Genomic DNA, 57,164 nt, shown 5'->3' on the forward strand with positions numbered 1-57,164 from the left:
CGCGAACGGCGCCGGGATACAACTGGCCTATCAGCTGATCTTCGGCGCACCGTTGGAAGCCGTCACCAGTGTGTGCACTCGCCAGCTCCGGGATCGCCTGCGTGAGCTGGCCGTACCGGCAACCTTCGTGCTACGTCCGACCGGAAGATACTGGCAAGACGATCTGCACAATTCGTGGGAGACGATCGGCGCCGCCCTTGCCGAGGATCGGTGAACGGCTCGGGGTGGTTCTTCGGCGACGGCGAACCCCGAAGGCAACCGCTATGACCGTGATGAGCGCCTGACCGGGCGTCTGCCGGCACACGGGATCAGTGATCGGTGATCCAGGTGTCGGTGAACTCCGCCTCGGCGGCGAGCATCTCCAGCAGCCGCGCCACGACGGCGGCTTCGATCTTCTTGCCGAACAACGGGATGCCGACCTCGGCCGAGCCGTCCACGACCGCCACCGTCGCGCTGTCGCTCTCGGTGAGCCGGACGGTGCCACTCACCTCGGCGGGCACACCCTCGACGCGCGCGTGGAAGCTGCCGCCCTCGCGGGTGTAGGTCTCGGTGCGTGCGATCACCAGGCCCTCGGGTCGCACGGCGGTGATCGCACTGGGCAATTCCGACGACGGAACGGTCTGCACCAGCCGCACCTGTAAGCGATCTTCGGCGGCTTCGAACTCGACGAGCCGCGCGTCGACCCCACCGGCCTCCTCGATGCGGTCTTTCCAGTACTGCTCGTCGGCGAGCGCCGCTCGAAGCGCGTCGGCCGAATGGGAATAGGTGGCCGTGTACGCCAAGGGGGTCGCCATACCGCCACACGCTACCTGCTGCCACGCTGATCGAAGGTGGCGAATCGCCGAGACCCGCACCGAGGCGTCCCTGAAATATGCTGAGGAACAACAGATTCGGTGGTGATGCGTACGTAACCGCGACCCATGGGGCGGAGAACCGAGCAGCGCGGCAGCTCGCGCGGTGCGGCGCGACCGAGGACGGCGGTCCGTCAGGGAAGACGCATCAGCTGCCGGGAGAGGCCGAACAGGCGGCGGGCGAGCCGCACGACGGGCAGGCCCAGTGGAAGTAGGAGGATCGTCACGCACAGCACCGCGCCCACCAGCCACACCACGGCCGCGAGAATTCCCAGCACCGTGCCGAGCACGGAGGTGACAATTCCCAGCACTACGCCGAGCAGGCCTTTCAACAGTCGCATGATGACCTTTCCGATTCCATTCTGCGCCTCTTCACGGCGACGCGCACGTGCCGTTCCGATAAATCTCCGCCCGCCCGTCCGAACCCTCACCTGCAAGTTTGTCGTTGTGGAACGGACGAGGTCGGTCGTCCGGCCGAATGCGATGGCACGGGCCTGCCCGCCCAGCGGACCGGTCGGTACGGTCCCAGGCATGAGCCGAGCGATTGTGGAGCTATCTCATCCGATCTCGGACGGCATGCTCACCTGCCCGGGACTGCCCGGACCGCGCATCACCGCGGAGATCTCGCGTGAGCAGTCGTCGCTGATCGATATGACCTGCGAAGTCGCCCGTGTGGACATGGTCGGGGCTACCGGCACCTACATCGACGCGCCTGCCCAGTACCACCCCGGCGGCGCCGACGTCGCCGAACTGCCCGTCGAGCGGCTGTGCAATGTGCCGATCGTCGTGATCCGCGCACCAGGGCTCCGCGCGGTGGGGCCGGATGTGCTCGGCGATCCGGCGCGGCTGTGGGGCAAGGCGATCCTCGTGCACACCGGTTGGTCGGCCAAGTGGGGTTCGCCCGCCTATCGGCGCCCCGGGCATCCGTTCCTGGTCGGCGAGGTCGCCGAGGCGCTGGTCGCCGCCAACGTCGCGCTGGTGGGCATCGATTCGCTCGACATCGACGACACGTCCCTGCCGACCCGGCCGTGCCACCACACACTGCTCGGTGCGGGAATCCCCGTCATCGAGCAGATGACGAATCTGGACGCGGTCCCCGACACCGGTGCCAGGCTGGTCGCACTACCTGCCCCGGTGCGCGGAATGGGCTCGTTTCCGCTGCGTGCCGTGGCGTGGATCGAGTACCACGGTGGCAGGTAGCCGCTGAATGATGTCTTCGTCGATGCAGTAGCCGTCGGCGGGGACCGCATTCGGGTTCTGGACGACTCGGCCGGAATGGGTGGTGCCGTAGACGCGCCCCCCGACCGGTCCACACCGACGGTGATCCGGCCGACAGGGCGAGCCCGGTGGCGAGAGCGCAGAGTGTGCCGTCGGTGTCGACGCGCCGGACCTGCCCGGCGAATGGGCCGGAGCGTAGCGGCGGCCTGGTGTACACGTGCCGTCGGGAGCGAGGGCGACGTCGTTGCCGGTGGACAACTCGGCTGCCGGTGGTCCAGCCCGTGGCTCGGACCCGCGTGATCAGCGTTTTCGATCTTGCGATCGGCAGCTCCGGCTCGTCCGGCGTTCGCCCGGAAACCGACGTTACGGTCGGGAAGTCCCGCTGGCGGAATCCGGTCCCGGACCGATGAGGTGTTGTCGAGTGATGGCCGAAAACAGTGATCCCACCGGTGCGAACCAGCAACCGCGCCGGAAGACGATCAGCAGTCCCTATATTCATCGGCTGCAGCGCAGGCATTTCCTGCTGTTCGATGTCCTGCCGATTCTCGGCACGGCGGGCGCTTTCGCGTTCCTCGCGGTACACCCCTTCGGGACAACCGAATTCGTGCTGCTGTTCGCGATGTGGCTGGTCACCGGCCTCGGAGTGACCGTCGGCTACCACCGGCTGTTCACCCATCGCACGTTCAAGGCGGCGCCGTGGGTGGCCGGGGTGCTGGCGGTCCTCGGCTCGATGGCCGGACAGGGCGGCGTGGTGTCCTGGGTGGCGCTGCACCGGCGGCACCACGAGTACAGCGATCGGGAAGGAGATCCGCACTCGCCGAACCTGTCCGGCGGTGGTCTCCGCGGCACGCTCCGTGGTCTGGCGCATTCGCATTTCCTGTGGATGCGCCGCCACGAGTACCCCAACGTCGTGCACTACGCCCCGGACCTCGTCAAGGATCGCGGCCTGGTGCGGATCGCCCGCCTCTACTACTACTGGGTGGGGCTGGGACTGCTCATCCCGACAGTGATCGGCGGACTGGTTTCGCTGAGCTGGACCGGGGCGGTGAGCGGTCTGCTGTGGGGCGGGCTGGTGCGGATCTTCGTCCTGGAGCACATCGTCTGGGCGATCAATTCGTTCCTGCACATGTTCGGTACCCGCCGCTACGCGTCACGGGAGAACAGCCACAACGGTGGAATATTCGCGTTGGTGACGCTGGGGGAGTCGTGGCACAACAACCATCACGCGTTTCCCGAGTCGCCGTCCTTCGGTTTGGCCTGGTACCGGCTCGATCCCGGTTTCTGGCTCATCAAAATGCTCGAGAAGTGCGGTCTGGCCCGGGATCTGAAAACTCCGTCCGCAGCGCGGATGGCCGCCAAACGTATTTCCGGAAAGTCCGACCCGGTCGGCAGCGCAGCGTGAGGAATGCTCAACGTGGATACGAGTAGAGAAGCCATCGTCCGGTGGTGCAGGGAATACCTCGGAAACTTGCTGGAGATTCCGGCGGACGCGGTGGACCCCGCCGCGGACTTCGACCGGTTGGGTGTGGACTCCGCCCTCGCCGTCGCGTTGCTGATCGAGGTGGAGGAGCGGTACGGCGTCGATCTCGCCCCGGAGGATCTCTTCGACAACCCGAATATCAACGCGGTGGCCGGCTATCTGCACGAGCAGAGCCGGCGGAGCGTGGCGTAGCCGTGTCCGCACCGACCGGCGCCGATCGGGCCGCCGCGGCGGCGGCCGCGGTCCGGCACCACTACGACGCGGGCAACGACTTCTACCGACTGTGGCTCGATTCGTCGTTGAGTTACTCCTGCGCCTTGCGCGAGAGCGGCGACGATACGCTGGAAGCGGCTCAGGAACGGAAACTGCGGTTCCATCTGGACGCGATCGGCGCCGACAGCGCCGCGGCGGTGCTGGACATCGGCTGCGGGTGGGGCGCGATCCTGCAACGCCTGTCGCGGCAGCACGCGGTCGCGCGATCGGTGGGCCTGACCCTCAGCCCCGCGCAGGCCGAGTTCGTGCGGACGCTCGATCTCCCGGGTGCCGAAGTGCGGCTGGAGAACTGGATGCACTTCGAACCGGACATCCGTTTCGACGGCATCATCTCGATCGGCGCCTTCGAACACTTCGCTCGGCCCGAGGATTCGTCCGCCGAGAAGATCCGGGTCTACCGCGAGTTCTTCACCCGCTGCCGCGGCTGGCTGAGCGACCACGGCGTGCTGTCGCTGCAGACGATCGCCTACGCGAACATGGGACGCGAGCAGGCGAGCACGTTCATGCAGCGGGAGATCTTCCCCGACGCGGACCTGCCGACGCTCACGGAGATCGCGGCCGCGGCCGAAGGCGTCTTCGAGATCCGCTCGCTCACCAACGGGCGTCTCGACTATGCGTGGACCTGCGAGGAATGGGCGCGCAGACTCCGGGCGAACCGTGCGGCAGCCGTCGGGATCGTCGGCGCCGACGTAGTCGCCCGCTACGAGCGTTACCTCAAACTGTCCGCGCTCGGCTTCCGGATGGGCAAGATCGGCCTGCTGCGACTCGTGCTGGCACCGTATGGCGACCGATTCTTCGCCCGCCGAGGGGTGCGAGCGGGATGACGATACAGACACACCAGCAGGCGCATCCGGCGCGAGTGCGGTTCAACCCCTTCAGCGCGGAGTTCCGCCGCGACCCCTATCCGCTCTACCGGCAGCTTCGCCGGGCGCAACCGGTGCACAAGACGCTGGGCATGTGGGTGCTCACCCGGCATGCCGATGTGCGTGGCGTCCTGCACGACCGCTCGTTCAGCGCCGGTCTGATCCCGCGGCTGGTCGGCGAGCAGGCCGAGCGATTCGGGCAGCGCGATGTCGCGCGCGTCGAGCGGCTGGGCCGCAAGTCGTTGGTGTTCACCGACAATCCGGACCACGCGCGACTACGCGGACTGGTCAACCGGGTGTTCACCTCCCGGGCCGTGGCCGACCTGCGCCCCCTGGTGACCCAGGCCGTCGACGGGCTCATGCGGCGAGCCTGGCCCGCGGGCGGCTTGGATGTGATCACCGAATTGGCCGCGCCCTTGCCGATCACGGTGCTGTGCGAGTGGATGGCCCTACCCGGCGACCTGCGCGAACGGGTGGGTTCCTGGACCCACGACATCCGGTTCCTGCTGGAGCCGGGGCTGATGAAAGCAGGCGACTTCGTGCGCGTCTGCGCGGTGGTCGAGGAGTTCGCGACCGCCCTGGACGCGGTGCTGGTCGAGCGCCGATCCCGGCCCGGCGCCGACCTGATCAGCCGGCTGCTCGCCGCGCGCACGACGGGCGGCGAACTGCTCAGCGACGAGGAGCTCATCTTCGTCTGCATCATGTGCTTCGTCGCGGGCAATGAAACGACGAAATCCTTGATCGGCAACGGTGTGCTGGCGTTGCTGCGCCATCCGGATCAGGCCGCGCTGGTGCGGGACAAGCGGGCGGCGGTCAGGGCCGCGGTCACCGAGGCGCTGCGTTACGACAGTCCGCTCCAGCTGACCAAGCGCCTGGCCACCCGCGATGCCGAGATCGACGGGAAGCGGATATCGGCCGGTGACCAAGTGCTGGTGTGCCTGGGCGCCGCCAACCGTGACCCCGCCGTGTTCGACCGCCCGGACGAGTTCGATCTCACCCGCAGCACCGCCGGCCATCTCGCTTTCGGCCACGGCATGCACGGTTGCCTGGGCGGGCTGCTCGCCGAGCTGCAAGCGGAGGTGGCCTTCGACTACCTCTTCCGGCATTCGGCGGACACGCGGATGCCGGACGGCGAGCTCGAATGGCAGGACCACAGCTTCATCGTCCGCGGGTTGAACCACCTGCCGGTCACACTGCGGAACGCCCGATGACACGCGCAGCGACGAAGACGTGGCTGCGGTACGAGCGCGACGAAGCGCCCGTGCGACTGATCTGTATTCCGCACGCCGGTGCCGGCGCGTCGTCGTTCAACCGCTGGCCGGACTTGTTCCCGGCGGACATCGCCGCGGTCCGGGTCCAATTGCCCGGCCGGGAGGATCTTTCCGGTGCGCAGGCGCTGCGCCGCGTCGGCGCCGCGGTGGCGGGACTGCTGCCGCAGGTCGAGCAGTGGGGCGGCGTGCGAGTCGCGATCTACGGCCACAGCATGGGCGCGTTGGTGGCGTTCGAACTGGCCCGCGCGCTCGCCGCGGCGGGCACACCCACGGCGCACCTGTTCGTTTCCGGCCGCCGCGCCCCGCAGTTGTCCGCGAGCCGCACGCCGATCCACCACTTGCCCGACGACGATTTCGCGGCCGCGCTCGCCGCGCTGAACGCCTGGGGTCCGGCTGGACGCAGCCGCACCTTCCTGCGCTACGCACTGCCACTGACCCGCGCGGATCTGGAACTTTCCGAAGAGTACCGCTACCGGCCGACGCCCCGGCTGGGCTGCTCGATCACGGCGTTCTACGGCACCGAGGATCCGGTGGTCGACCGTGCCGAGATCGCGGCCTGGCGCGAGCTGACCGATGGCCGCTTCGCGATCCATGAGTTTTCCGGCGACCACCTCTTCCACCATCGGCATCGAGTGGCCATCGCCGCGGCGATGACCGCCGCGTTGCAGTGAGGACCCGACGTGCCGCACACCATCCTGCTTCCCGACATCCTCCAGCGCCGCGCCGCCAGTGAGCCCGACCGCACCGCCTATCTGTTCCTGGACGAGAACGGTTCGGAGACAACGACGCTGACCTACCGTGAACTGCACGAACGAGCACTGGTGGTGGCACGGGAACTCGGCTCCCGATGTGCGCCGGGCGACCGCGCGCTGCTGGTATTTCCCCAGAGCCCGGAATTCCTCGTCGCGTACTTCGGGTGCCTCTACGCGGGCGTCGTCGCGGTGCCGGTGAATCCGCCTCGCCGCGACAAGGTGCAGGACGCGACGCGATCCATCGCCGCCGATTGCGAACCTGTCGTGGTGCTGACGCTCGGTGCGTTGATCGAGACATTGCGGCCTGCGCTGGAGCCGATCCGCACGGCCCGGCAGTGGATCGCCGTCGACGGCCTGCCCGTGACGGGCGCGGACGGCGCCCCCGCCGCCGCCCTCGATTCCGTCGCGTTCCTGCAGTACACGTCCGGTTCCACCGCGGCTCCCAAAGGCGTCATGGTCACGCACCGGAACCTGATGGCGAACGAGGAGATGATCCGGCAGGCGTTCGGACACGACCGGCACTCGACCGTGGTGGGCTGGGCGCCTTTCTTCCACGACCAAGGCCTGATCGGCAATGTGCTGCAACCGCTGTACGTGGGGGCGACGAGCATCCTGATGTCGCCGGGGACGTTCATCCGCAGGCCGCTGCTGTGGCTGGAAGCCATCTCCCGGTATCGCGCGCACACCAGCGGCGGCCCGAACTTCGCCTTCGACGCGTGCGTGGCGCGCGCGGCCACGGCGCAGGTGCCCGCGCTGGACCTGAGCAGCTGGAAAGTGGCGTTCAACGGAGCCGAGCCGATCCGTGCCGAGACGTTGACCCGGTTCGCGGAAACCTTCGCACCCTACGGGTTCGACGCGCGGGCACTGTATCCGTGCTACGGCCTCGCCGAAGCCACGCTGTTGGTCACGGGCAGCGAGAAAGGGCGTGGCCCGGTGACGCTGGACGTGGACATCGAAGCGCTCGAGCGCGGGCACTACGCCGATGTCGTAGCCGATCGGTTCCGTACCCTTGCCGGGTCGGGGCGGGTGCTGCGGAAGGAACATCTGCGCATCGTGGATCCCGATACCGGGCGGATCTGCCCGCCGGACCGGATCGGCGAGATCTGGGTCTCGGGAGAGCATGTCGCACAGGGCTATTGGAGAAATGCCGAGGCGACCGTCGCGAGCTTCCATTCGCGATGCGCCGACGATTCCGCACGAACCTACCTGCGCACCGGCGATCTCGGTGTTCTGGTGGACGGTGAGCTGTACGTGGTCGGGCGAGTAAAGGATGTCGTCATCGTCCGCGGCCGGAACTATTACCCGCAGGACATAGAGCACACTGTCCAGGGCGCGCATCCCGCGCTCCGGGCGGGTGGGGGTGCGGCGTTCTCGGTGCCCGGTCGCGACGGCGAGAAACTCGTCGTGGTGCACGAGGTCGCGCGCGAGTATGCGCCGGAGGCCGACACCGCGGACATCGTGGGCGCGATCAGGGCGGCGGTCCTGCAGGAGCACGAACTCGCCATCGGCGAGGTGGTGCTGACCCCGGCAGGCCGGGTCAGAAGACCAGCAGCGGAAAGACGATGCGGGCGGCGGCCAGGAAACGGTATCTGGCGGGCGGATTCGAGATCTGGTCGCCACGGACGGAAGAACCCACCGAACTTCGTACGAGGAGCTGAGCACATGCAGGCCTGGCAAGCGGCAAACGCGGACTTCGAAGCGGCGGTGACCGGTGCGGTGCTCAGCATGCCCGCCGCCGGGCACTTGGGTTTCGGGTTCGGCCGGGTGGCTCCCGGCGAAGCCGAGATCATTCAGCCCTATCGCAAGGAATTGACCCAGCACGATGGATTCTTCCAGGGCGGGGTGCTCGGCTCCCTCGCCGATTTCGCCGCGGGTTCGGCGGCGGGAACCCTGCTGCAGCCGGGATGGGTGAACATGACGATCGACTACACGGTGAAGATCCTCGCCCCGGCGAAAGGCCCGACGGTCGTCGCCCGGGGCCGGGTGATCAAGCCGGGAGCCCTCATCACAATCGCCGCGGCGGATGTCTACTCGGTCGACGGAGACGACGAAACCCTCTGCGCGACAGCGTTTGTCACGATGCGCAATGTGAAACTGTTCACCGCGGACCGAGGGGTGCGGCCATGACTGCCGACGCATTCGTGTTCGACCCGTTCGCCGCGGGTTTCGCCGAGAATCCGTACCCGCACTACGCCCGGCTGCGCGCCGACGCTCCCACCTACGAGCATCCGCTCGGATTCTGGATCTTGTCGACCTACGAGGATGTCGCCGGGCTCCAGCGCTCGACGCAGTCCGTCGACGAGCAGCACCTGACCCGGCTGCCGTCGTGGAAGAGCGACAGCGACCGGCTGGGCAAGGAGAACCGGATGATGCGCGGACTGTCCATCCTGGACCGGGACCCGCCCGATCACACCCGGCTGCGCCGTCTCGTCACCAAAGCGTTCACCCCGAGGGCGATCGAGGCGTTGTTGCCGAGGGTCGAGGCCCTCGTCGGTGCCGCGCTGGATCGTATCGCCGAGTCCGGCACCGCGGATGTCGTCACGGAACTGGCCTTCCCGGTGCCGTTCGGGGTCATCTCGGAAATGCTGGGTGTCCCGGTGGTGGAGCACACGCGGTTGCGTGAGCTCACCGCGATTCTCGTGCTCGCGCTGGAACCCCTCGCGGATCCGGCCTTGCAGGCCGCGATCCGGTCGGCGAACCAGGAACTGTTCGCCATGGTGGGCGAACTGGTCCGCTGGAAACGCGCCGCTCCCGGCGACGATCTGCTGACCAGGCTGATCGCCGCGGAACACGAGGGCGATGTCTTGAGCGAAGACGAGCTGGTCGCTCAGGTCATGCTGCTCTACATCGCGGGTCACGAGACGACCGTGAATCACCTCGCGGGTGGGATCCTCGCCCTGCTGCGTCATCCCGACCAGGCGCGACGGCTCCGGAAGGACCCGCGACTGGCCGACAATGCCGTCGCGGAGCTACTCCGATACGACACACCGGTGCAACTGATGCGCCGGATCACCGTCGAACCCGTGCCGATCGGCGGCTCGGAGATCCCGCCCGGCAGTTTGGTGCTGGCCTGTGTCGCCGCCGCCAATCGCGATCCGCACTTCTGGGGAGCGGACGGCGACGAGCTGCGCCTCGACCGGCCCAACGCGCAGCAGCACCTCTCGTTCGGCGCGGGCATCCACCACTGCCTGGGCGCGGCGCTGGTGCGGCTGGAAGCCCGAATCGCCTTCTCCCGCTTCGTGCAGCGGTTTCCCGACGCCGCCATCGAGACCGTGCGCTGGAACGGGCGGATCAATGTGCGAGGACCCGCCGAACTGTCGATCTCGGTGTAGTGCAGGGCGCTGAGGAGGCGAACGAATGCCGACGATGACAGTCGATGGGGCACCGATTTCCTACACCGACACCGGAGTCCCGCTCGGCCGGCCTGCGGCGGCGACCGTGGTGTTCGGGCACGGACTGCTGTTCGGCGGATGGATGTTCCGGTCCCAGATCGAAGTCCTGCGCGAGCATTACCGCTGTATCGCGATCGACTGGCGGGGGCAGGGCGCGACGGCGGCGACCGCCCGCGGATACGACATGGACACCCTCACCGGGGACGCCGTCGCGGTGATCCGGCGTCTCGGGGTCGGCCCGGTGCACTGGGTCGGCTTGTCCATGGGCGGCTTCGTCGGGCAGCGCATCGCGGCGCGTCACGGTGCGTTGCTGCGCTCGTTGACGTTGCTGGACAGCAGCGCCGAGCCGGAAGTCCCCGGCAAGATCGGCGAGTACAAGCGGCTCGCGCTGGCGTTGCGACTCTTCGGCGCAGGACCGATCCTCGGCAGGATCGAACCCCACCTCTTCGGCTCGCGCTTTCGCGCCGACCCCGCGAATCGGCCCCTCATCGACGAGTGGGCCACCCGCCTAAGGCGCTGTGATCGTGCGGCTGTGCGCAAGGCGGTCCTCGGCGTCGCCGACCGTTTGTCGGTGGAACACGAGATCACCGCTGTCACGATGCCGACGCTCGTCGTCGTCGGCGCCGACGACGCGGCGACGCCTCCTCGGCGATCCGAGCGCATCGCCGAGCTGATCCCCGCCGCTCGGCTGCACACCCTCGCGGATTGTGGGCATACCAGCAGTTTGGAACAGCCCGCGGCGGTCACCGCCCTGCTCCAGGAATTCCTCGCCAGCGTCGACGGACCCTGGACCGACTAGCTTCGTCGCGAACGACGCGGTGCTGCTAGCGACGCGAACTCGAGGTCGGAACGGCGGGACGGCGAGATCTTCGCCGAAGATGTCGGGAAGATCGCGCTGCACGCTGTCCGGGAATCGGGCGGGCCGCTTCTCCAGGAAGGCCGTCACGCCCTCGCGGGCGTCCGCACTCGCGCCCCGGTGGTAGACGCCGCGGGATTCGACGCGATGCGCGATCATCGGATGCTCGGACCCCAGGTTGCGCCACAGCATCTGCCGGGACAGGGCCACCGAAACGGGTGCGGAATGCTCGGTGACGCGGCGGGCCAGCGCATACGCCTCGTCGAGCAGGGTGTCGGCCGCATGCAGCGCGTAGAACAATCCCGCCTCGCGCGCTTCGCTCGCGTCCACGAGACGGCCCGAATACAACCAGTCCAGCGCGGTCTGCATCGGCACCAGACGCGGCAGGAACCAACTCGAGCAGGACTCCGGAACGATGCCGCGCCGATTGAAGACGAATCCGATGCGGGCGCCGTCGACCGCGAGCCGGAAGTCCGCGGCGAGCGTCATGGTGATGCCGACGCCGACGGCCGGTCCGTTGACGGCGGCGATGATGGGCTTGCGGGATTCGAACATACGTAGGTTCGCATCGACTCCAGCGACACCACTCGCCGCTCGACCGGCAAAGTCAGTCGGGAGCCGAAGATCTCGACCTGCCGGCCGGGCAGCTGGTCGGCTTGGTCGAACATGTTCCACACCAGCGCTTCGGCGGTATAGACGCGGCCTCGATAGGTATCTCGGGTGCTGTGGGTCGTGACGGCAAACGCCGTGCAGCAGCGGGCAGGGATGGTTGTTCGGTGAGGCGGGCGCGCCGGCCGGCTTCATCGCCGGCGAGCGAGGCTGCGGCGTCGCCGTGTCTGCGGCGGCGTGGGGCGCGCCAGGTTCCGCGGGCTGTGGTGTGGCTGGTGTGGAAGTCGGCGACTTCGAGTTCTTTTCCGCGCAACACCAGCGCCGTACTCGGCCCGGCGGCGGGATCGTCAGCCGCGGCCAGCACTGCGGTGCGAGTGATGTCACGGGTCTCGGCGAGGCGTCGGCCGATGCGGGCGGCGAAGGCGCGTTGGAAGGCCAGTCGCGCGGTGATCCCCGCTTTCGCGGTCCCGTTGGCGCGTCGCTGGCGGTGTTCGGGGGATTGCAGGTAGGCGCGGGATTCGTTGGATCATCTGCGGCAGCAGGCTGGAGTACAGGACTTCGACCGCGGCAATGTCGGATTTCATGCCGAAGGCGATGACCCAGGTCGAATTGCGGGCGATGTCGACGCGCACGTCGTTGGGGCCCGCGATCGCGAGAAACAACTGCACGTAGGTCGACAGTCCCCGGGTGCCGGGTTCACCGATGGTGATCTGACGCGTTGCCGGTGTCGCGCGGGTCCTGGGAGGCTCGACGGCACGTGCGAGGGCGAGATCGATCGAGTGCCGTGTCGCGAGTTCTTGCGCACGGGCCAGGAAGATCTCGGCTTCGTGCGCGTTGTCGGTGCCCTCGGCCTTACGCAGCAATCCAGCGATGCGCGAGAGCGCCCGATCGGCTCCACTCACTGATCGCCACCTCCGAACAATGCGCCAGCGGCGACGAGCGTCGCCAACGGGTCGCCCCTGTGCTGGGCGAGGTCGGCGGCAGCACGGACCTTCCGGATCCGGTTGAACAGGCGCGGTGTCCTCAGGTCGATACCAGTCAGCGCTGGGCGTTTGCCGGTAGCCGGGGACGGTGATGACGTGATACTCCTCGAGGGGCAGGCGCAGTTCGTACCAGGCTTCAGTGGGTGACCCATCCCGGACGGGGTCGGGTCGCGGCGGCGCCCACGCCCGGCAGTGGCATCCGGGATCGGTGCATCGGGTGATGCGCTGTCCGGGATGCCGGTGATAGTGGTGCATCCGGCCGGCCAGCATGGGGCATGTCCCGGTGGAATAGTCGGCACAGGAAGGGTGCAGCCCAGGTTCGACCGCGACGCCCTGGTGGAAGTCGGAGGGGCGGATGAAGACGATGACCTGCTCGCCGAGGGGTGTACCGCAGATCTGACACAGCTTGTGATACAGCACCTCGTGCAGGCGAAGCGGGGCGACGTTCCCCCACACCGCGCGTGAGCGGTCGCGGTGGGCCAAGGTGATGTAGGGCACGACCATTCCTTGGCTGGTCGGCGCGTCCGACAGGGCCGTGGGCAGCGGAACCGGTGCGTCTCTGGATGGCACGTGCGGGTCAAGGTGGGTCATGTGAGGAACTCCGGTGGGGAAGTGCATGGGGTGGACGGGTCAGCGGTTTTTGGGAGCCGCTGGAGTAAGGAGTCGGTGGGTAGATGCGTCGGGCGTCGGCGGGGCGGCGGCTGACCACGGCGCCGCCCGCTGCGCTGAGGGTGCGAGGAGGATCGAATGCTCGATGACCGGCGAGGCTCGGGCGCTCGTACACGCCGCTGCCGGTCGAACGCCACTCGTGAGGCGAGAACCCGGTGTCGAGCGCAGAAACGCCAGATGTAAGGCCTCGTGCACATCCGGCTTGCCAGGGGCGGGGTGAATACCGCACGGTGGCGCGTGTTGGCGAGGCGCTGGCAGACAGTCCAGGACCGCAGCTCATGCGTGGCGCGGCGACGGCGATCCGTGGTTGGGTCCCACTATTGCCGCCGAAGAGTTGAATTCGAAGTCAAGTTCAAGTAACGTGCCGCCCACGATCGTGACCAGCGTCACATCGGATTCGCTCTCGACTTGGAGATAGGTATGACTCCGAACACGGATTCCGGCACACCGGATCAGAAGAAATTACGGCGCCTCATGGCCGCTGCCCTGGTGGGAAGTTCGATCGAATGGTACGACTTCTTCATATACGGAACGGCTGCTGCCCTGGTGTTCGGCAAGCTGTTCTTTCCCCATTCCTCGCCATTGATGGGTACGTTGCTGTCCTTCAGCACGTTCTGGGCGGGTTTCATCGCCCGGCCGCTGGGCGGACTGGTGTTCGGGCACGTCGGCGACACGTTCGGCCGCAAGCCCGCATTGGTCTCCTGCTTGATCCTCGTCGCGGCATCCACCTGCGCGATCGGCCTGTTGCCAACGGCCGCGTCGCTCGGGATGGCCGCGCCGATCCTGCTCGTTGTACTGCGGTTCCTGCAGGGCCTCGCTGTGGGCGGTCAGTGGGGCGGCGTCACCCTGCTGCTCACCGAGACCACCAAGCCGAACCGCAAAGGACAAGCGGGGACCTTCGGCCAGATGGGCGTTCCTCTCGGTCTGCTGCTGGGCACGGGCGCGTTTCTCCTGGTCGGCGCACTCGTCGAGAAGTCCGACTTCCTGACCTGGGGTTGGCGCATCCCTTTCCTGGCCAGCGCCGTGCTGTTCCTTGTGGTGCTCTTCATCCAACTCCGCATCGAGGACTCGCCTGAGTTCCGCCGGCTCCAAGCCCGTGCCAGCGAAGCCTCCACCACAATCGCCCAGGCTCCAATTCTCGAAGTGGTTCGGAAGCACTCGAAAAAGGTGCTGCTCGGCGCCGGTCTACTGTTCGGGACCAACGCCATTTTCTACATCAGCGTCGCCGGTGTGCTCGACTATGGCGTCCGGGAACTCGGCCTGGCGCGCAATAGCGTATTGGCGGTCTCCCTGGCGGCCTCCGCTATCGGCGTGCCCGTCATCTATCTCGCCGGCTCGCTGTCCGACCGCTTGGGTCGCCGCCCAGTGATGCTCACCGGCGCGACGATCATGGCGCTGTGGGCATTCCCCTTCTTCTGGCTGGTGGACACCGGCTCACTCGTCGCGATCCTGATCGCGACTACGGTTGGCAGCGGCATCGCCTCCGGGCTGGTGTACGGCCCGCTCGCGGCATATCTCACCGAACTGTTCGAGCCCCGGATCCGCTACTCGGGTATCACGTTGGCCTACCAGTTGGCCGCGATCCTGGTCAGTGGTGGCACCCCGTTCCTCATGACCGCGCTGCTGGCGGCGACCGGATCAACGGCAGCGGTCTCCGCTTTCCTTTTGATCATGGCGCTGTGCACACTGGGCAGTGCTTGGGTACTGCCGGAAACCGTGGCACGCGAGCAGCCCGCGACGACCGACGGGCATGCCTCCGTATCCGTGCAATCCTGACCGATGTCGAATCAGCCGGCGATGTCTCGAGACATCGCCGGCTCCCTACTTTGTCGGTGTTCCGGCCAGTGCACAGGCGCCGCGGCCACCGAACGCCGCGTGCGCAGGTGAGAGACTATGCGGGTGACCGATGCCGAGGACCGCCCACGCGCGGACGAAACCCGTGCGCGACTACTCGAGGCTGCCGCGACTGCCTTCGCACAGCGAGGCTTTCACGGGTCGACAACGCGCGATATCACTTCTCTCGCAGGTTTGAGCACCGCGGCCATCTACGTGCACCACCGTTCCAAGGAAGAACTGCTTTATCAGATCTCGAAGGCCGGTCACCAGGCCACGCTGGATTTGATGCGTGCCGCCGTCGGCTCGGCCGAGGATCCGATCGGTCAATTGATCGCGGTCATGCACGACTTCGCTGAACACCACGCCAAGGCCCATGTCGTCGCCCGCGTGGTGAACTACGAGATCGCCGCCCTCGACGCGCCCCATCAGCAGGAGATCAAGGATCTCCGCCGCGACATCCACGGCGAACTCCGTACCCTGATCGCGCGTGGCACCGAGGCCGGCGTCTTCAATACAGCGGATGCGCATATGGCCGCTACGGCGCTTTTGTCGCTCGGTATCGACATAGCTCGCTGGTATCACGAGGACGGCTCCTGGTCTCCCGAGGACATTGCGAACTTCTACGCGGACCTCGCGCTGCGCATCGTCGGCGCGAGTCGGTCGCCACGTGGCGCTTGCGGCCCTTGACCTTCTTACCCGCGTCATATCCGCCCGTCGCCGCAGGTGACGGTGTCGGCGCCGACGAGCCGCAGCGCCGCCGGATCCTCGAGCGGCTGCGGAGCGGTGACGCGACCGTTGGCGAACTCGTCGAGCACCTCGAGCTGCCGCAACCTGCGGTCTCGAAGCACCTGCGCGTGCTGCGGGATTCGGGGTTCGTGCGAAGTGGAGGCGCGGAAACGGAACTACCGCCTCGCTCCCGGCCCCTCGAGCAGTTGGACAAGCTGGCTGACGCCGTATCTGCGGCTCTGGGATCGCCATCTCCAACCCGTGCACGTCGCTCAGGTGTCGATCTCACCGACCCAGGCGTACTCCAGGAGCGCGGTGGGCAGGTACTCGGATTCGATGTCGATGGGGAAGCCGGCGTCGTAGGCAAGGCAGGCGATGGCGAGCAGATCGAGGGCGACGAGACCTTCACTGCTCATGGCCCGATCCTCGGTCGCGGTCCAGTACTCCCTTGTGTCATCGCAGCGCGTCGGCGAGCGCGCTGTTGAATTCGTCGTGATCCTGCCGCAGATAGCGGTAGAAGAGGTTGATCGGCGGATAAAGGATCTTCAGCAGGAGTTCCGTGTCGAACGGAGCTGCCTCCTGGTTGGGTCCGTCGATCCCAGCTGTCTGCGGGTCGGTGGCGTCGACTGCGGCGACCAGCTTGCCGTACATGTCCGGCCGGCCGAGCCAGAAGCTTTGCAGAGTCTCTACCCAGGAGTAGATGTACTCGAGGGACACCGCACTCGATCCGGACAGCGACTCGCGCAACAGGGAGACCGGTATCCGGGCCAACTTCTCCAGGCGCTCGTTCTCCCGGCATATCAACGCAAGGTAGAAGGAGGTGACCCAAGCCCCCGCGGCCACACAGGACTCTGGGCCGATCGCGGGCAGGGATCGCTCCTGCTCCCTGATCCGGACCGTTACACTGCTACCTTCGCCCGCGGCGAACAGCGCGGAGCCGGTCTGCATGGCCGTGACCCATGCTTCCCACGTCTCGAATTTCACCGCCTCCGGGTCCGTTGCGCATCGCGCCTTTGCCAGAGTCAGGGTCCAGCTCAGGGCCTGGGCTCGTCTGACGCCCTTCGGCTTGTCAAGCCCGGCGAGGACCCAGCTCGCGTTCTCTTCGAGCACTGCGAGGCCCTCAGCCTCGTTGTCCATGGGGAAGTCATGGCGAGGAATGCTCGTGACCACGTACTCTCCTGGTGGATCTCGAAGTTGCTCCAGCGAAGCACCAGCATAGGCGCCACATCAGGCGCGACATGAGCCCCAAAACAACATCGCGGCGCAGAAGACAGCCTTCGCCGTCATTCTGCACCGCGATGTCATCAGCATGAGTGAGCAGTTGTGGAGCCTGCTCGCCCGACGGTAGGTCCGTGGGCGGTCTCGTCACAAAGCGAGTACGAGCTTTCCCGTATTCGCTCCCGTGAACAGCATGTCGAGCGTCTCGGCGAACCGCGTGATCCCGCCCTCGACGATGTGCTCCCTGCTTTTGATGCGGCCGTCGGCCAGCCACTCGGAAATCTCGCTGATCGCCTCACCGTAGCGATCGGCGTAGTCGAACACCACGAACCCCGTCATCGATGCCCGGAAGACCAGCAGGGACATGTACCGGGAAGGCCCTGGCGGCAGCTGCTCCGCGTTGTACGCCGATATCGCACCACAGATCACCACCCGGGCGCCGCGGCGGAGGTTGGCGAGCGCGGCATCGAGGATATCCCCGCCGACGTTGTCGAAGTACACATCGATCCCGTCTGGAGCGACTTCGCGCAGCCGTCGCAGGACATCCTCGTTGCGGTAGTCGATCGCCGCGTCGAACCCGAGCTCGTCGGTCAGCACACGGCATTTGTCCGCACCGCCCGCAATGCCGATGACCATCGCGCCCTTGGCCTTCGCGATCTGGCCGGCGACGCTGCCGACCGCCCCGGCCGCCGCGGACACCACGACAGTCTCACCGGCGCGTAACTTGCCCACCTCGAGGAGGCCGAAATACGCTGTCATTCCCGGCATTCCGAGTGTGCCGAGCCAGGTCGGCCCCGCTGCGACGCCGAGGTCGACCCGCTGCACATTCCGGCCGTCACTGATCGCGTACTCGGTCACCCCGAATATGCCGCTCACGGTGTCCCCGACCGCGAAATCCGGATGCGCGGACTCGACGACGGTCGCGATGTCCAGTGACCGCATGACCTCTCCGATGCCCACCGGCGGCACATACGAACGCACATCGTTCAACCAGCCACGCATGGCCGGGTCCAGCGAGATGTAGTCGACCTTCACCAGAATCTGACCGGCGGTGATGGCGGGCAGCTCCTCGGTTGTCAGACTCCAGGTATCCGCCTCGATTGTCCCGGAGGGCCTTTGTGCAAGCCGCACCTGTTGAATCTTGGTCACGTGTTTCCTCTCGTCGCCGGTGGTCACGCGCTCCGGCCCCAAGCGGGGTCCCGGCGTCGCAATTCCATCTGCGCGATCGTGCGCTTGTGGACCTCGTCGGGACCGTCGGCCAGACGCAAAGTCCGTTGGAGGGCATACATGTTGGCCAACGGGAAGTCGTCGGAAACGCCACCGCCGCCGTGCACCTGTATCGCCCGGTCGATCACCTTCAACGCGACCTGTGGCGCCGCCACCTTGATCGCGGCAATCTCCGTGCGCGCGTGGCGATTGCCCACGGTGTCCATCAGATATGCCGCCTTCAGGGTCAGCAGGCGGGCCATTTCGATCTCGATCCGCGACTCGGCGATCCAGTCCTGGATATTGGCGCGGTTGGCCACCGGCTCACCGAAAGTCGTGCGCGCCTGCGCGCGATCGATCATCAGATCCAGCGCGCGTTCGGCCATTCCGATCGACCGCATGCAGTGGTGGATCCGGCCGGGCCCCAGTCGTGCCTGGCTGATCATGAACCCGTCACCCTCGCCGGCCAGCAGTGCCGTTCGCGGCACCCGGACATTCTCGAACACGACCTCGGCGTGCCCTTCCCTGTCCTGGTAGCCGAAGACCGGCAGGTTGCGCAGGACGGTAATCCCGGGCGTATCGATTGGGGCGACCATCATGCTCTGCTGGCGATGCGGTGGCGCCGCGGGATCGGTTTTACCCATCACGATGAGCACCTTGCAGTTCTTGTGCAGGGCGTTGGAAGTCCACCATTTCCGGCCGTTGAGGACGTATTCGTCCCCGTCCCGCTCCATCCGCAACTGGATATTGCTGGCGTCCGAACTGGCGACTTCCGGCTCGGTCATCGCGAATGCCGACGCGATCGTGCCGTCCAGCAGCGGCTGAAGCCAGCTCTCCTTGTGTTCGGCGGTGCCGAACAGGGTGAGCACTTCCATGTTGCCGGTGTCCGGGGCATTGCAGTTGGTAGCTTCGGGAGCCAGGTGCACACTGCGGCCCATGATTTCGGCCAGCGGCGCGTACTCCAGGTTGGTCAGCCCGGGCCCCCATTCCGGATGCGGGTGAAACAGATTCCACAGACCACGGTTCCTCGCCTCGGTCTTGAGCTTCTCCAGGATCGGCGGGTGGAAATGTGGATCACCCGACCCCTTCATCTGCGCTTCGTAGACCGGTTCGGCGGGGTAGACGTGCTCGTCCATGAAGGCGAGCAGATCCTCTTGGTATTTGCGGGCTCTATCGGAAAGCTCGAACATCGGGCTCCTTCGATCGATGATGGTCCGCACTGCTGCGGCGATGACGTCGCGAATGACCTCTGCGCTGTCCGGTTCCGATACCGCTGCGGCGACCCGGGGCATCACTGCGGCGACCTCCGCGCGGGAAGGTTCGCCGCTGATCACCGCTGCCTCGATGAGGTCGGAGTGCCTGTACAGCACTTCGTCGGACAGGCGACGTCGACCATCCGAGTCCTCCTCTTGTTCTAGCCGGCATGGGATCCACTTCGCACCGTAATTGAATCTGGCGTCAACTTCAATTCGCGGCGCCGACGCGTATCGGATTCTGGCGCACATCGCGAGGACCCGCGTCGTCGGTTGTCAGCGATAGCCCTCCGCCAGATATGCGATTCCGGCCTGGAGGAGCGGTTCGACCGCGTCGCCCAGGTTCTCGAAACCGGTGCCAACGGTCTTGCCGTGCAGATGGCGGTAGTGGATACCTTCACAGATCACGGCGAGTTTGAAGGCCGCCAGCCCGAGATAGAACCCGATTCGAGTCAGGTCGCGGCGGCTTCGCTGCGCGTACCGCTCCAGCAACTCGGCTTCACCGAGGAATCCCGGTGCCGACGCAACATCGGTGACCACAGGAATGCCCAGCTCGCCGGAACGCAGGTAGACGATGAGCAACGCGACATCGGTGAGTGGATCGCCGACAGTAGCCATCTCCCAGTCGATGACAGCGGTCACTCGGTCGCGCGAGTCGACGAGAATATTGTCGAGCCGGTAATCGCCGTGCACGATCCCGGCGGGCGATTGCTCCGGCTGGTGCTGCGCAAGCAGATCATGCAATCGCGCTGCCGCGGGAAGGTCTCGACTTCGCGACGCGTCCAACTGATTCTTCCAACGCCGGACCTGCCTTTCGAGGAACCCCTCCGGCCGGCCGAAATCGTCGAGTCCGACGGCGGCGGGGTCGACCGTGTGGAGAGCGGCGAGGGTGTCGATCAGTCCGGTCGCGATCGCACGGGTCCGGTCCACGCCCAGGGCGGCCAGTTCGGCCGACGAGCGGTACGGCGTTCCGGCGACGCGTTCCATGACGTAGAACGGCGCACCGATAACCGTGGCGTCCGTGCACAGGGCGTATGTGATCGGCACCGGAACCTCGGTGTCGGCCAGAGCGTTCATCACGCGGTATTCCCGCCCCATGTCGTGCGCGGTCGCGAGCACGTGGCCGAGCGGCGGACGCCGCACGATCCAGTTCGATGTCCCATCGGTGACTTCGTAGGTCAGATTCGATTTACCTCCGGCCACCAGACGTCCGTGCAGCGGGCCCGCGACCAGGCCCGGGGAGGCGTCGGCGAGCCATGCCGCCAGACGGTCCAGGTCGAGACCGGGTAAATCCAAGGAGTCCTGCTCAGCGGGCATCAGGGGACCAGCACCGCGACGGAGTCGGCTACGCAGGCGGGCTTGTCCGAGCCTTCGATCTCGATCGTCACTCGCGAAATCGTCCGCGAGCCCGCAGTACCCGCGGCTACCGAGAGCAACTCGACTCCTGCCCGGATCCGGGATCCGACCGGGACCGGTGCGGGGAACCGCACTTTGTCGGTGCCGTAATTGACGCCCATGGACAGGCCCTGCACGGTGTAGACCTGCTGGGTCAGCATCGGCACCAGCGACAGGGTGAGGAACCCGTGCGCGACGGTCTTGCCGAACGGTCCCGCGGCCGCCTTCTCCGGGTCCACGTGGATCCACTGGTGATCGCCGGTCGCTTCCGCGAACCGATCGATCTGCTCTTGCGTGACCGTGTGCCAGCCGCTGAATCCGAGGTGGGTACCGACCGCGGACTCCAGTTCGGTCAGGCCATGGAATATCTGCACTGCTTCTGCTCCTTCGGTATCAGTTCCGGGGTCCGCCCGCGACGTAGATCACCTGGCCGGAAACGAATCCCGCACCTTCGCTGACCAAGAACGAGACGGCGTGTGCGATGTCGTCGGGGGTGCCGGTTCGGGCGACCGGAGTCTGAGCCGCGATCGCTTTCGTGAATTCGTCGAATGGGATTCCCATACGCTCGGCCGTCGCAGCGGTCATCTCCGTTTCGATGAAACCTGGGGCGATCGCGTTCGCGGTGACCCCGTACTTGCCGAGTTCGATCGCGAGGGTCTTGGTGAATCCCTGCAATCCAGCCTTGGCCGCCGCGTAGTTCGCTTGACCGCGGTTGCCGAGCGCCGACGTGCTGGAGAGGTTGACGATGCGCCCCCACTTCTGCTCGATCATGTGCGCTTGCGCGGCGCGGGAGAGGAGGAACGAACCGCGCAGGTGAACATTCATGACTGCGTCCCAGTCATTGGTGGTCATTTTGAACAGCATGTTGTCGCGGGTGATCCCGGCGTTGTTGACCAGCACGGTCGGCGGACCGAGTTCGGTGGCGACACGGTCGACGGCCTGTGTCACCGCGGCTTCGTCGGCAACGTCGACACCGACCGCGAGCGCGCGTCCACCCGCCGATTCGATCTGGTCGACGATTGTCTTACAGGCGCTTTCGTCGAGATCGAGCACCGCCACTGCCATGCCGTCGCTCGCGAGACGCCGGGCCACGGCGGCTCCGATACCTCGTGCCGCGCCGGTGACGATGGCGATGCGCTGGGTCTCATTGTTCATCTTGTGCTCCTCGACAAGGGTGTTTCAGGTAGAAGCAGGCTCACGACGCGTAGACGACGCGGCCGACGGTCTTGCCGTCGGCGAGTCGCTGCACTCCGTCGGCGATCTGGTCCAGTGGCAGTCGTTCGCTCACCAATGGCCGAATCAGTCCATCGGCGGCAAGCGTGGTCAGTGCGCGATGGCATTCGGACACCGAAGCCGGGTCGTAGGTGTTGTACAGACCCCAATGCAGGCCGACTATCGAATAGTTCTTGACCAGCGCGTGGTTCAGCGCCGCCCGCTGAATTTCGCCGCCCGCGAATCCGACGACCAAGATCCGGCCTTCGAAGGCGATGCATTTCGTGGAGCGCTGGTAGACGTCACCGCCGACCGGGTCGTAGATCACGTCGGCGCCGCGGCCGTTCGTCAGATCCTTCACTACTTCGACGAAATCGTCCTGGTGGCGGTCGATTACCACGTCGGCGCCCAATTCCTCGGCATAGGCAGCTTTGTCGGCTCCACCGACGACACCGATCACGCGGGCACCCGCGGCCTTCCCGAGTTGAACGGCCGCGCTGCCGACTCCGCCGGCGGCGGCGTGTACGAGCAGTGTCTCTCTCGCCTTCAGTCCGGCTCGCCTATGCAATCCGAACCATCCGGTCTGATAGCCGATATACAACGCTGCCGCTTCGGCATCGTTCAACGACCGAGGCGCGGGAAACGCTTGGGCCGCGTCCATAATCGCGAATTCGGCGAATCCGCCGTGCGGCAGAACGGTGCCGCCGAGCACACGTTCGCCGATCGAAATCTCGGTCACCTCGGATCCCACCGCCACGACTACGCCGCACAGCTCGACACCCGGCGTGAACGGCAAGGGCGGCTTCACCTGGTAGAGACCGCGGCACATCAGCACATCGGGGAAGTTGGCGGCCGTGGACGCGACCTGTACCAGGATTTGCCGCGGGCCGGGTTCCGGGCGCTGCACGTCTTCCAGCCGCAGGACGGCACTCGGCTCGCCCAGCTCATGTACCCGCCACGCCTTCATCGATGTCATGTCAGACCCCGCCGGTCAGGGTGAGGCCGCCGTCGACGACCAGCACCTGGCCGGTCAACCAGCTCGCGTCGTCGGAGAGCAGGAACGCGACCACACTGCCGATGTCCTCGGGCACGCCGAGCCGCTTCAGTGGGTAGGTCGCGGCGATCTCGTCCTCCCTGCCTTCGTACAGAGCGGTGGCGAACTTGGTCTTCACCACAGCCGGAGCAACCGCGTTGACTCGCAAATTCGGGCCGAGTTCGACCGCGAGTTCCTGAGTGATGTGCGTGAGCATCGCCTTGCTGGAACCGTAGAAGCCGATGCCCGGTGCGGGCTTGAGACCGGCGACCGACGACACGTTCACGATCGCGCCACCGTAGTCCTTCATCCAGGCCCGGTACGCCTGCTGCGCCCAGGACAGCGCGGCCAGGCAGTTGACCTCCACGATCTTGCGAGCAGCGTCGAGTTCCAGCTCGATCATCGGGCCGAAAACCGGGTTGATACCCGTGTTGTTGACCAGGAGGTCGGCGCCGCCGAAGGTATCGATCGCACGCGCGACGGTCTCGGCCTGATGGGCGACGTCGTCCGCGCGGCCTGCGACCGCCAGCGCCCGGTCCGGGCCGCCGAGCGCCTCGACCGCTTCGTCGAGGGCGTCTTGCTTGCGGGCGGTGATCACGACGTTCGCGCCCTCGTCGACCAGCCGCCGCGCGATGCCGAGCCCTATGCCCCGGCTGGCGCCGGTGACGATCGCGGTTTTGCCTTCGAATCTCTTCATGGGGAGTCCTTTCTGCGCTGAATCGACTCAGGAGAGACGCGGAGCGCCGTGGCCATACTGTGGCCGCTATCTCCGCCAACTTACTAAGCGCTTATTTAGCCCTGGACACCATGCTGGATGGCTTGCGCAGTGGTCAAGGCCACCGCCGATTCGATGCTTATGACGTGAGTCACACAGCCGTTGATCGCCTATTCCAAGGGCGCGGCCGCCACCGCAACAGCGCGCCGTCTATTCGCGAGCGAGGCAGGTGATAGCGGACAGTGCGGCCCCTCGCACGCTCAGCCGGCGGCCTCGTCGATTTTCAGCGCATTGGCCCATAGGCGCGTAGCTGTTCGAACGAGCTCGTCGAGCGAGGTCTCCTCTTCCAGGGCGAAGGCGTAGTACGCCATCCGGCCGACCATGCCCGACAGCGCACGTGCCGCGGTATGCGGATCGAGTTCGCGGTCGGCGAGGCCTCGTTCCTGAAGATCCCTGATGGAGCGAGCGTTGCGGTCGGCGAAAGCACGGGCGCGGCGCCGACGCAAGTCGCGGAACTTCGGATCGATGGCGGCTACCTGATCGAGGATCAGCATCAACTTTGCGTTGCGCTTGTACGCCTCGAAGTAGGCGCGGTTGCTCGCCTCGATGACCGCCACCGGAGATGCTTCGTCGCCGCTCAGGCGTGGCATGCCCGGATGCAGCATGTCGTGCTGGGAGGCTTCGAGGACCGCTTGGAGAATCTCTTCCTTACTGGAGAAATACGTATAGAAGCTGCCCGTGGAGCATTTCGCCTCGGCAGTGATATCCGATAGCCGCGCGTCGAGGTAGCCGTCGCGTTCGAACACCACACGGGCCGCGACCACCAGCGCCGCCCGCGTTCGTAGACCGCGGGCGGTGAGCGGAGGTTCCCGGAGGATGGAAGTATCGACAAGCGAGGGGATCTCACCCAATGCCGCTTCGTCGTCGACCGTCCTGGCCATCCACACCCTCCCTATCCGCCCTGGATGCTCGGAGTGATCGTCGCACACCCGTCATCGGTCTGCACCCGGCTCCGACCCGCCCGGTGATCACCGGATCGAGGCCGACCTCCCAACATGCCCGAACATGGTTCGCAACCGTTCCGACGTTAGTCGAATATGAACCCATCTTCAAGTTGACTGGCTGTGCATGCCAAAAGCCCTGCCCAGCCAGGGTTCGAACACGGCTGAGCAGGGCAATCGCCTCACTGAATCGATGACGTGCGACTCGGCATCACTTCGCCGGAGCCGGAGCCGGAGCCGGAGCCGGCGCCGGAGCCGGCATCGGCTGGTTGATTGTCGTGAAGTACTGGACAGCCGCCATGATCGCGACCGGAGCGGTGATGAGAAGCTGGCCAGCCACTGCACCGAGGGGGCCGACGGCCATGATTCCGCCCAAGCATCCGATGGCAGCTGCCGGAATGAAGGCACCGAACAAGCCGATAATCGCCGCGGAAGCGACGGTTGCCCCGGCGATGCCACCCAGCACGCAGCCGACCGCCGCGCCGCCGATGCCACCAACGGCGGCACCGATCGTCGCGCCCATGAGGATCGTGGAGGACAAGCGCGCCCAGGCGGCTTGTTCCCGGTCGTACTGGGTCCGCCAGGGAGCCTGGTCTTCGTAGGGCAGGGCCACCGGCTTGTAGGCCGCGTGCTCGAGGTCGAACTGCGGCGTCAACGTAGCAGTGCGGTCGCGGATGTCGGCTGCGATCGGGAAGACGAAATCATCGACCCGGAAGGACAATTCCGAACCGGCTAGGACAACGCCATTGGGCGCCTTGATCTTCAGCGCCCCTTCTTCGGCGACAAGCGAGCCCGCGTCGAGGCCGATCACCGTCGATCGCTCCCCGACCGAGACCGTGTACCCCACCGCGCCGGATTGGTCCGGTGCGGCCGATACCGTCCCGGCCGTCACGCCGAGCGTCGAGACGAGCAGCGTCGCTGCTGCAATCGTTTTCCTCATCTATTTCCTTCTTCTCTGTGCCTCGAACCTCACGTTCGAGAGACGTCGTACAGACGCCGCTGCAGTCGGTTCGGTCGGTACTCCCGTCGGACCGAATGCAGCGCTTCACCGTGGCGCGCTCGCCCTGGTTGGTGATCGACCGCCACTCTCATGAGCCTGGTTTGATTGAACATGAACTCAATCTCAAATTGTGATCTACGTCAAGTCTTGAATCTGGACTCAACTTCACTTACCGTCCTACTGCGCCAGTCGAACGTGACTCACCTCCGTTCGCGGCCTGGCGGGATTCCCGCACAGCGCAAGTACGAAGGGGTGGTGACGGTTTGGTCGCCTTCAGCCGGGGTAGGCGATCGAGCGGACATGCAAGGCGACGAGCTCGTGGAGTTCTTCCGCAAAGCGCAGGCCGACAGCCGTAAAGGCGGGCGCCTAGGAAAGGAACTGCTGGCCCAGCGCTTCGCGAAGTCGGACATCTGACATGTCGCGCAGGCCAACGGCGAATGGTGCGGTCTAGCGACGCATCCGCTCGTGGCAGTGGATCGAAACGTTGCGGTGGGTGCGTGGTTCCGCGCAAACAATTCACCCACCGCAACGCCCGATATATCGGCATGTGGCGACTCCCCCTGGGTATCGCTGGCGTATGTCTCACTTGCGACGCTGGGGAGCCGTCTACCTGCTGGTCCTGCTCTTCGCGGGTTCATGGTTCGGGCAGTTCGTCAGCCAGCTGAATGAATATCACCGCATTCAGCAGGTGCACAGGCAACCGTTCGAGTGGCCGGGATTCTGGGCGAACTTTTTCGCCAGCACGTTCGAGAACTGGCAGAGCGAGTGGCTGCAACTCGTCTTTCAAGCGATCCTGCTGCTCGGCGCGAAACACCTGCTCTTCCGGGCGGACGCGGCGGACATCGAACGGATCGAGCGGAAGATCGACCAGTTGTGCGCCGCCACGCCCGGCAACCCCGGCTCGGACATCGACTCGGCCGAGTCCTGAGACCCGCTCGATTCTGAGTGGGTCATTCCGGCTCGGTGGTCTCCGGTGGGCGTTCGGTTCGGCAATGCCATCAAGACCGTGGGCAAGAACGGGGCATTCCCGCTCGCGGACTTCACCCGGGTGGTCAACGTCAACCTGATCGGCACCTTCAACGTGATCCGGTTGGCCGCCGAACGGATCTCCCGAGCCGATCCGGTCGGCGAGGAGCGGGGCGTCATCATCAACACCGCGTCGGTGGCGGCGTTCGACGGCCAAGTCGGGCAGGCGGCCTATTCGGCATCAAAGGGCGGAATCGTCGGCCTGACGCTGCCGGTGGCCCGCGACCTCGCGGGGCTGAAGATCCGCGTGGTGACCATCGCTCCCGGACTGTTCCACACTCCGCTGTTCGCCACCTTGCCCGACGAGGCCATCGCATCGCTGGGCGCGCAGGTGCCGCATCCCTCGCGACTCGGCGACCCCGCCGAATACGCCGCGCTCGCCCGTCACATCGTCGAGAACCTGATGCTCAACGGCGAGACCATCCGTCTCGACGGCGCGATCCGGATGGCGCCGCGCTGAGCCGGCCGCCCTACGGAGCGGCGCCGCGGTCACCTCTCCGCTGAGCTGTCGGCATCCCCGGTCAGCGGATTCGTCTCGGACCGGTCGAGGAACGGACGCCCACGACAGTGATGACCGTGACCATCAATACCGTCATCAGCTTCATGAGGTTCCAGGTCTCCGGGTCCGGAATAGGTTCGGTGATTTGCAGGTCCCTTGGCCGTGGGCGGTTCCGTGCGGGCGGGGGCAACTCGGTGCGGGGCTGCTCCGCCAGGGTCTGTAGCGGCGTGGTGGCCAACGGCGGGAGCGTAACGACGGGGAACTCAGGGGCGGGCGGGCCGAGCTGGAGAGGGCTCATCGGCACAGGCGGCGGTGCGGTGGGCAGCAGGAGTAGACACGTCAGCACTGCGCTGCCGGTAGCGGCACTGCCCACGGCAGCGCTGCCGAGGCCGGATCCACTCGATCCCGGGCCGATGAGGCCCGGCACGAGGGAGCCGAAGCCGCTACCGGTCGCCAGCCCGAGCAGCAGCAGAGCGCTGCCGGTCGCCGCGCTGCCGGTGCACGCCATTTGGACGCTTCCCGTGTCGAGCTTCGGTGTCTCGCCTGGGCTATCCGCGATGACGTTCGGGTCGGCTGCTTCGTTCGCTGGGCCGGGCGTACCACCGTCGAGTTCCCCATCGCCGGTGGCGCGGAGGTCGCTGCCGGGCTTGTCGCTGGGCCGGTAACCGAGATCGGCGCTGCCGGAGGGGATTCGGATCGGCCCCAGACTCAGAGACCCGCCCTCGGCGGCAGGACCGACGGTGCTGCCGGACGGACCGAGGCTCGAACCACTGCCCGGGAAAGCATCCGCTGCGCCTGTGCCCGAACTCCCGGTGGCGAGGTCGCCGAGCGGCAGCCATGGCGGCGCCTCCGCGGATGCTTCCGGAGGCCGCGCCGCGAGCGTCGCTATGGTCAGGGGGAGCAGCACAGTGGCGAATCCTCGGGTCAGCCTTCGTGGCCGAAGTGCGCCTCGGTTGCGTTGCATGGACAGTCGCCTCGTCGTTGTCGAAACTGGGTCGGAACGGTCAGGTCGTGTGCTGGTAGCGGGAGAGTGCGAGTTCGAAGGCGTCCTTCGGCACCAGGTTCCCGCCGGAGAACGGTTCGTCGAGGTTGTAGATCGCCCGGATCACCACGCCGACGATGGCGCCGAGCAGCGCTGTCGTCACGACACTGCGTTTGCCGACCTGGACGCCGGAGAGGACCACGCTGAGCAGCAGCAGGACCGTGCAGGTCCACATGGCCAGGTAGAGGAAGCCGGGTACGCGGTAACCGGCGTCCAGCGCACGGTCGGCGCGCGCCTGGGCGACCGCGTCCAGGCTGGTCAGCGCGTTGCTCCGGAGCGTGTCGACCTCGGGTTCGGCCGCGTTCACCGCGGCCACCGCGTCACGCAGTGTGTCGAGGGTGTCCTGGGTGGACTGGCTGAGTCGGCTGTGGTCGGCCATGACGGTCCACTCCTCGTTGAGGACTTGCTCGGTGTAGTCGCGTACCAGGCCTTGGATTCGGGCATGGTCGGGCTCGGGCATGCCGTGCGCGGCCCAGTAGGTATCGATGAGCGCCTTGGCCTCGGCGATGGTGTGATTGCGGGCGTTGTCGTACTGCTGCCAGGCGATCACCACGATGAACGCGACCACCGCCATGAAGATCGTGTTGATCAGGTTGAGCACCAATGAGCCGACAGTGTCGTCGTCGGTGTGCCGCCACGCTTTCGGATGCAGGCGATCCCCGGCCACGAAGACGACGACCGCGACGAGCGCGGTCAGAGCAGGCACGAGAAATTCCAAGGCCATGCGGGGACTCCGTTCTGTCCGGATGGTTCTCGCGATCGCGGCCTCGGTGACCGGCCGCAGGGCGTGTCGCGCTACGGATGCTGGTCACAGGGAACGCTCGGCGCGCCATCCCAGGTCGATCAAATCTTCGATCTTCGGTCGCGCTGTAGCGGTACGGATTTCACCGCCCCGGATCCGATCGCCTCTCCGGAAGACGGTGTATCCAGTCGAGTGCCGTGGGCCGATTCGCGTCGAACCGAGATCAGCGGCCCACGACGCCCTCAATGCAAGTCGTTGCGACTACCGTGGTGCCGGTTCGGTAGCCGTCGTGAGCCGAGACTCGGCCCCGGATACGTCGGCGCTGTCCGGACGGGTATTTCGTTGGTCATGCGTGGTCTCACCCCCGAGATGAATACCGAGACGATCGATGATGGCGCTGTCGACAGCCTGCGTTGTTCGGATCTGATCAGTGGTGTACAGCAAATCGGTACGCGACACGCCTGTACGAACCAGGCGGTGGTGAATCGTCCTGGACGGCAAGCCGATCTGGACGACACCGATAGTAGACGGCGAATACGCCTGCACGTGGCGAAATTTCGGATTGTGCCGCCGAAACGGGACGACGCGATCGTGAGACATCGGCGCGGCGCGAAGATGTTCGCCTCTCGCCGACTGCGTCGCTGCCGAGAGCCCCGGCCGATGAGGCAACCGTGCGGTCCAGGCGATCGCACGAGACGTTGATGGATGCCGATTGATTGCTGCATGGGCGCACTCGGCGAGGATGGGCCGAGGGCAGTGCTGTGATCCATCGGGTGTTCGGAGCGGAAATGCGATCCTTGAAAGATCGCTGATCTGCTCGAAGGGATAGTTTCCGGCCACAATCATCCCTAGTGCCTCGGCAATCGCGAGTGCAGTTCCGAGTGTGCCGACGGCCGAAACGAGTAGTTAGCTACTCGTGTCACCGGGTCGGGGGGCGGCGCACACTCGACTGGATCCCCGGGAACTGCGATCTCGGAGGAGGTGATCATGAGAAACGACTCGCGAGCATTCCTTGTCTCGGCGGCCATAGCTGGACTGCTCGGCGCCATATCGGTACCGATCGCGGCGACGGACCCGATTACAACCGAACCTGTTCCTCCGGTAGCCACGTCGGAACCGGTCTTGCCGACTACCACGCCACAAGAGGTCTCGACGCCCGCGACGACCCCTGTGTCGACGACTACGGCGAAAACGCCTCTCACGACTAGCACCACGACGCCTCCCGTCCCGACCACGACGCCTCCCGTCTCGACGACTACGTCGCCCCCGACCTCGACGGCAACACCGCTACCGAGCTCCGGTCCGTCCTCGGTGACGCCCGAAAGTTCTGCCGTGCTTCCCGCACCCACCCTCGACGCGCCTGCCACCGCCCGACGCGGCACCGTGATCACGGTGCACGGCGAGAACTGGCCCTGCGACATGGTGCGGGCCTTCCCGGACTGGGCGGAATCGGTGACCGCCCAGGTGCAAGGCGGTTCGTTCGATGCCCGCGTCGGTGTGCCCGACCGAGCCGAACTGGGCTCGCAGTCCCTTCCCGTCACCTGCCTCGGGCCATTCCAGCGAATTGTCGCGAGAACCTCCGTCGAGATACTCTCCGCGCCGGTTGTCACGACCACCACCGACGGCCCCACGACCAGCACGGACGCCCCATCGACCACCGCGCCGACCAGTGGGCGCCCGACCACGGCGCAACAAGTCGATGACCGCTCCCAGGAGACCGGCCTCGGCGACATGCTCGGCCTCGGCGGCTTCCTCCTCGCCCTGGCCGCCGCACTGCTTCTGGCGCGTGGCCTGCGCAAGAGCCAGGGCGGCAGGTCGCGCCCGCCCAACGGTGATCCGCATCCGCCGCAGGTACACGTGCGGGTGGTCGCGGACTCCGCCCCATCGATCCACATTCGCCAGGTCGTCCGCGCTCCCGCCGTTCGGGTTCGGCTGCGCGCCGGCGAGCCCTGGCTGCACGTCGAGGAGGTGCTCGGATGACAAGTCCAGCGTCGATCAGGGCTCGGGCAGTACTGTTCCAGAACGCTCCGCACGATGTCGGTGTGGGCGAGCTGGCCGAGCGTCTGCAGGAAACGGGTGTCGAACACTTGGCCCTGCGCCGAGTGCCGGGTGCCGCCGCGATTCTGCGGTCCGCGGCGCTGCACGAGGTGGCCGAGACGATCGACGGGCTGCTCGAGGTCGACCTCGGCAGTGTCGCGATCGGGGGTTGGCGCCGCTACGACCGGCTACGCAGAGCGGCGATACGCACCCGCTCGGGCGGAGTCGAGCAAGTCACGCTGTTCGAACACGAGATCACCCAGACCTACCGGCCGTGCCTCGATGTCACCGTCGACGGAAACCCGGTCGGTGAGTTCACCGTAGAGCTCTGCTTGGGGATGCTGCTCGAGCCGCTGACCGCAACGGTCCGCACCGGCATGCTGGTGGCAGTGGGCCCCGGCGACTGCACCGTGACGGTATCGATCGGCGCGCCGGAACTCGGTCCGATCATGAAGCGCGAGCGGACACTGCACACCGCGACCATGATCGACCTCCGGTGGCCCATACCGCTGGTCGAGCAACCTCCGGCTCCGCCATCTCCCTTGCCGGCCGGTCGCGTGCGCGGACCGCGGCCGCCCGAATCGCGCTGGACCGGTGGGTGATGCGAGCTGGGTGCCCACGGAAGAGCGCGATCCATGACTTCGCCGACAACCGCAGGATGCCAGCAGACGAGTTGCATCGGCCTGGCACCGATGTGTTCAGGCGCGACCCGGCACCGTTGAGCGGGCACCGCAGGCGGCTCAGCTCATCGGAGACGGCGGCTTCGAACAGCCCCGAAGGTCTCGCCCCGGTGCGGAGTGTTCCGCTATGCCGCTGGCGGACAACAGCTCTGGTCGATATACGCGGCGAAGGCAGTCGACCGGCGCGCGTCCTGCGGCCGCGGAGGAGTCCGCCGAGAACTTCCCTCCGCTCCGCGATAGCGTGGGAACATCAGGGGTGCCGGATCCGAGCGTGCCGTTGTACGCTTGGACAGCTACCGATCGGCGTAATGGGAAGGCCCTGGATCGCGAAACCCGCATCCAGACAACAGAAGAGCCACAGATGACCAGACACGCGCATTATGTCGGCACCCTGCCCGCGGAACTGACGACGGACGATCGCGCCGTCATGCAGTGGTTCACCGACCACAGCGAGGGATGGCCGGTCACCGCCGTGCCGTGCGACCTCGACCCGGACTGGATTCTCGACTATCTGCGCACGCGCAAGCACCATACCGACGTCTTCGAGATCGTCCGGGCGGGCGAGTACGCCGATTACAGCGATTTCCCCAGCTATGGTCTGCGAGCGGGCCGTACGTTGCAGCCGCGGCATGTATCGATGGACCGGGTGGAGCGAATCGGCCGAGTCGTGGAAGCCTTCGAGTCGCTCCGGAGTGAGCGGCCGGAGCTGGCGGAAACGAAAGTCCAGATCAGTCAACCCAATCCACTGGATCTGGCGATGTTCGTCTTCGCCGGTGCCGCGGTCTCGGGCGGGCTCCCCGTCTGGCCCGCTCTGCGTCGCTTCGGTGTCGTGGTGGACGCGATCCGGCAGCTACCGGTGTTCACCGAAGCGGTGGTGCAGGAGATGACCGAGATCGCCGACCGGTACGGCGACCGGGTTGTCTGGCAGCTGGAGTCGCCCATCGCGCTGTTGAGTATGGTCAAAGCCGAGCAACTGTGGTCGCAGTGGGCGCTCGCCCCGCTCGTCGCACGGCAGCTCGCCGGGTTCATCGGGCGGATGCACGAGATCGGGGCCGAGGTCATCGTGCACCTGTGCTACGGCGACTACCAGCACAAGAGCCTGCTGACGCCACGCAGTCTCGCCCCTGCGGTGAATTTGCTCGGCCGCACCGCACGGCTGCTGAACAAGCGGGGGACGCCACTACCTCCGGTGCATATTCCCTGCGCTTACGGGGCCGAGCCCGCTCCGCTGGACCCGCGATTCTATGCACCGTTGCGCAAGCTCGATCCGGACTGGAGAGTGATCGCCGGCGTCGTTTCTCCGGACTCCGGCGAGGGCAGTGCCGAGGCGCTTGCTCTCTTCGAACAAGCTGCTGGTCGCGAGGCGTACGGTGTCGCCACCGCCTGCGGACTCGGCCGATGCACCGTCGACGAGGCGCAGCGGGCGGTCGCGACCACGGTCTCGACAGCAGCCGCCCGTGCCGGTCGCGAACCGTAATCTGCCCGACGGCGGCCGGTGGCGATCCGCCGGAGGGCGAATTACCTTGTCCGGACACTTCTCTCGGGCCGAGCGCGCCGCCGCCTAGGTCAGCACCACGATCGGAGCGTTGCTATGTTGCTAGCGTAAGCGGGTCGCCGAGCTCTGGACGACAGGACTTGGAAGGCACGTGTACCCGCTCACCGACCCGTATCCGCCGAATCCTGTTCCAGCACTTGGAGTCACATCCTTGACCACACCACAGTCCCCGATGTCCGCGCCACACGCCACTGGATCCGGAGCGTGCCCCGTCCAGCACGGATCTCCCGCCGATGCGGATGTCCTACGAGTTCTGCTGTACACGAAGGAGTTCGTCGCCGACCCACATCACGCATACCGCGAGATGCGTCGTCAGTACGGCTCGCTCGTGCCGATCGAGCTGGCGCCCGGTGTGCCGGCCACCCTCGTGATCGGCTACCAGACCGCGGTGCGAATCCTCAGTGACCCTGACCACTTCCCAGCCGATCCGCGAACGTGGCAGAAGTCCATCTCCCCGGACTCTCCCGTTCGGCCGATGATGGAGTGGTATCCGGCCGCCCGGTACAACACCGGGCTCGCGCACGATCGCTATCGGAGTGCCTCCGTCGACGCCATCGACGGGATCGACCTGTTCGACGTGCCGTCCATGGTCGAGCAGATCGCTCTCCCGCTGATCAACGCCTTCTGCGAAGCCGGATCCGCCGACCTGGTGACGCAGTACGCATTTCCGCTCGTCCTCGAGGTCCTCAACCAGATGGTCGGCTGCCCGGCCGAGATCGGTGAGCGGGTCGCGACCGGTATGGCCGCGCGCTTCGACACGGTCCGGGGTCCCGAGGGCATGAAGATGGTCAAAGAGGCGTTGATGCAGCTGATCCGGATCAAGCGCCAACAGCCCGGCAACGATGTCACCTCGCGCCTGGCGCATCATTCGACCGACCTCGATGACGTCGAGATCTTCGCCCAGCTCATGAGCTTCTACGGGGCAGGCTTCGAAGCGCAGCGCAATCTGATCACCAATGCCTTGCTGCTGATGATCACCGACGACAGGTTCCGGTTCGGCGACGTCCTCGGGCGGAACCTGTCGACCACCGACGCGCTCGACGAAGTCCTGTTCAACGATCCGCCGATGGCGAATTTCTGCACGACGTACCCGCGCCAGCCGATCATGGTCGACGGTGTCTGGTTGCCCGCGGACCAGCCGGTCGTCATCAGTCTCGCCGGCTGCAACAACGACCCGCAGATCCGCGGAACCGACGAACCCGGCGGCAGCCGGATCGGCAACCGCTCCCATCTGGCATGGAGCGCGGGCCCGCACGCCTGCCCGGCGAAGTCCGTCGCGTACATGACGGTGCAGAACGCCATCGACCAGCTGCTCGATGCCCTGCCCGAAATACAGTTGGCCAAGCCGGCGAACGAACTGCAGTGGCGGCCGGGTCCGTTCCATCGGGCGCTGATGGCTTTGCCGGTCGTCTTCCCCAAGTCCCCACCGGTGACCATCGGATAGGAGCCGCCCGGCGATCCGTGGCCATCGCAGCGGCGGTCCCGATCCGGGCGTCCGTCGGTACGGCGTGGCTGCCGGAAACTGTCCGCGCGGGCGCCTACGATGATCATGCTGTGCGACGTGGCGGCGCTGCACGGCGAACGGGGAAGCGGCCCGTCCGGCGTAATCCAACGCCGGGCGGGCCGTTGCATTCGAGCCTCCCGACCGGTGTGCACCGTGAGTCACAGCGACGTTCAGTCCGTCGTACCGGCCTCCCGGATACTTCCCGCGCCCGGCCTCGACCCGTGGGAGGCGGCACGGAAGACCGGAGGATCGTCGTCGCAACAGAAATCCTTGTCGCGCAACAGGTGTGCTGAAGTGTTTGTCGCCGAGCGACGCGGGTAGGCAACGACGAGTGGCGTATGTCAGGAGGTCGGAGTATGGCAGCGAACAATAGGGTCGGGCAGTTGCGCAGCGTTGTGCTGGATTGCCCCGAACCGCGCAAACTCGCCAGGTTCTATCGCGAGCTGCTCGGGGGAGAATTACTCGAGGACGATGACGACGACTGGGTGGTGCTGGTCGAGACCTCCGGTAGGCGCATCGCGTTTCAGACAGCGCCACAATATAAACCGCCGCGATTCCCGGACCCGGAGGCGTCCCAGCAGATCCATTTCGACGTACTGGTGGACGACATCGCGAAAGCCGAGCCCGCGGCGCTCCCCCTGGGTGCGACGCTCGTGCAAGCCGAAACCGACGGTGCGTTCCGCGTTTACGCCGATCCGGTTGGACACACTTTCTGTTTGGTGTGGCTCCCGGAGTGAGTTCAGCCCGGCTCCGGCCCGTCACCCGCACGGCGATCGCTCCATATTCGCGCGATCGTCGCAGGAGTGACGCGCCGGACCACAGCGGGTAACGGCCGATCAGCTCATTCGGGCGGGGCCGGTCGACGGATCTCGTCGGCCACCGAACCGCCCGCGATGTCGGCTGCGACGCCGATCTCCTCCTCGTAGCGGTGGTCGACTTGCACCCCGTCGCTGTCTCCGGTGATGTCCTCGAGCCTCTCGGTTCTACCGGGCCGGGCCTCCTCGGTCTCCGGCGCTCGGTTCGGGTCGACGTCCGGCTCCTCTTCGGCGAGCCGCTCGCCGATCGGGCGAGGATGAGCTTGCTCCCACGCCGTCACGCCGTACTTCGTGGCCCCGCTCCAGTGTTCCGGCGGGTCCATGCCGGCCTCGAGCGGGTCGGAACGCAGCCGGTCCTCATCGAGGTCCTCGGCGCTGCTCAGGGCCGCCGGATCGGTTTCGACCGAGTCGGGCGCGCCCGTGTCCTGGGGCGGGTCGTAGGTCTCGTTCGGTTCGGTCATCGCTGCCTCCTTTCCTGCACTCAGCGACTTCCCGCAACTCTCCTCGGCAAACCCTCGGGAAATGGTCGCGGCGAGGAACTGCGATCACCCACCGGAAATGGGCCGCGTGTCCGGTATGGCGGCGATCGTCACTTCCGGGTGAATACGCCGAGGTGCTCGGTGTCGTAGTACTCGAGGATGAGCTTGTCGCCCTCGAAGGTCGCTTGGGAGACCGAACCATGATTGGCGTTCTCGCCTGGGGGAGTGAAGACGAAAGTATCGCCGTTCCAATGTTTCAGAGGGAAGGTCATATTGTGCGGGCCCAGGCTGAGCGTCAGGGAACCGCCGGTGGCGCTGACTGTCGCCGGTCCGTAGTAGGCGTTGTCGTAGCTGCCCGCATACGACGCCGAGGGTCGCGCGGGAGCCGGATCGGCGGGCGGCTGTTCGCCGGCCAGTGCGCCCGCCGGCGCGCCGAGCGGCTCGAACGCCGTGCGATACAGCGACCGCCAGTCCTGCTGGATCTTTCCGAACTGGACCAAGTCGGCGAACTCCGCGTTGAGCGTTTCGGGCACCCCGATCGGCGCCGCGTTGGTCAGTGTCACGATGCCGACGTCCGCCGAGGGGATCAGGGTGAACGCGGTACCCGCACCGAGGCCGAACGCGCCCGAGTGACCGAGGACGACGCGGCCCGACGCGGAATCGCTCACGTTGAAGCCGAATCCGTAGAACCCGGCTCGCGCGTCGGGCGTTTTCGGCGGCGACGACATGACTTGCGGGGAGACGGCGGGCAGCAGATCCTCCGGGGGCACCAAGACGGAGCCACCTGCGGAGCCGTTCGCGAGCACCATCGTCATCCATTTGGTCATGTCCGTCACCGAGGAACTGACCCCTCCCGCCGGGGACTGCGCGTCCGGTTGCCGCTGCGGGTTCGCGACCTCGTACTTCCCGTCGACGAGGACGTGCCCCTCGGCCCGGTTAGGGCGGGACGCGAAGTCGGCGTAGCGGGAACTGGTCGATTTCATACCGAGTGGGCCGTAGATCGTTCGCTCGGACAACGTCTCCCAGTCGGTCCCGGCCGCGGCGGCCACGGCGACGGCGGCCGCGGTCAATCCGAAATTGGTGTATTCGTAAGAATCCCGGAAGGCGCCCAGCGGCAACTGCCGAAGCCGGTCGAGTACCTGCTGACGGTCGTAACCGAGGTCCTCCAGTAGGTCGCCCGCGTGCTCGGGCAGCCCGGAGCGATGCGCGTACAGGTCGCCGACCGTGACGTGTTCGGTGACGTAGGGATCGGCCAGCGCGAAAGACGGCAGCAGCCGACGCACCGGAGTGTCCCATTCGACGCCTCCGGCGGCGATCCGGCGAGCGACGACGGTCGCTCCGATGGGCTTGGAGACCGACGCCAGCTGGAAGACCGTATCCGCGTCGACCTTCTCCTTGGTAACAACGCTGCGGACGCCGAAGCCCTGGCTGTACACGACCTTTCCGCCGTGCACGACGGCGACCGCCATGCCGGGGATACCGGAGGAGGCGAGCAGATCTTCGGCGAGCTGGTCCACTTCGCCCACGGCGTCATCGATCCGTCCGTCCGGGATCGGCACACCCGCGACCTGGTTGGGCATCGCCGTGGAACTGGAGGGAGACCCGGCCCCGGTGGGGTCCTGCTCGTCGTCGCCGCATCCCGTCACGGCGAGAATGGTGGCCGTCGCCATCGCCATGGGACCGAGCAGTGCGCGCCGCAGTGTGCTCACGGGTCGCCTCCTGGCTGTTGTAGCGACAAAAGACCAGATAAAGGCTAGTTCAGATGAGATTGCTGGGGGCGGATTCGGTGGTCTTCGGGACGGTGGGCGAGGCGTGGACGCGCTCGCCCACCGTCGAAGACGGGCGACGTTCGGCCACGAGCTATCCGGCGGCGGGTGTCTTGCGAATCTCCACGATCGGAAGCACCAGCGCGGCAGGCGAGCCTGCCGGAACGACCGGATGCACGGGCGCGATCGGGGCGATACGCCGGTATCCCGTACCCACCGGCGGCCGGGCGTCCACTTCGCCTTTGTTCGGCCAGTACGCCGCCGCGCGCTCGGCCTGCGCGGTGATCGTCAGCGAGGGGTTGACGCCGAGGTTGGCCGACACCGCCGCACCGTCGACGACGCTGAGTGTCGGGTACCCGTACACCCGGTGGTAGGCGTCGATCACGCCGTGCTCGGCGTCGGCTCCGATCGCCGCCCCGCCCAGGAAGTGGGCGGTGAGCGGGATGTTGAAGATCTCGCCCCAGCTGCCGCCCGCGATGCCGCCGATCCGTTGCGCGACCCGCCTGGTCACGTCGTTGCCCACCGGGATCCAGGTGGGATTGGGCTCGCCGTGGCCTTGCTTGCTGGTGAGTTTGCGGCCGAACAGGCCCCGCTTGGTGTACGTGGTGATCGAGTTGTCCAAGTGCTGCATGACCAGCGAGATGATGGTCCGTTCGCTCCAGTTCTTGGTGCTCAGGAAGCTGAGCAGATCCATCGGATGCCGCAGCACTATGCCGAGGAAGCGCAGCCAGCGCGGAATCCGGCCACCGCCGTCGACCATGAGCGTCTGGAGCAGGCCCATGGCATTGGAGCCCTTGCCGTAGCGGACCGGCTCGATGTGTGTATCCGGGGTGGGATGGATGGACGAGGTGATCGCGACGCCCTTGGTGAAGTCGACGCCCGGGCCCACCTTCTTGGTGGCCGCGCCGACGATCGATTCGGAATTGGTGCGCGTCAGCACGCCGAGCCGGTCGGACAGATCGGGCAGCACGCCCTTGTCTCGCATGGCGAACAGCAGCTTCTGGGTTCCGCGGGTGCCCGCGGCGAGCACGACGTGTCCGGCGGTGAGCGTCCGAGGTTGCTTGCGTATCCAAGCGCCGGTGCGGGCAGTGGACACGTCCCAGGTGCCGTCGGGGTGCGGGCGCAGTTCGGTGACGGTCGTCATCGGGATGACCTCGACGCCGGCCTGCTCGGCCAGATAGAGGTAGTTCTTCACGAGGGTGTTCTTCGCGCCGTACTTGCAGCCGACCATGCAGTCGCCGCACTCGACGCAACCGGTCCGCTCGGGCCCCACACCGCCGAAGTACGGGTCCGGCACGGTCTTTCCCGGCTCGCCGAAGAACACGCCGACCGGAGTCTGCACGAAGGTGTCGCCCACGCCCATGTCGTCGGCGACGGCCTTGAAGACCTCGTCCGCGGGCGTCATGTGCGGATTGCGCACCACGCCGAGCATCTGCTGCGCTCGCTCGTAGTACGGGGTCAGCTCGTCGCGCCAGTCGGTGATGTCACGCCACTGCGCGTCGCGGAAGAACGGCTCCGGCGGCACGTACAGGGTGTTCGCGTAGTTCAGCGACCCGCCGCCGACCCCGGCGCCACCGAGGATGAGGACGTTGCGCAGCGGGTGGATGCGCTGAATGCCGTAGCAACCGAGTGCGGGCGCCCAGAGGAACTTCTTCAGCTCCCAGCTGGTCTTGGGCAGCTCGTCGTCGGCGAAGCGCCGGCCCGCCTCCAGTACGCCGACTTTGTACCCTTTCTCCACCAGCCGAAGCGCGGTGACGCTGCCGCCGAACCCCGACCCGACGATCAGCACGTCGAAATCCGTCGTCCGCTGGTCCATGTGGAACTCCTCGATCTGTCGCCAGTGACTCGGCTAACACTACTCCCGGGTAAGTAACGGTTCGCAACTCGCCCTGAACGGCTGATCGCCCTCGGATGCCGCGGTGAGCGACCGATCTCGAACCGAAAAGAGCGATGCTCTCAATAGTTGACATCGCTCTCTGAAACCCGCATGGTTTTCCTATGCCGACGACGCCTCGCGCCCGAGCCCGGGCCCAGACCATGAACGACATCGTCCGGATCGGACGGGAACACCTGGCGACCGACGGCGCCGCGGCGCTGTCGCTGCGCGCGGTGGCGCGAGACCTCGGCGTCGTGTCCTCGGCCGTCTATCGGTATGTCCGCAGTCGTGAAGAGCTGCTCACCCTGCTCGTGGTGGACGGTTACAACGCCCTCGGCGACGCGGTCGACGACGCACTGTCCGACGCCCCCGACGACCCGATCGATCAGCTGCGTTGTCTCGGGCGTACCGTGCGGCGCTGGGCGCTGGCCGAGCCCGCCCGCTACGGGTTGCTGTTCGGCACTCCGGTCCCCGGCTACGACGCGCCGGCGGCCGAGACCGTCGCACCGGGCACGCGCGTGATCGCGACGATGCTGACGCTGTTCGCGCGCGCCCACCACGCCGGTCGGCTCGCGGCGCCTGCCCGGGAACCGCGGATATCCGCGCCGCTGGCGGGCAGTTTCGCCTCGATCCGGGAGGAGTTCCGGCTCGAGCTGCCCGACTGGCTGGTCGTGCGCGGCGTGACGTTCTGGGTCGGCCTGTTCGGCGCGGTGAGCGCCGACGTCTTCGATATGTACGGCGCCGACACCTTCGCCGACCGTGACGAATTGTTCGAACTCCAGCTCGACGGTTTGCTGGACATGCTGGGTCACCGCGGGTGATCACCCGCCGGAATGGGGGAGCCCGCGCCCGGTCTGGATGGCGTGTGCTGCGATGGAGCGCGTGACGACGCCCGGCGAGCGCTCTGCCGCACCCGACCTGACTGCCGCGACAGCATGGGCGCACCGGATCGGTGCGCGGATTCCACTGGTCAACGCGCCGATGGGCGGCGTAGCAGGCGGACGGCTCGCCGCGGCGGTCACCGCGGCCGGCGGACTCGGCATGATCGGGATGGGCAGCGCCGGGTCGGTCCTGGCGCTGGAGCGGGAGCTGCCGCATGTTCGCGGTGTCGACGGCCCGTTCGGCATCGGCCTCGTCGACTGGGTCGTCGCCGGAGAGCCGCGGCTGCTGGACGCCGCGGTCGAGGCCCGTCCCGCACTGATCTCGGTGAGCTTCGGCGAGGACCTGGACTGGGCGGCCCGCGTCGCGGACGCCGGGATCGTCCCGGCCACCCAGGTGTACAGCGCGCAGGACGCGCGGCGTGCACAAGACGCCGGGATCGGCGTCCTCGTGGCGCGTGGCGTGGAGGGCGGCGGACACGGCGCGGTGAACGCGGCGCTACGGCCACTCCTGGACGAGGTGCTGGACGTGGCGTCGGTCCCGGTGCTCGCGGCAGGCGGCATCGGCGCACCGGAAGACCTGGCCGCCGTACTCCGGGCAGGAGCGAGTGGCGCGTGGCTGGGCACCTGCCTGGCCGCCTGTTCGGAGTCGTTGCTGTCGGAGGCGGGCCGCCGAGCCCTGCTCGACGCACGCGGTGCGGACGCCGTGCTCACCCGCGCCTACGACGTGGGAATGGGATTGCCTTGGCCGTCCCGGTTTCCCGCGCGGGTGCTACGCACCGAGTTCACCGACCGGTGGACCGGCCGGGAAGACGAACTCGCTGCGGATCCGTCGGCCAAGCACGCACTCGCCGGGGCGGTCGCGGCGGACGATCCGGCGGTCGCGCCGATCGACGCGGGACAGGGCGTCGGTCTGGTCACCGCGGTGGAGCCGGCCGCGCGAGTGCTCGAACGGCTCTGGCGAGGCGTGACCGGGCCGGTCGCGAGCTGAACTTCAGTCCTCGCTGCTGGTCCGATCGCCGAGGTAGCGCAGCAACTCCGGATCGGCGGAGACCAGCCGATCCACTTCCTCACCACCGGTGCACTGGTAGAGCGCGATGGTCACCGAATCCGATCTGCGTGCGGCCACCCGCCAGATCCCGCCCGAGTCGGCCCAGCGCCGGAGGACCGCGACGGGATCGTCGGTCACCGTCTACCTCCATTCGGTGGCGTACCCGGAAGCGGCCTCGGTGTCATCGGGGCACGGTGACCGGGTCGGCACAGCTGGCGGGCACGTCGACGAACGAGCAATCTTTCGGCGCACGGGTCGGCCGATAATCGGGCGCTACGCCACCGGCTCGGGTGATAGCCGTGTATGCGGCCACCGCGTCCGTCGGCTTGCGCGTCAATGCCGGATCCGTCAGGACGTCGACGGTGTACAGGCCGAAACGCGGGGTGTAAGAACCCCACTCGTAATTGTCGGTGAGACTCCAGTAGTTGTAGCCGATCAGGTTGATACCGTCGGCCTTGGCGCGCTGGAGCCAGTAGACGGTGTCCCGCAGGGAGTCGGCTCGCCCGTATCCGTCCGCGCGCGGCAGGCCGTTCTCGGTGGGCATTCCGTTCTCGACGATGTAGAGCGGCTTGCCGGGGAACTGGCGCGAATAGTGTTGCAGCGCATAATAGATGCCTTCCGGCTGCATCGGGTTCTTCCACAGTTCCGTGAAACTCGCCGAGCTGGAGAGGGTGTCGGGGGAGAGGCCGTAGTAGTAGTCGATGCCGATGTAGTCGAGCTTGGCGCCGATCTTGTCCACCAATGGCTTGTTCACCACGTCCTCGCCGCCGGGAATGTAGGCGACATTGCTGGTCACCATCGCATCCGGCTGAACGCGATGAATGTGGTCGTAGATGCTGTTGTGCGCCTCGGCGATCCGGTCCTGCATCGCCGGCGCGGCGGTCGGTGCCAGGCCGCCGTGCCGCAGTTCGTTCACCAGGTAGAAGGTCGGCTCGTTGAACGTGACCCACAACGGCTTGTACCGGGCGTATCGATCCACGACGGCGCGTGCGTTGGCCAGCCAGTCCGCGACGATTCCCGGGTTGTCCCAGCCGCCGCGGTCCACCGCCCAGCCCGGGTAGACCCAGTGGTCGATGGTGAGCATGGGGCGCATCCCGGCGGCCGTGATCGCGGCGACGACGCCGTCGTAGAACTTCAGCCCGTCCGGGTCCCACCTGCCCGGCTCGGGCTGTAGTCGAGCCCACTCGATGCCGACCCGATAGACCTTGACGCCCAGGTCGGCGGCCAAGGCGATGTCCGAGCGGTAGCGTGTGTAGAAGTCGATCGAATCCCGATAGGGGTCCGTCGTTTTCCCGGCCGCGACGTAGCGGGACCAGTTGCTGTCCGGGGCATGCCCCTCCGATTGGTACCCCGACGCGGCGACGCCCCAGAGGAAGTCCGGGCCCATCGGCGTGACGACAGCGGGCGGCGCAGGCCGGGCAGCTGCCGGGACGGCGGCTCCGAGCAGGACCGCGATGACGGCCGCGAAGACGGCCGAGACGCGGCGGTGGTGGAAACGCATCGAACTCCTGTTCCGAGACGGATGACGGTGCTCGTGGACCTCCGGCACGCCGATCGGGGTGGGGTTGAGTCCACGGGGGACAGGGTAATTGGTCGCTTGTCCGTTTTCTCGGAGTCGGGGGAGTGAGGGTTGGGTCGGACGGGTTGTCGACGTGCCCGGTGATGGTCGGAAGGGGTGTCCCGATGCGGGAATGACAGCAAGTCAACACTAGAAACATGTGGATACGTAGATATGCGCATCTAACAATTTATCCCCTCCTCTCTTGCACCCGCAAAAAAACAAAAACCAGCAAAGAAGGGAAGGGGTCGGACGAATGCTCGGTGTGACATGACCCTCTGTCACGGCGCGCTGATTCATCTCGGCACGAGGGCCGTGTCAGGATTCGTCCATGGTCTCCAATCCGTTGCCGCGAGTGGCTCGACGGCTCGCCCAGCGGCGCTGGGTGATGCGGTCGGCGCCGCTGGTGCTCCGGGTGGAGCGGTTGCTGCGGCGGGTGAGCGGTGGGCGGATGGGCGTCCTGGACTTGGCCGGGCTGCCGTCGATCGAAGTCACCGTGGCGGGGCGCAAGACCGGGCTCCCGCGCACCACGTCACTGCTCTACGTTCCGCGCGGTGCGGACTTCATCGTTCTCGGGTCGAACTGGGGAAGTCCCGCGCATCCGGTGTGGTCGGCGAATCTGCGTGCCGCGCGGACCGCCTCGGTCCGGCACAAGGGGGAGCAGTTCCTGGTGACGGTACGGGAGATCACCGGTGTGGAGCGAAAGCCGTTCTGGGATCTCGCGGTCGCGTTCTGGCCGGGCTACGCGATGGAGTACGAACTGTCCGGCGGCCGGGTGTTCCGTATCTTCGAGCTGCGTCGGCAATCCGCCTGCGCCAGTGTGTGATCGGGAATCGAGCGGCGGCTCGGTGTCGGTGGGGGCGGCTACGGTGGGCAGGTGACCACGCATCTGACTCACTGGGGTGCCTTCGAGGCGGACAGCGACGGCGAACGGCTCACGGAGGTCCGGCCGTGGCGTGGTGATCCGGAGCCGACGCCGCTGATCGACAACGTGGCTTCAGCGCAGCATCATCCGACTCGGATCGACCAGCCGTACGTTCGCCGGGGCTGGCTGGAGAACGGGCCGGGTCCCGGTCCGCGCGGGTCGGAATCCTTTGTCCCGGTGTCGTGGGAGCGGGCGTTGGACCTGCTGGCCGGCGAGCTCGGGCGGGTGTACCAGCAGTACGGTGCGGAGGCGGTCTACGGCGGCTCGTACGGCTGGGCCAGCGCGGGGCGCTTTCATCATGCGCAGAGTCAGCTGCACCGGTTCCTCAACAGTCTGGGCGGCTATGTCCGGCACGTGAACAGCTACAGTCTGGGCACGTCGACGGTGTTCTTGCCCTATGTCATCGGCGATATCGGCTGGGTGACGCAACAGGCGACGGCCAAGGCCGTGCTGGCCGAACATTCCGAGCTGGTGGTGGCCTTCGGTGGTCTGTCGCCGAAGAACGCGGCCGTGTCGCCGGGCGGTGTCTCGCGGCACAACACGCGCGGCTGGATCGCGGCGGCGCGGGCGCGGGGCTGCCGGTTCGTGTCGATCAGCCCGCTGCGCGACGACACCCCGTCCGAGGGTGACGCCGAGTGGATCGCCCCGTTGCCGGGAACCGATGTGGCGATGATGCTGGCGCTCGCGCAGGTGCTGGACGCGGAAGACTTGACGGACCAGGAGTTCCTGCGCGAGTGCACGGTCGGCTACGACCGCTTCGCGGCGTACCTGCGTGGCGCGGTGGACGGCGTCGCGAAGGATCCGGAGTGGGCGGCGGCGATCACCGGTGTGCCCGCGGGCCGTATCCGGGCGTTGGCGCGCGAGATGGCTGCCGCGCGGACGCTGGTGACGGTGAGCTGGTCGCTACAGCGTGCGCAGCATGGTGAGCAGCCGTTGTGGGCGGGTGTGGCGCTCGCGGCGATGCTGGGGCAGATCGGGCTTCCCGGTGGCGGGTTCGGGCACGGCTACGGGTCGGCGGCGAGCGTAGGGGAACCGGCGCGTGTGCCGGTGCCGCGACTTCCGCAGGGGCGCAATGGCGTCGACGTCTTCATACCGGTCGCGCGGATCGCGGATATGCTGCTGAATCCCGGTGTGGCCTATCGGTACAACGGCCGGGAACTGGTGTATCCGGATGTGCGGTTGGTGTATTGGTGCGGCGGAAGTCCGTTCCATCACCACCAGGATCTGGCTCGTTTGCGTGCGGCGTTCGCGCGTCCGGACACGGTCGTGGTGCACGATGCGTTCTGGACGGCTACCGCGCGGCACGCCGATATCGTGCTGCCGTCGACGATGTCCATCGAGCGTGACGACTACGGCGTGGGTGAGGGCGACAGTGTGTTCTTTCCCATGAAGGCGCTGACACGCCCGCGTGCGCAGGCTCGCGACGACTATTCGATTTTCGCGGCGGCAGCCGATCGGCTCGGTGTCGGTACCGAGTTCACCGAGGGACGCTCCGCCGGTGAGTGGCTGCGGCATCTGTACGAGCAGTGGTGCGTCACGCAGTTACGTGCGGGCCATGAGCTGCCGGATTTCGACACGTTCTGGGCGGGCGAGAGCCTAGAGCTCCCGGTGCCCGACCCGCGGCAGGTGCTGGCCGCGGATTTCCGGGCCGCCCCGGACCGGTACCCGCTCACCACGCCCAGCGGGAAGATCGAGATCTTCTCCGGGACCATCGCCGGTTTCGGATACACCGATTGTCCGGGGCATCCGGTGTGGTTGGAGCCGGAGGAGTGGCTCGGTGGCCCGGCAGCCGAGCGGTACCCGTTGCAGTTGGTGGCGAATCAGCCGCGGACCAAGCTGCACAGCCAACTCGATGTGGGGGCGTTCAGCCGGTCGGTCAAGATCCAGGGACGGGAGCCGATTCGCATGCATCCTTCGGATGCCGCGGCCCGTGGTCTGCGTGCCGGTGCGATTGTGCGGGTGTTCAACGAGCGGGGTAGTTGTCTGGCCGGACTGGTGGTGGACGACGGTGTGCGGGTCGGTGTCGCGCAGCTGTCCACCGGGGCGTGGTACGACCCCGACCCGGCCGATCCGACGTTCTGCCGTCACGGCAATCCGAACGTGCTCATCGCCGACCGTCCCTCCTCCACGCTCAGTCAGGGCTGCGCCGGGCAACTCACGCTGGTGGAGGTCGAGCGCTATGCGGGTCCGCTCACAGAGGTGGACGTGATCCGCCCGCCCCGGACAGCGGATGCGCCCGAACCGTAGGCGCCGTTCACCGCGGTTGCCGTTGGTCGGCCAGCTCGGGACCTACCGATCGGCTGAACATCGAACGGTTGTAGGTTGAACCCTGCCCGATCGCGATTTCTGGTTCATATGAGCAGTGCAGATCGCCGAGGTCGAACAAGGGCACGGCAATATAAACAACGTTTGGTTGTCGACGGAGGTCTCTGTGGAGCTGGATCTCGCGGCGTTGCGCGCGTTCGTCGCGGTGGTGGAGGAGGAGCAGTTCGGCCATGCCGCGGCCGTGCTGGGGATCAGTCAGCAGGCGGTGTCCAAGCGCATCGCGAAGCTCGAATCGCAGCTCGGGGCAGAACTTCTCGACCGCGGGCCCGGCAGCAGTGTGCCGACCGGCGCCGGTAGTCGGTTGCTGCCGCATGCGCGGTCGCTGCTCGCGGGCGCGGAGGCCGCGGTGCGGGCGGTGCGCGCGGAGGTGCGGCCGTTGCGGGTGGCGGTGCTGGGCAAACGTATGGCCGCGACCGAGTTGATGGAGTTCTATCTCGCGCGTCATCCGCGCTGCGACACCGAGGTGGTGATCTCGAATATGATCACGACCTCGCGGGAGGCGTTGCGCAGCGGCATCGTCGACGCGGCCCTCGCTCGCGCGTACGGCGGCCCGGTGACGTTGCCCGATGACATCGTTGCCGCTCCGGCGTATCTGGAGCCGTTGTATCTCTTGGTGGGCAAGGATCATCCGTTCGCGGGACGGTCGACGATCGCGTTGCGGGAGATCGCCGGGCAGCCGGTGTGGGTGCCGGGGGCGGCCGTGCCGTCGGAGTGGGCGGACTTCTATCGGGATCTCAGCGCGTTCAGCGGGATTCCCGTCGACACCACCGGCCCGTTGGTGAATCTGGCGGAGATCGTCGAACGCATCGCGCATTCGTCGTCGCTGACGACCTTCACCGGAGACGGGGGCCGGACGCCGTGGCATCCGAACGTGCGGCGCTTGATGATCGTCGATCCCACACCGGCCTATCCGCTGGCGCTGCTGTGGTCGGCGAGTAACCGGCATCCGGGACTGCGGCATCTGATCGCGCACGTCGCCGACAACTACAACCGGGACACCGCCGCCGCCTGCTGGGTTCCCGAACGCGATCGGGAGTTGTTCGCGGTGCCGGGTGCCGCGCCCGGTCCGGATCGTCCGCCCGTGCCTCTACCATTCCCCAGGTGACCGGATACGACCCGCTCGACGCGTTCGAGCACCTCGACACCTCGACGTTGCCGCCGCGACAGCAGCGGATTCTCGCCACTATTCGGGACTGGGTTCTCCGGCACGGGTATCCGCCGAACACGCGCGAGATCGGTGACGCGGTGGGTCTGCGGTCGGCGTCGTCGGTGTCCAAGCATTTGAAGAGCCTGGAAGAGCGCGGTTTTCTGCGGCGCAGCCGCACGGTGTCGCGTCCGATCGACGTGCGGATGTTCCTGCAGCCGCCCGCGCGGCGGGAGATTGCGGACGACGCGGTGGCGGTGCCGGTGGTCGGCGATATCGCCGCGGGCGCTCCGATCCTGGCCGAGGAGCATGCCGAGGACACGATGACGTTGCCGCGTGAGCTGGTCGGGCGGGGCACGGTGTTCGGGCTGCGGGTGCGTGGCGATTCGATGATCGAGGCGGCCATCTGCGACGGCGACATCGTGGTGGTACGCAAGCAGCACGAGGCGCATTCGGGCGAGATCGTGGCGGCGATGATCGACGGGGAGGCGACGGTGAAGGTGTACCGGCGGCGCAACGGTCATGTGTTTCTGGAGCCGCGCAACCCGGCCTACGAGGTGATCGACGGCGACGAAGCGATCGTGCTCGGCAAGGTCGTGTCGGTGATGCGGCGGGTCTGACCTGGGTGAACTCTCGGGGCGCGGAGTGCCCGGCGCGGCCTCCCGCGGTGAGCGCCGTACCCTGAACACCATGTCGGACGTCGCGCGGACGCCTCCCGGGGCCGGGTTCGAGCAGCTGGTGCGTTTGCTCACCGGCCGCCGGGTCGTCGCGCTGACCGGTGCCGGGATCTCGACCGACAGCGGGATCCCGGACTATCGCGGTCCGTCCTCGCCGCCGCGCAACCCGATGACCTATCAGCAGTTCGTCGGCGATCCGGTGTTCCGGCAGCGGTACTGGGCGCGTAATCACGTCGGCTGGCGGCGCATGGACGGGTCGCGCCCCAATCCCGGGCATCGCGCGCTGGCGCGGCTGGAGCGCATGGGCGTGGTCACCGGGCTGATCACCCAGAACGTGGACCTGCTGCACACCAAGGCGGGGCATCGGCGGGTGATCGACCTGCACGGCACCTACGCGCGGGTGCGCTGCCTGGGCTGTGCGGCCTTGGTCTCGCGGATGTCGCTCGCCGACCGGCTGGAGGCGGTCAATCCGGGCTTCGCGGCGGCCGCGACCACCAATGGGCTGGAGGTCGCGCCCGACGCCGACGCGGTGGTCACCGACACCGGCGGGTTCCGGATGGTCGACTGCGTGCGCTGCGGTGGCTTGCTGAAACCGGACATCGTGTATTTCGGGGAGAACGTGCCCAAGGAGCGGGTCGCGGCGGCCTACGAGCTCGTCGACGCGGCGGACGCGCTGCTGGTCGCCGGGTCGTCGCTGACCGTGATGTCCGGGTTGCGATTCGTGCGTCACGCCGCGAAACGCGGCCGTCCCGTGGTCATTGTCAATCGCGGCCGCACTCGCGGTGACGAGCTGGCCGCGCTGACGCTGGACGCGGGGTGCTCGACCGTCCTGCCCGCCCTCGTCGCGCGGCTCGATGAGACTCGTATTCCGGCAACGGCTCCGGGCCGCGAAGTCGGGATGGCCGAATCCGCTCGGCGCGACGTGCTCGACCGGGACGACCCGCTGGGCAAAATCCGAGCCCGGGCAGCGACTCCGCTCGCGTAGACCCGCGTTTTTCCTGATGGGAGCGGTGACGAGCACAGGGGCGGTGCCGCGCACGGGTTCAGGATCGTGCTGATCGCAATCATTCTGTGAACCGGTCGCGCGCCTTACTGTTCCGGACAGTACTTCTCGTGTGAGGACCGTGTCCGATGACGTTGCAGTTGGATCCGACCACATCTGCGCCCCCTTCCCCTCCGGCCGAGGCGACCGCCGAGAGCCCGGCTCCGTTCACTCGCAGGCTGTTCGGCCTGGCCCGGGCATCCTCCGGACTGATTGTGGCGGTGATCATCTGGCAGCTGGGCGCCCGGTCCTGGCTCGGCACGACCACGCCCGCGCCGACGGAGGTGCTCGAGGCCGGGTGGGAGCTGATCCGCTCGGGTGAGCTGTGGCAGCATCTGGCCGCCTCCGGGCGGCGGGTGGCGGTCGGGCTGACGATCGGCATCGGCATCGGCCTGGTGTGTGGCGTGGCGGCCGGTTTGTTCCGGATCGCCGAGGATCTGGTGAACGGCCCGCTGCAGGCGTTGCGGATGCTGCCGACGCTGGCGTTGGTGCCGGTGTTCATCATCTGGTTCGGCATCGGTGATTCGTTCAAGATCGCGCTGATCATCGTCGCGCCCATCTTCCCGATCTACCTGAACGTGCTGGCCGGTATCCGTGGCGTGGACCGGCGTCTGGTGGAGGCGGCGGAATCCTTGGGACTCAACCGGTTCGAGCTGACCACGAAGATCATCCTGCCCGGCGCGTTGCCGCAGATCTTCGTCGGATTGCGGCAGGCGCTGGGCATCGGCTGGCTCACCTTGGTCGTCGCGGAGATGCAGACGACGCCGGTCGGTCTCGGCTTCTTGATGAACGATGCCAAGGAGTTCCTGCGGACCGACCAGATCTTCCTGGTTCTGGTGATCTACGCGGTCCTGGGTTTGCTCACCGATCTGTTCGTGCGCGTGCTGGAACATCGTTTCCTGTCCTGGCGCACCGGATACGAGGGGAAGTAGATGACCGCCACCATCGGGACCGGTGTCCGTATCCGCGCAGCGGCGCGCGCCTTCGGCGGCCGCACGATACTGCGCGAGGTCCACCTGGATATCGCGCCGGGTGAATTCGTGGCGCTGCTCGGCGCCAGTGGCTCCGGCAAGAGCACGCTGCTGCGTGGGATCGGCGGCCTGGATCGCGGGTTCAGCGGATCGTTCGAGGTGCCAGGGTCGAAGGCGATCGTGTTCCAGGAGCACCGGCTCATTCCCTGGATCACTGTGTGGCGCAATGTGGTTCTCGGTGTCGACGGCGCCGGCAAGGCGCGTGCGCTGACGGCGCTGGCGGAAGTGGGACTCACCTCGAAGGCGGATGCGTGGCCCGCGACGCTGTCCGGCGGTGAGGCCCAGCGTGTGGCCTTGGCCAGGGCGCTGGTGCGCAATCCGGAACTGTTGCTGCTCGACGAGCCGTTCGGCGCCCTCGACGCGCTGACCCGCTTGAAGGTGCAGGCTCTGGTGGCTCGCCTGTGGACGCTGCACCGGCAGTCGGTGCTGCTGGTGACCCACGACGTGGAAGAGGCGCTGCTGCTGGCCGACCGCGCGCTGGTGCTGCGCGACGGCCGCATCGCCGAATCTTTCGACATCACCGTCGCCCGCCCGCGTTCGGTGGTCGATCCCGAATTCTCCGCACTCCGCCGCCGGCTGCTGCTCGCACTCGGCGTGAATCCCGAGGCACCGACAGGAGCAGAGTATGAGTGAACCGTTGCAGATCAGCACGGATGTCTTGGTGATCGGCGGCGGGCCTGCCGCCTGCTGGGCCGCGATCCATGCCCGTGCGGCCGGCGCGGAGGTGACGCTGGTGGACAAAGGCTACTGCGGGACCAGCGGCGCTACCGCCCCCTCGGGTACCGGCGTGTGGTACATCGCGCCGGAGGCGAACGCGCGGGCGAACGCGAAGGCCAGCCGGGAGGCGCTCGGCGGGCATCTGGCCGACCACTACTGGATGGACCGGGTGCTCGATCAGACCTACGCCAACATGAATCGGCTCGCGGTCGAGGGACGGTACCCGTTTCCCGTGGATCCCGGCACCGGTGAGCCGATCCGCACCGGCCTGCAGGGCCCGGAGTACATGCGCCGGATGCGGGTGTGGGTGAAGCGGATCGGGGTGCGCATCCTCGACCACTCGCCCGCGCTGGAATTGCTGGTCGACGACGACGGTGTCGTGCGCGGCGCCGCGGGCTACCAGCGCCAGGCCGACCGGGATTACCGTGTCGTGGCCGGCGCGGTGGTTCTGGCGACGGGTGGCTGCGCGTTCCTGTCCCGGGCGCTCGGTACCAACGTCGACACCGGTGACGGTGCGCTGATGGCGGCCGAGGTGGGCGCTCGCTTCTCGGGTATGGAGTTCTCCAACGCGTACGCGATCGTGCCGAAGGGCTCGACTGTCACCAAGACCGCCTACTACGGTTACGCGACCTTCTTCCACGAGGACGGGCGGGTGCTCGAGGGCGCGGGCTCGACCAAGGGTCGTTCGGTGATCGCGCGGACGCTGTTGCGGGAGAGGGTGTTCGCGCAGCTCGATCGGGCTGACGCGACTGTTCAGGCGCAGATGCGGCTGGGGCAGCCGAATTTCTTCCTGCAGTTCGACCGGCGCGGCATCGACCCGTTCACCGACCGGTTCCAGGTGGACCTGCTGGCCGAGGGCACCGTGCGCGGCACCGGCGGTATCGACGTCGTGGACGACGACTGCGCCACCACGGTCCCGGGCCTGTACGCGGCGGGTGACGCGGCGACCAGGGAGCGGATCTGCGGCGGCTTCACCGGTGGCGGCAGCCACAATTCGGCGTGGGCGATGTCGTCGGGCAGTTGGGCCGGTCGCGGCGCGGCGGTGTTCGCGTTGCGTTCGGCGCGTGCCGCGAGTTCGGCTCTGCGCGGCGCAGGCCGCACCGGGTTGCGGCCGGAGAACGCCGAGTCGGTGCAGGCCGGGGACGTGGTCGAAGCCGCGCAGCACGAGCTGATTCCGTTCGAAAAGAATTACCTGCGCCATGGCGACCGGATCCGGCCTGCCCTGGCGCGGCTGGACAGTGTGTGGGAGGACGCCACTCGCGGCCTGGGTGGCGGCACCGGGGAGGAGCGCGTGCGGGCCAGGCAGGCCGCCGCGATCACCGCTGTGGGCCGCCTGATGTACCGCTCGACACTGGTTCGCACCGAGACGCGAGGGATGAGCAAACGCGCCGATCATCCGGATCTGGACCCGCGGCAGCACCACCACATCCTCTCCGGTGGGCTGGACGAAGTGTGGACGGCGACGTCCGCGGTGGCCGGGACGCGGGCGGTGGCGTGATGATCGAAATCCTGCGCGCGGGCGACTGCATCGCCTGCGACAAGTGCGTGGACGTGTGCCCCACGAACGTCTTCGACCGTACCGAGAGCGGCATCCCGGTCATCGCGCGGCAGTCCGACTGCCAGACCTGCTTCATGTGCGAGGCGTATTGCCCCACGGACGCGCTGTACGTCGACCCGGAGTCGACTCCGCTGGCCGATCACGACGCGGTGTGCGACGACCATATCGGCCGGTACCGCAAGGAGATCGGCTGGGGTCGCGGCCGCAAGCCCGGCAGTCTCGTCGCGGTGGGGCCGCGTCTTCCGCACGGCGCTGCGCCGCCGCGGCTTTCCGAACTGTGCAACAACGAAAGCGAATCATGCTCACTCTCAGGCTGATCGTGCCTGCCGTCGTGTCCGCTCTGCTGCTGGCTGTCACCGGCTGCGGGTCGGACGATGCGGGCTCGGCGTCTCGCGCCGAGATCAAGACACTCCGGATCGGCACCATCGGCACCGGCAACGTGCTGACGGGTCCGGTCGGCTTCGCCCATCAGCGTGGCGCCCTGCTGCCCGCGCTGAAGCCGCTGGGGGTCGACGACATCGAGGTCTACAGCTTCCCCAACGGCCCGGACCTGAACCAGGCGCTGGTCGGTGGCCGCCTCGACGTCGCCACCTACGGTGATACGCCCGCCCTGGTCGCGCGGGGCAGCGGGTTGAAGACGCGGTTGCTGGCCATCGCGGCGGTCGACTACAACGCCGGTGTGGTGGCCAAGGATCCGGCGATCCGGACGTTGAAGGATCTGGCGGGCAAGAAGGTGGGTGTGCAGTCCGGTTCGTACATCGATCGCTATCTGCAGGGTGCGTTGAAAGCGGAGGGAATTCAGGCCCAGCTGGTTCATCTGCTCGCCACCGACGCGGAAGCCCCGCTCAACGGTGGTGATATCGCGGCGGTCGCGCTGCCGGATGTGAACCCGTCGTCGTTCTTCCGATCGTTCCTGGCCAAGGGTTTCCACCAGGTCGACTCGATTCACGACAATCATCCCGATCTCGCGGGGACCAGTTCCTCGGTGAGCAGCCAGGAGTTCCTCGACAGCCATCCCGATTTCGGGGGTGCGTGGCAGTCGGTCCTCGTGGCGGCCAACCGGTACGCGAAAGAGCATTGGGACGACTACGTGAACTACGAGGTTTCGCAGTCGAAGTCGCCGGAAGCGGCGGTGCGTGCCACAGCGCGTCCGCAGTACATTCCCGACGAGGCCTTCGCGCCGATCGGCATCCGGTTGCTGACGGGAACCAAGCAGTTCCTGGTGGAGCAGAAGAAGATCCGGGAGGACTTCAGCCTGGAGGAGTGGTTCTACCGGCCGGATCGGCCGAAACAGGGCTGAACCAGGCGGGCGTGTCGTCAGTCGCCGGTGGAAGTATTTGGCGGTGTGGCCGCGGCGATCCGTTCGGTGTGGGCGAGCACACGCTCGCGCAAATCCAGTGCCGGATGGTTCCATGCGCGGCACACGTCGGCGGTGAGCTGTGCGAACGTGTCCGCCATGGCACGGACTGCCGCGAGGATCTCCTCGCCGGTGTAGCGGGGGAAGAAGGCGGGCGGATCGCCGTGGAAGCGGGGATCGAGCCACTCGTGGAGGTGATGGCCGTTGTGCCAGTGGTCGACGCGGCCGCCGGAGCGGGCCGTGGTGTGCCATTCGGCCATCGTCAGCAGCAGCTCGCGCAGCTCGGCGACGCGCAGCATCGCAGGCCACAAATCGTCGCGCGCGACGTAGATGGGGATCTGCGTGGCCTCGAACCAGAACTCGCGCTGGGTGGCTTCGATTTCGGCGGCGGTGGGCCGGGCGGGGGTGTGGCTGCCGGTGGCGGGCGGCAGCGCGGTGGTGCTGCCGTCCTTGTCCAGCAGCACGCGGTAGCGGCGCTGATACAGCTCGTCCAGACCGTCGGCGATCAGGTCGTCGAGTCGGCCGGGACCGGCCAGGGTGAAGTCGATCTTGCGGCCTTCGGCAAGGACCACCAGGCAGGTCGGCCAGTGCGGTTCGTCGTTGTCCAGGTGAATGTTGACCAGTACCGGGCCGATCGCGCGCAACCAGTCGTCGGCGCCGACGAATTCACCGGTGCCGGGGCCGATGAGTTCGATGTCGAGATCGGAGAACTCGTCGACCCGGGTTCCGCGCGCCCGCGATCCGGTCTGGATCACCGCCGAGATACCGGGGTGCGCGGCGGCGAACTCGATGATCCGGTCGACGACGAGGTCGGCGTCCTCCATGCGTTCGGTTCCCTTCGATGGAGCGTGTCCGGTGTGACCGTCATCCTTCCCATCGGGTCGCCGGGGACGCCATAGATTTTCCAGATGATCGGAGCGCCCGATTCCAGCGCGTTCCGGCCGGTTGTGGGAGGCAAGTGCATGCAGGAGATCGCCGAGTGGGCGCGGCAGCGGCCGTGGGGTGTGGGGCTGGAGTGGGGCTCGGCGGGTGCGATGGCGCTCGGGCCGGGCAGCGCGTGCGTGGTCGTGGTCGACGTCTTGTCGTTCACGACGTCGGTATCGGTTGCTGTCGAAGCCGGGACACGCGTGCTGCCCTACCCGTGGCGGGACGGCGGGGCCGCGGAGTTCGCGGCACGCCGCGACGCCGCGCTGGCGGTGGGGCGGCGCGCTGTCTCCGAGCGGCAGCCGTGGTCGCTGTCTCCGGCGGCGTTGCGGGCCGCGCCGGTCGCGGCGCGGCTCGTGCTGCCCTCGCCGAATGGTTCGGCCATCGCCGCGGCTGTCAGCGGGGTGCCCGTGGTCGCGGCGTGCCTGCGCAACGCGAGCGCGGTCGCCCGCTGGATCGTGGCGCAGGGGTGGGGCACCGTCCAGCGGCCGGTCGCGGTGATCGCCGCGGGCGAGCATTGGCCCGGACGCGAGGTACTGCGGCCCGCCGTCGAGGATTGGCTCGGTGCGGGGGCTGTCGCCGCAGCACTGGCGCGCAACGGGGCCGGGCCGCTGTCGCCGGAGGCCCGTGCCGCCTCGGCGACGCAGCAGGGGATCACCGACGTCGCGACGCTGATCCGCGATTGCGCTTCCGGCCGGGAACTGGCCGACGGCGGGTTCGTGCAGGATGTCGCGGTGGCCACGGAACTCGACGTGAGTTCGGTGGTGCCGGTGCTGACCGAGGGAGCGTTCGCCGACGCCGCCGGATGATCGTGCGCGCCACGCCACCTAGACGTGCGGGCCGACCAGCGCGATCGCGGATTCGACCGCCACGTCGACGATGCTCGTGATGTCCTCGCCGTCTTCCACGGTGGTGGCGATGAGTTCCCGGAAGCCGCCGAACAGGATCGTCGCCACCTGGCGCGACGGCGGACGCAGTCCGGCAGCGGCGAATTCCGTGGTGTCGGCGAGCTTCTGGATCAGCGCGACGAACGCCTCGCCTGCCTCGCGCTGCAACTGGCGCGCGTCCTCACCGAGGGCGGGCACGACGCGGATCCAGCTGAGGGTGATGGACAGATCGTCCTGTGACGTGCGGATCCAGGCCTCGATGGCTTGGCGCACCTGGGTGCGCCACGGCATGTGCGGGTCGACCGCGGCATCGATCTGCTGGATCGTCTCCTTGTTCCGCTCGGTCAGCAGGGCGATGAAGCAGTCCTGTTTGCTGGTGAAGTGCTCGTAGAAGGTGCGCCGGGAGGTGCGGGCGTGGCGGACCACGTCGGCGACGGTCGAGTCCTGGTAACCGCGTTCGCGCACCGCGACGGCCATGCCGTCGAGGAGGCGACGGCGAAACCCCGAATCCGGGCCGTCGTCGGCGGAGCTGCGGGGTACGGGCTCGGCGCGTGTCACGAGAATCAGGTTAGTTACTCCGGTCGGCTCCTCGCGTCCCGCCCGAATCCCGCACCCGCACGCGGCCCCGCGCAGGAGCGATGTCACGCCGTGACCTGCTCGGAATCGTGTCCCGGTGCGGCGCGCCCGCTGCCGGTGGCATCGGCGGACGGGGCGCCTCGGCGGGTGAAGCGGATGGTGCCGTCATCGATGCGGCCGTAGCGCAGCGCGATCACGTCGTGGCCGTAGCTCATCCCCAGCCGCCACGGGGCCCGGGAACCCGCCTTGGGGAATCGGTCGATGTCGCGCAGCACGTAACCGGCCTGGAAGTCCAGCAGCGGCGCGGGTGACACGGCGGGGTCGGGCCACGGCGTGGTTTGCTGGTAGCCGCCTGCGTCCATGTGGCGCAGCAGGCGGCAGACGAATTCGCTGACCAGGTCGGCTTTCAGCGTCCAGGACGCGTTGGTGTAGCCGATGGTGAAAGCGAAGTTCGGCACTCCGCTCAGCATCATTCCCTTGTAGGCCATGGTGTCGGGCAGCGCGACCTCCCGCCCGTCGACGGTGAGCCGGATACCGCCGAGTGCGAGCAGACGCAGCCCGGTCGCGGTGACGACCACGTCGGCCTCGAGCTCGCGTCCGGACGCCAGGCGCAATCCGGCCGGGGTGAATCTGTCGACGTGGTCGGTGACCACGGTGGCGCGGCCGTCGCGGATCGCGCGG

The 57,164-nt window shown here is 67.3% G+C and carries 54 protein-coding genes and 5 pseudogenes (1 of these 59 running past the window's edge); 33 read left to right on the forward strand and 26 right to left on the reverse strand.

Annotated elements, in window-relative coordinates; genetic code table 11:
- Nucleotides 1-214, forward strand: a pseudogene (locus ON19_RS34675) (esterase family protein); the annotation flags it as partial.
- 94 nt (nt 215-308) lie between these two features.
- Here the strand turns inward: ON19_RS34675 and ON19_RS34680 are convergent.
- On the reverse strand, nt 309-794 hold the full coding sequence (locus tag ON19_RS34680; RefSeq protein ID WP_043702855.1) for a DUF2505 domain-containing protein: 486 nt from the start codon (nt 792-794) through the stop codon (nt 309-311).
- A gap of 191 nt (nt 795-985) precedes the next feature.
- Nucleotides 986-1,192, reverse strand: a complete 207-nt coding sequence (locus ON19_RS34685) for a hypothetical protein (protein ID WP_043702857.1) — start codon at nt 1,190-1,192, stop codon at nt 986-988.
- A 190-nt stretch (nt 1,193-1,382) separates the two neighbouring features.
- Between ON19_RS34685 and ON19_RS34690 the strand changes: the two genes are divergently transcribed.
- From ON19_RS34690 to ON19_RS34735, 9 genes are all read left to right on the forward strand, one after another.
- Entirely contained in the window at nt 1,383-2,051 is a 669-nt protein-coding gene (locus ON19_RS34690) for a cyclase family protein (RefSeq protein ID WP_043702859.1), read from the forward strand.
- A gap of 442 nt (nt 2,052-2,493) precedes the next feature.
- Nucleotides 2,494-3,471, forward strand: a complete 978-nt coding sequence (locus tag ON19_RS34695) for an acyl-CoA desaturase (RefSeq protein ID WP_227954751.1) — start codon at nt 2,494-2,496, stop codon at nt 3,469-3,471.
- Nucleotides 3,472-3,474: 3 nt separating this feature from the next.
- On the forward strand, nt 3,475-3,741 hold the full coding sequence (locus ON19_RS34700; RefSeq protein WP_043702863.1) for an acyl carrier protein: 267 nt from the start codon (nt 3,475-3,477) through the stop codon (nt 3,739-3,741).
- Nucleotides 3,742-3,743: 2 nt separating this feature from the next.
- Complete coding sequence (locus ON19_RS34705; protein ID WP_043702865.1) at nt 3,744-4,646, forward strand: class I SAM-dependent methyltransferase; 903 nt, start codon at nt 3,744-3,746, stop codon at nt 4,644-4,646.
- Nucleotides 4,643-5,896 carry a cytochrome P450 gene (locus tag ON19_RS34710; protein ID WP_043702867.1) on the forward strand — a complete coding sequence of 418 codons (1,254 nt, stop codon included), beginning with the start codon at nt 4,643-4,645 and terminating at the stop codon, nt 5,894-5,896. Before ON19_RS34705 ends, ON19_RS34710 begins: the two co-directional genes overlap by 4 nt.
- Nucleotides 5,893-6,627 carry a thioesterase II family protein gene (locus ON19_RS34715; protein ID WP_063709531.1) on the forward strand — a complete coding sequence of 245 codons (735 nt, stop codon included), beginning with the start codon at nt 5,893-5,895 and terminating at the stop codon, nt 6,625-6,627. Before ON19_RS34710 ends, ON19_RS34715 begins: the two co-directional genes overlap by 4 nt.
- Nucleotides 6,628-6,636: 9 nt before the next feature.
- Nucleotides 6,637-8,835, forward strand: a complete 2,199-nt coding sequence (locus tag ON19_RS34720; RefSeq protein ID WP_227954752.1) for an AMP-binding protein — start codon at nt 6,637-6,639, stop codon at nt 8,833-8,835.
- A complete protein-coding gene (locus tag ON19_RS34730; RefSeq protein WP_043702871.1) occupies nt 8,832-10,040 on the forward strand; it encodes a cytochrome P450 in 1,209 nt (402 codons plus the stop codon). The genes ON19_RS34720 and ON19_RS34730 overlap by 4 nt, the downstream gene beginning before the upstream one ends.
- A 25-nt stretch (nt 10,041-10,065) precedes the next feature.
- Nucleotides 10,066-10,899, forward strand: coding sequence for an alpha/beta fold hydrolase (locus ON19_RS34735; RefSeq protein ID WP_043702873.1), 834 nt, complete (start codon nt 10,066-10,068; stop codon nt 10,897-10,899).
- Nucleotides 10,900-10,944: 45 nt separating this feature from the next.
- Here ON19_RS34735 and ON19_RS41090 read toward each other — a convergent pair.
- Nucleotides 10,945-11,517: pseudogene (locus tag ON19_RS41090) on the reverse strand (enoyl-CoA hydratase-related protein); the annotation flags it as partial.
- A gap of 178 nt (nt 11,518-11,695) precedes the next feature.
- Nucleotides 11,696-12,467, reverse strand: a pseudogene (locus tag ON19_RS44270) (DUF2786 domain-containing protein); the annotation flags it as partial.
- 1,224 nt (nt 12,468-13,691) lie between these two features.
- On the opposite strand from ON19_RS44270, the gene ON19_RS34750 reads away from it, so the two are divergent.
- The 3 genes and pseudogenes from ON19_RS34750 to ON19_RS44275 form a co-directional block, all read left to right on the forward strand.
- Nucleotides 13,692-14,993 carry an MFS transporter gene (locus tag ON19_RS34750; protein WP_227954753.1) on the forward strand — a complete coding sequence of 434 codons (1,302 nt, stop codon included), beginning with the start codon at nt 13,692-13,694 and terminating at the stop codon, nt 14,991-14,993.
- A 123-nt stretch (nt 14,994-15,116) separates the two neighbouring features.
- Nucleotides 15,117-15,740 carry a TetR/AcrR family transcriptional regulator gene (locus ON19_RS34755; protein WP_043703001.1) on the forward strand — a complete coding sequence of 208 codons (624 nt, stop codon included), beginning with the start codon at nt 15,117-15,119 and terminating at the stop codon, nt 15,738-15,740.
- Nucleotides 15,737-15,877 (forward strand): annotated as a pseudogene (locus ON19_RS44275) (ArsR family transcriptional regulator); the annotation flags it as partial. The gene ON19_RS34755 and the pseudogene ON19_RS44275, both read left to right, overlap by 4 nt.
- Before the next feature lie 174 nt (nt 15,878-16,051).
- Here ON19_RS44275 and ON19_RS44280 read toward each other — a convergent pair.
- From ON19_RS44280 to ON19_RS34805, 11 genes are all read right to left on the reverse strand, one after another.
- Nucleotides 16,052-16,315, reverse strand: coding sequence for an Imm49 family immunity protein (locus ON19_RS44280; RefSeq protein WP_306307077.1), 264 nt, complete (start codon nt 16,313-16,315; stop codon nt 16,052-16,054).
- Nucleotides 16,233-16,949, reverse strand: coding sequence for an immunity 49 family protein (locus ON19_RS34760; RefSeq protein ID WP_218006531.1), 717 nt, complete (start codon nt 16,947-16,949; stop codon nt 16,233-16,235). Before ON19_RS34760 ends, ON19_RS44280 begins: the two co-directional genes overlap by 83 nt.
- Nucleotides 16,950-17,144: 195 nt before the next feature.
- Complete coding sequence (locus tag ON19_RS34765; RefSeq protein WP_043703003.1) at nt 17,145-18,146, reverse strand: NADP-dependent oxidoreductase; 1,002 nt, start codon at nt 18,144-18,146, stop codon at nt 17,145-17,147.
- 23 nt (nt 18,147-18,169) lie between these two features.
- A complete protein-coding gene (locus tag ON19_RS34770; RefSeq protein ID WP_043703006.1) occupies nt 18,170-19,393 on the reverse strand; it encodes an acyl-CoA dehydrogenase family protein in 1,224 nt (407 codons plus the stop codon).
- 339 nt (nt 19,394-19,732) lie between these two features.
- On the reverse strand, nt 19,733-20,773 hold the full coding sequence (locus ON19_RS34775; protein ID WP_043702877.1) for a phosphotransferase family protein: 1,041 nt from the start codon (nt 20,771-20,773) through the stop codon (nt 19,733-19,735).
- Nucleotides 20,773-21,225: a MaoC family dehydratase gene (locus ON19_RS34780; RefSeq protein ID WP_043702879.1), complete on the reverse strand. Its 453-nt coding sequence runs from the start codon at nt 21,223-21,225 to the stop codon at nt 20,773-20,775. The genes ON19_RS34775 and ON19_RS34780 overlap by 1 nt, the downstream gene beginning before the upstream one ends.
- A gap of 19 nt (nt 21,226-21,244) precedes the next feature.
- The gene (fabG, locus tag ON19_RS34785; RefSeq protein WP_043702881.1) at nt 21,245-22,006 is read right to left on the reverse strand and encodes a 3-oxoacyl-ACP reductase FabG; all 762 of its coding nucleotides are present in this window, start codon (nt 22,004-22,006) and stop codon (nt 21,245-21,247) included.
- Between the two features lie 40 nt (nt 22,007-22,046).
- Nucleotides 22,047-23,030 (reverse strand): NADPH:quinone oxidoreductase family protein, encoded by a 984-nt coding sequence (locus ON19_RS34790; RefSeq protein ID WP_043703008.1) that lies wholly within the window; start codon nt 23,028-23,030, stop codon nt 22,047-22,049.
- 10 nt (nt 23,031-23,040) lie between these two features.
- Nucleotides 23,041-23,793, reverse strand: a complete 753-nt coding sequence (locus ON19_RS34795; RefSeq protein WP_043702883.1) for an SDR family oxidoreductase — start codon at nt 23,791-23,793, stop codon at nt 23,041-23,043.
- 278 nt (nt 23,794-24,071) lie between these two features.
- The gene (locus ON19_RS34800; RefSeq protein WP_043702884.1) at nt 24,072-24,752 is read right to left on the reverse strand and encodes a TetR/AcrR family transcriptional regulator; all 681 of its coding nucleotides are present in this window, start codon (nt 24,750-24,752) and stop codon (nt 24,072-24,074) included.
- A 271-nt stretch (nt 24,753-25,023) separates the two neighbouring features.
- Nucleotides 25,024-25,752, reverse strand: coding sequence for a DUF8020 domain-containing protein (locus ON19_RS34805; protein ID WP_043702886.1), 729 nt, complete (start codon nt 25,750-25,752; stop codon nt 25,024-25,026).
- Between the two features lie 637 nt (nt 25,753-26,389).
- Between ON19_RS34805 and ON19_RS34810 the strand changes: the two genes are divergently transcribed.
- Nucleotides 26,390-26,740 (forward strand): DUF6766 family protein, encoded by a 351-nt coding sequence (locus ON19_RS34810; protein ID WP_051169612.1) that lies wholly within the window; start codon nt 26,390-26,392, stop codon nt 26,738-26,740.
- A gap of 60 nt (nt 26,741-26,800) precedes the next feature.
- A pseudogene (locus ON19_RS34815) lies at nt 26,801-27,298 on the forward strand (SDR family NAD(P)-dependent oxidoreductase); the annotation flags it as partial.
- A 61-nt stretch (nt 27,299-27,359) separates the two neighbouring features.
- On the opposite strand, the gene ON19_RS34820 reads toward ON19_RS34815, so the two are convergent.
- The 3 genes from ON19_RS34820 to ON19_RS42595 form a co-directional block, all read right to left on the reverse strand.
- Nucleotides 27,360-28,244: a hypothetical protein gene (locus ON19_RS34820; RefSeq protein ID WP_043702887.1), complete on the reverse strand. Its 885-nt coding sequence runs from the start codon at nt 28,242-28,244 to the stop codon at nt 27,360-27,362.
- A 97-nt stretch (nt 28,245-28,341) separates the two neighbouring features.
- Nucleotides 28,342-29,103 carry a bestrophin-like domain gene (locus ON19_RS34825; protein WP_043702889.1) on the reverse strand — a complete coding sequence of 254 codons (762 nt, stop codon included), beginning with the start codon at nt 29,101-29,103 and terminating at the stop codon, nt 28,342-28,344.
- Nucleotides 29,104-29,969: 866 nt separating this feature from the next.
- Entirely contained in the window at nt 29,970-30,470 is a 501-nt protein-coding gene (locus ON19_RS42595; protein WP_157230009.1) for a hypothetical protein, read from the reverse strand.
- Between ON19_RS42595 and ON19_RS34830 the strand changes: the two genes are divergently transcribed.
- The 5 genes from ON19_RS34830 (at nt 30,454) to ON19_RS34850 (ending at nt 35,634) form a co-directional block, all read left to right on the forward strand.
- The gene (locus tag ON19_RS34830) at nt 30,454-31,101 is read left to right on the forward strand and encodes a hypothetical protein (protein WP_043702891.1); all 648 of its coding nucleotides are present in this window, start codon (nt 30,454-30,456) and stop codon (nt 31,099-31,101) included. The two genes, ON19_RS42595 and ON19_RS34830, sit on opposite strands and share 17 nt — an antisense overlap.
- Nucleotides 31,098-31,760, forward strand: coding sequence for a hypothetical protein (locus ON19_RS34835; RefSeq protein WP_157230010.1), 663 nt, complete (start codon nt 31,098-31,100; stop codon nt 31,758-31,760). Before ON19_RS34830 ends, ON19_RS34835 begins: the two co-directional genes overlap by 4 nt.
- Nucleotides 31,761-32,199: 439 nt before the next feature.
- Entirely contained in the window at nt 32,200-33,315 is a 1,116-nt protein-coding gene (locus ON19_RS34840; protein ID WP_043702896.1) for a hypothetical protein, read from the forward strand.
- A 250-nt stretch (nt 33,316-33,565) separates the two neighbouring features.
- Nucleotides 33,566-34,837, forward strand: coding sequence for a cytochrome P450 family protein (locus tag ON19_RS34845; protein ID WP_043702898.1), 1,272 nt, complete (start codon nt 33,566-33,568; stop codon nt 34,835-34,837).
- A gap of 416 nt (nt 34,838-35,253) precedes the next feature.
- Nucleotides 35,254-35,634 (forward strand): VOC family protein, encoded by a 381-nt coding sequence (locus tag ON19_RS34850; protein ID WP_043702903.1) that lies wholly within the window; start codon nt 35,254-35,256, stop codon nt 35,632-35,634.
- 104 nt (nt 35,635-35,738) lie between these two features.
- Here the strand turns inward: ON19_RS34850 and ON19_RS34855 are convergent, their stop codons facing one another.
- From ON19_RS34855 to ON19_RS34865, 3 genes are all read right to left on the reverse strand, one after another.
- On the reverse strand, nt 35,739-36,173 hold the full coding sequence (locus ON19_RS34855) for a hypothetical protein (RefSeq protein ID WP_043702908.1): 435 nt from the start codon (nt 36,171-36,173) through the stop codon (nt 35,739-35,741).
- Nucleotides 36,174-36,301: 128 nt separating this feature from the next.
- Entirely contained in the window at nt 36,302-37,867 is a 1,566-nt protein-coding gene (locus tag ON19_RS34860; protein ID WP_051169623.1) for a serine hydrolase, read from the reverse strand.
- 184 nt (nt 37,868-38,051) lie between these two features.
- A complete protein-coding gene (locus ON19_RS34865) occupies nt 38,052-39,773 on the reverse strand; it encodes a GMC oxidoreductase (protein ID WP_043702917.1) in 1,722 nt (573 codons plus the stop codon).
- A 182-nt stretch (nt 39,774-39,955) separates the two neighbouring features.
- On the opposite strand from ON19_RS34865, the gene ON19_RS34870 reads away from it, so the two are divergent.
- Both ON19_RS34870 and ON19_RS34875 read left to right on the forward strand, forming a co-directional pair.
- Nucleotides 39,956-40,654, forward strand: a complete 699-nt coding sequence (locus ON19_RS34870) for a TetR/AcrR family transcriptional regulator (protein ID WP_043702922.1) — start codon at nt 39,956-39,958, stop codon at nt 40,652-40,654.
- Nucleotides 40,655-40,715: 61 nt separating this feature from the next.
- Nucleotides 40,716-41,702, forward strand: a complete 987-nt coding sequence (locus tag ON19_RS34875; RefSeq protein ID WP_227954754.1) for an NAD(P)H-dependent flavin oxidoreductase — start codon at nt 40,716-40,718, stop codon at nt 41,700-41,702.
- Between the two features lie 3 nt (nt 41,703-41,705).
- Here the strand turns inward: ON19_RS34875 and ON19_RS34880 are convergent, their stop codons facing one another.
- Nucleotides 41,706-41,900, reverse strand: coding sequence for a hypothetical protein (locus tag ON19_RS34880; RefSeq protein ID WP_043702925.1), 195 nt, complete (start codon nt 41,898-41,900; stop codon nt 41,706-41,708).
- A 43-nt stretch (nt 41,901-41,943) separates the two neighbouring features.
- Complete coding sequence (locus ON19_RS34885; protein WP_043702930.1) at nt 41,944-43,263, reverse strand: family 1 glycosylhydrolase; 1,320 nt, start codon at nt 43,261-43,263, stop codon at nt 41,944-41,946.
- Between the two features lie 388 nt (nt 43,264-43,651).
- Here ON19_RS34885 and ON19_RS34890 point away from each other — a divergent pair, with 388 nt between their 5' ends.
- The 10 genes from ON19_RS34890 (at nt 43,652) to ON19_RS34935 (ending at nt 54,039) form a co-directional block, all read left to right on the forward strand.
- A complete protein-coding gene (locus ON19_RS34890) occupies nt 43,652-44,146 on the forward strand; it encodes a nitroreductase family deazaflavin-dependent oxidoreductase (RefSeq protein WP_043702935.1) in 495 nt (164 codons plus the stop codon).
- Nucleotides 44,147-44,197: 51 nt separating this feature from the next.
- A complete protein-coding gene (locus ON19_RS34895) occupies nt 44,198-46,492 on the forward strand; it encodes a molybdopterin-dependent oxidoreductase (protein ID WP_043702937.1) in 2,295 nt (764 codons plus the stop codon).
- A gap of 115 nt (nt 46,493-46,607) precedes the next feature.
- Nucleotides 46,608-47,675, forward strand: coding sequence for a LysR family transcriptional regulator (locus ON19_RS34900; protein ID WP_063709534.1), 1,068 nt, complete (start codon nt 46,608-46,610; stop codon nt 47,673-47,675).
- On the forward strand, nt 47,672-48,334 hold the full coding sequence (lexA, locus tag ON19_RS34905; RefSeq protein ID WP_043702939.1) for a transcriptional repressor LexA: 663 nt from the start codon (nt 47,672-47,674) through the stop codon (nt 48,332-48,334). The genes ON19_RS34900 and lexA overlap by 4 nt, the downstream gene beginning before the upstream one ends.
- Before the next feature lie 70 nt (nt 48,335-48,404).
- A complete protein-coding gene (locus tag ON19_RS34910; RefSeq protein ID WP_083899858.1) occupies nt 48,405-49,376 on the forward strand; it encodes an NAD-dependent protein deacetylase in 972 nt (323 codons plus the stop codon).
- A 146-nt stretch (nt 49,377-49,522) separates the two neighbouring features.
- On the forward strand, nt 49,523-50,365 hold the full coding sequence (locus ON19_RS34915; protein WP_043702942.1) for an ABC transporter permease: 843 nt from the start codon (nt 49,523-49,525) through the stop codon (nt 50,363-50,365).
- Nucleotides 50,366-51,097 (forward strand): ABC transporter ATP-binding protein, encoded by a 732-nt coding sequence (locus tag ON19_RS34920; protein WP_043702944.1) that lies wholly within the window; start codon nt 50,366-50,368, stop codon nt 51,095-51,097. It begins immediately after the preceding gene.
- Nucleotides 51,090-52,679, forward strand: coding sequence for an FAD-dependent oxidoreductase (locus ON19_RS34925; protein WP_043702946.1), 1,590 nt, complete (start codon nt 51,090-51,092; stop codon nt 52,677-52,679). The genes ON19_RS34920 and ON19_RS34925 overlap by 8 nt, the downstream gene beginning before the upstream one ends.
- Complete coding sequence (locus ON19_RS34930; protein WP_051169624.1) at nt 52,679-53,056, forward strand: 4Fe-4S dicluster domain-containing protein; 378 nt, start codon at nt 52,679-52,681, stop codon at nt 53,054-53,056. The genes ON19_RS34925 and ON19_RS34930 overlap by 1 nt, the downstream gene beginning before the upstream one ends.
- Nucleotides 53,038-54,039, forward strand: a complete 1,002-nt coding sequence (locus tag ON19_RS34935; RefSeq protein ID WP_051169614.1) for an ABC transporter substrate-binding protein — start codon at nt 53,038-53,040, stop codon at nt 54,037-54,039. Before ON19_RS34930 ends, ON19_RS34935 begins: the two co-directional genes overlap by 19 nt.
- Before the next feature lie 17 nt (nt 54,040-54,056).
- Here the strand turns inward: ON19_RS34935 and ON19_RS34940 are convergent, their stop codons facing one another.
- Entirely contained in the window at nt 54,057-54,920 is an 864-nt protein-coding gene (locus ON19_RS34940; protein WP_051169615.1) for an aminoglycoside 6-adenylyltransferase, read from the reverse strand.
- Nucleotides 54,921-55,004: 84 nt separating this feature from the next.
- Here ON19_RS34940 and ON19_RS34945 point away from each other — a divergent pair, with 84 nt between their 5' ends.
- Nucleotides 55,005-55,829 (forward strand): 2-phosphosulfolactate phosphatase, encoded by an 825-nt coding sequence (locus ON19_RS34945; protein ID WP_306307075.1) that lies wholly within the window; start codon nt 55,005-55,007, stop codon nt 55,827-55,829.
- An 18-nt stretch (nt 55,830-55,847) separates the two neighbouring features.
- Here ON19_RS34945 and ON19_RS34950 read toward each other — a convergent pair whose 3' ends face one another.
- Both ON19_RS34950 and ON19_RS34955 read right to left on the reverse strand, forming a co-directional pair.
- The gene (locus ON19_RS34950; protein ID WP_043702950.1) at nt 55,848-56,465 is read right to left on the reverse strand and encodes a TetR/AcrR family transcriptional regulator; all 618 of its coding nucleotides are present in this window, start codon (nt 56,463-56,465) and stop codon (nt 55,848-55,850) included.
- An 83-nt stretch (nt 56,466-56,548) separates the two neighbouring features.
- Nucleotides 56,549-57,164 carry the 3' end of a flavin-containing monooxygenase gene (locus tag ON19_RS34955; protein WP_043702952.1) on the reverse strand. Its footprint extends 902 nt past the window's final position, so only the last 616 of its 1,518 coding nucleotides appear in the window; its start codon lies off the right edge, out of view; it ends in the stop codon at nt 56,549-56,551.

It is taken from the genome of Nocardia abscessus NBRC 100374, assembly GCF_000308455.1.
GTDB classification, from domain to species: Bacteria; Actinomycetota; Actinomycetes; order Mycobacteriales; family Mycobacteriaceae; genus Nocardia; species Nocardia abscessus.

Bases quoted from the DNA above. Each gene is read 5' to 3' on its own strand.
- ON19_RS34680 (WP_043702855.1), bottom strand. From the start codon at position 794: ATGGCGACCCCCTTGGCGTACACGGCCACCTATTCCCATTCGGCCGAC.
- ON19_RS34685 (WP_043702857.1), bottom strand. From the start codon at position 1,192: ATGCGACTGTTGAAAGGCCTGCTCGGCGTAGTGCTGGGAATTGTCACC.
- ON19_RS34690 (WP_043702859.1), top strand. From the start codon at position 1,383: ATGAGCCGAGCGATTGTGGAGCTATCTCATCCGATCTCGGACGGCATG.
- ON19_RS34695 (WP_227954751.1), top strand. From the start codon at position 2,494: ATGGCCGAAAACAGTGATCCCACCGGTGCGAACCAGCAACCGCGCCGG.
- ON19_RS34700 (WP_043702863.1), top strand. From the start codon at position 3,475: ATGCTCAACGTGGATACGAGTAGAGAAGCCATCGTCCGGTGGTGCAGG.
- ON19_RS34710 (WP_043702867.1), top strand. From the start codon at position 4,643: ATGACGATACAGACACACCAGCAGGCGCATCCGGCGCGAGTGCGGTTC.
- ON19_RS34715 (WP_063709531.1), top strand. From the start codon at position 5,893: ATGACACGCGCAGCGACGAAGACGTGGCTGCGGTACGAGCGCGACGAA.
- ON19_RS34730 (WP_043702871.1), top strand. From the start codon at position 8,832: ATGACTGCCGACGCATTCGTGTTCGACCCGTTCGCCGCGGGTTTCGCC.
- ON19_RS34735 (WP_043702873.1), top strand. From the start codon at position 10,066: ATGCCGACGATGACAGTCGATGGGGCACCGATTTCCTACACCGACACC.
- ON19_RS34750 (WP_227954753.1), top strand. From the start codon at position 13,692: ATGGCCGCTGCCCTGGTGGGAAGTTCGATCGAATGGTACGACTTCTTC.
- ON19_RS34770 (WP_043703006.1), bottom strand. From the start codon at position 19,393: ATGTTCGAGCTTTCCGATAGAGCCCGCAAATACCAAGAGGATCTGCTC.
- ON19_RS34775 (WP_043702877.1), bottom strand. From the start codon at position 20,773: ATGCCCGCTGAGCAGGACTCCTTGGATTTACCCGGTCTCGACCTGGAC.
- fabG (WP_043702881.1), bottom strand. From the start codon at position 22,006: ATGAACAATGAGACCCAGCGCATCGCCATCGTCACCGGCGCGGCACGA.
- ON19_RS34790 (WP_043703008.1), bottom strand. From the start codon at position 23,030: ATGAAGGCGTGGCGGGTACATGAGCTGGGCGAGCCGAGTGCCGTCCTG.
- ON19_RS34795 (WP_043702883.1), bottom strand. From the start codon at position 23,793: ATGAAGAGATTCGAAGGCAAAACCGCGATCGTCACCGGCGCCAGCCGG.
- ON19_RS34800 (WP_043702884.1), bottom strand. From the start codon at position 24,752: ATGGCCAGGACGGTCGACGACGAAGCGGCATTGGGTGAGATCCCCTCG.
- ON19_RS34805 (WP_043702886.1), bottom strand. From the start codon at position 25,752: ATGAGGAAAACGATTGCAGCAGCGACGCTGCTCGTCTCGACGCTCGGC.
- ON19_RS34810 (WP_051169612.1), top strand. From the start codon at position 26,390: ATGTCTCACTTGCGACGCTGGGGAGCCGTCTACCTGCTGGTCCTGCTC.
- ON19_RS34825 (WP_043702889.1), bottom strand. From the start codon at position 29,103: ATGGCCTTGGAATTTCTCGTGCCTGCTCTGACCGCGCTCGTCGCGGTC.
- ON19_RS34835 (WP_157230010.1), top strand. From the start codon at position 31,098: ATGACAAGTCCAGCGTCGATCAGGGCTCGGGCAGTACTGTTCCAGAAC.
- ON19_RS34840 (WP_043702896.1), top strand. From the start codon at position 32,200: ATGACCAGACACGCGCATTATGTCGGCACCCTGCCCGCGGAACTGACG.
- ON19_RS34845 (WP_043702898.1), top strand. From the start codon at position 33,566: ATGTCCGCGCCACACGCCACTGGATCCGGAGCGTGCCCCGTCCAGCAC.
- ON19_RS34850 (WP_043702903.1), top strand. From the start codon at position 35,254: ATGGCAGCGAACAATAGGGTCGGGCAGTTGCGCAGCGTTGTGCTGGAT.
- ON19_RS34855 (WP_043702908.1), bottom strand. From the start codon at position 36,173: ATGACCGAACCGAACGAGACCTACGACCCGCCCCAGGACACGGGCGCG.
- ON19_RS34860 (WP_051169623.1), bottom strand. From the start codon at position 37,867: ATGGCGATGGCGACGGCCACCATTCTCGCCGTGACGGGATGCGGCGAC.
- ON19_RS34865 (WP_043702917.1), bottom strand. From the start codon at position 39,773: ATGGACCAGCGGACGACGGATTTCGACGTGCTGATCGTCGGGTCGGGG.
- ON19_RS34870 (WP_043702922.1), top strand. From the start codon at position 39,956: ATGCCGACGACGCCTCGCGCCCGAGCCCGGGCCCAGACCATGAACGAC.
- ON19_RS34885 (WP_043702930.1), bottom strand. From the start codon at position 43,263: ATGCGTTTCCACCACCGCCGCGTCTCGGCCGTCTTCGCGGCCGTCATC.
- ON19_RS34890 (WP_043702935.1), top strand. From the start codon at position 43,652: ATGGTCTCCAATCCGTTGCCGCGAGTGGCTCGACGGCTCGCCCAGCGG.
- ON19_RS34910 (WP_083899858.1), top strand. From the start codon at position 48,405: ATGTCGGACGTCGCGCGGACGCCTCCCGGGGCCGGGTTCGAGCAGCTG.
- ON19_RS34915 (WP_043702942.1), top strand. From the start codon at position 49,523: ATGACGTTGCAGTTGGATCCGACCACATCTGCGCCCCCTTCCCCTCCG.
- ON19_RS34920 (WP_043702944.1), top strand. From the start codon at position 50,366: ATGACCGCCACCATCGGGACCGGTGTCCGTATCCGCGCAGCGGCGCGC.
- ON19_RS34925 (WP_043702946.1), top strand. From the start codon at position 51,090: ATGAGTGAACCGTTGCAGATCAGCACGGATGTCTTGGTGATCGGCGGC.
- ON19_RS34930 (WP_051169624.1), top strand. From the start codon at position 52,679: ATGATCGAAATCCTGCGCGCGGGCGACTGCATCGCCTGCGACAAGTGC.
- ON19_RS34935 (WP_051169614.1), top strand. From the start codon at position 53,038: ATGCTCACTCTCAGGCTGATCGTGCCTGCCGTCGTGTCCGCTCTGCTG.
- ON19_RS34940 (WP_051169615.1), bottom strand. From the start codon at position 54,920: ATGGAGGACGCCGACCTCGTCGTCGACCGGATCATCGAGTTCGCCGCC.
- ON19_RS34945 (WP_306307075.1), top strand. From the start codon at position 55,005: ATGATCGGAGCGCCCGATTCCAGCGCGTTCCGGCCGGTTGTGGGAGGC.